59 protein-coding genes and 1 riboswitch (1 of these 60 only partly in view) are annotated in these 57,515 nt (G+C 50.7%); of the genes, 50 read left to right on the top strand and 9 right to left on the bottom strand.

Annotated features, from left to right (window positions below; translation table 11 throughout):
* The 5 genes from ACFFSY_RS22760 to ACFFSY_RS22740 all read left to right on the top strand — a co-directional run.
* Window positions 1-743: the final stretch of an ATP-binding cassette domain-containing protein gene (locus ACFFSY_RS22760; RefSeq protein ID WP_377498383.1), read on the top strand. The gene continues 1,513 nt to the left of window position 1, outside the view; 743 of the gene's 2,256 nt are visible here — the last part of the coding sequence; its start codon lies off the left edge, out of view; the stop codon is at window positions 741-743.
* Between the two features lie 312 nt (window positions 744-1,055).
* Window positions 1,056-2,102 (top strand): hypothetical protein, encoded by a 1,047-nt coding sequence (locus tag ACFFSY_RS22755; protein WP_377498381.1) that lies wholly within the window; start codon window positions 1,056-1,058, stop codon window positions 2,100-2,102.
* A 251-nt stretch (window positions 2,103-2,353) separates the two neighbouring features.
* Window positions 2,354-2,884: a sigma-70 family RNA polymerase sigma factor gene (locus ACFFSY_RS22750; protein ID WP_377498379.1), complete on the top strand. Its 531-nt coding sequence runs from the start codon at window positions 2,354-2,356 to the stop codon at window positions 2,882-2,884.
* Complete coding sequence (locus ACFFSY_RS22745; protein ID WP_377498377.1) at window positions 2,884-4,035, top strand: DUF4179 domain-containing protein; 1,152 nt, start codon at window positions 2,884-2,886, stop codon at window positions 4,033-4,035. The genes ACFFSY_RS22750 and ACFFSY_RS22745 overlap by 1 nt, the downstream gene beginning before the upstream one ends.
* A gap of 108 nt (window positions 4,036-4,143) precedes the next feature.
* Window positions 4,144-5,088, top strand: coding sequence for a nicotianamine synthase family protein (locus tag ACFFSY_RS22740; RefSeq protein ID WP_377498375.1), 945 nt, complete (start codon window positions 4,144-4,146; stop codon window positions 5,086-5,088).
* Window positions 5,089-5,202: 114 nt separating this feature from the next.
* Here the strand turns inward: ACFFSY_RS22740 and ACFFSY_RS22735 are convergent, their stop codons facing one another.
* A complete protein-coding gene (locus tag ACFFSY_RS22735) occupies window positions 5,203-6,300 on the bottom strand; it encodes a chymotrypsin family serine protease (RefSeq protein WP_377498373.1) in 1,098 nt (365 codons plus the stop codon).
* Between the two features lie 168 nt (window positions 6,301-6,468).
* Between ACFFSY_RS22735 and ACFFSY_RS22730 the strand changes: the two genes are divergently transcribed.
* The 14 genes from ACFFSY_RS22730 (at window position 6,469) to ACFFSY_RS22665 (ending at window position 21,021) form a co-directional block, all read left to right on the top strand.
* Entirely contained in the window at window positions 6,469-7,083 is a 615-nt protein-coding gene (locus tag ACFFSY_RS22730; RefSeq protein ID WP_377498371.1) for a dienelactone hydrolase family protein, read from the top strand.
* 72 nt (window positions 7,084-7,155) lie between these two features.
* Window positions 7,156-7,602 (top strand): acetyltransferase, encoded by a 447-nt coding sequence (locus tag ACFFSY_RS22725; RefSeq protein ID WP_512699697.1) that lies wholly within the window; start codon window positions 7,156-7,158, stop codon window positions 7,600-7,602.
* Window positions 7,603-8,151: 549 nt separating this feature from the next.
* On the top strand, window positions 8,152-9,477 hold the full coding sequence (locus ACFFSY_RS22720) for an ABC transporter substrate-binding protein (protein ID WP_377498367.1): 1,326 nt from the start codon (window positions 8,152-8,154) through the stop codon (window positions 9,475-9,477).
* 91 nt (window positions 9,478-9,568) lie between these two features.
* Window positions 9,569-10,495, top strand: coding sequence for a carbohydrate ABC transporter permease (locus tag ACFFSY_RS22715; protein ID WP_377498365.1), 927 nt, complete (start codon window positions 9,569-9,571; stop codon window positions 10,493-10,495).
* Between the two features lie 9 nt (window positions 10,496-10,504).
* Window positions 10,505-11,317: a carbohydrate ABC transporter permease gene (locus tag ACFFSY_RS22710; RefSeq protein ID WP_377498363.1), complete on the top strand. Its 813-nt coding sequence runs from the start codon at window positions 10,505-10,507 to the stop codon at window positions 11,315-11,317.
* An 80-nt stretch (window positions 11,318-11,397) separates the two neighbouring features.
* Window positions 11,398-13,221: a cache domain-containing sensor histidine kinase gene (locus tag ACFFSY_RS22705; RefSeq protein WP_377498361.1), complete on the top strand. Its 1,824-nt coding sequence runs from the start codon at window positions 11,398-11,400 to the stop codon at window positions 13,219-13,221.
* 14 nt (window positions 13,222-13,235) lie between these two features.
* Complete coding sequence (locus tag ACFFSY_RS22700) at window positions 13,236-14,807, top strand: response regulator (protein WP_377498359.1); 1,572 nt, start codon at window positions 13,236-13,238, stop codon at window positions 14,805-14,807.
* A 32-nt stretch (window positions 14,808-14,839) separates the two neighbouring features.
* Window positions 14,840-16,117, top strand: coding sequence for an ABC transporter substrate-binding protein (locus tag ACFFSY_RS22695; protein WP_377498357.1), 1,278 nt, complete (start codon window positions 14,840-14,842; stop codon window positions 16,115-16,117).
* A gap of 90 nt (window positions 16,118-16,207) precedes the next feature.
* The gene (locus ACFFSY_RS22690; RefSeq protein ID WP_377498410.1) at window positions 16,208-16,966 is read left to right on the top strand and encodes a cyclase family protein; all 759 of its coding nucleotides are present in this window, start codon (window positions 16,208-16,210) and stop codon (window positions 16,964-16,966) included.
* A 312-nt stretch (window positions 16,967-17,278) separates the two neighbouring features.
* Complete coding sequence (locus tag ACFFSY_RS22685) at window positions 17,279-17,758, top strand: DUF6530 family protein (RefSeq protein WP_377498355.1); 480 nt, start codon at window positions 17,279-17,281, stop codon at window positions 17,756-17,758.
* Between the two features lie 31 nt (window positions 17,759-17,789).
* Complete coding sequence (locus ACFFSY_RS22680) at window positions 17,790-18,770, top strand: AAA family ATPase (RefSeq protein ID WP_377498353.1); 981 nt, start codon at window positions 17,790-17,792, stop codon at window positions 18,768-18,770.
* Between the two features lie 74 nt (window positions 18,771-18,844).
* Window positions 18,845-19,864: a vWA domain-containing protein gene (locus ACFFSY_RS22675; protein ID WP_377498351.1), complete on the top strand. Its 1,020-nt coding sequence runs from the start codon at window positions 18,845-18,847 to the stop codon at window positions 19,862-19,864.
* A 153-nt stretch (window positions 19,865-20,017) separates the two neighbouring features.
* Window positions 20,018-20,425, top strand: coding sequence for a MerR family transcriptional regulator (locus ACFFSY_RS22670; RefSeq protein ID WP_377498350.1), 408 nt, complete (start codon window positions 20,018-20,020; stop codon window positions 20,423-20,425).
* Window positions 20,422-21,021 (top strand): NADPH-dependent F420 reductase, encoded by a 600-nt coding sequence (locus ACFFSY_RS22665; protein ID WP_377498348.1) that lies wholly within the window; start codon window positions 20,422-20,424, stop codon window positions 21,019-21,021. Before ACFFSY_RS22670 ends, ACFFSY_RS22665 begins: the two co-directional genes overlap by 4 nt.
* Before the next feature lie 138 nt (window positions 21,022-21,159).
* On the opposite strand, the gene ACFFSY_RS22660 is transcribed toward ACFFSY_RS22665, so the two are convergent.
* Window positions 21,160-22,512, bottom strand: a complete 1,353-nt coding sequence (locus ACFFSY_RS22660; protein ID WP_377498346.1) for an MATE family efflux transporter — start codon at window positions 22,510-22,512, stop codon at window positions 21,160-21,162.
* Between the two features lie 136 nt (window positions 22,513-22,648).
* On the opposite strand from ACFFSY_RS22660, the gene ACFFSY_RS22655 reads away from it, so the two are divergent.
* Window positions 22,649-23,329, top strand: a complete 681-nt coding sequence (locus ACFFSY_RS22655) for a TetR/AcrR family transcriptional regulator (protein ID WP_377498344.1) — start codon at window positions 22,649-22,651, stop codon at window positions 23,327-23,329.
* Window positions 23,330-23,513: 184 nt separating this feature from the next.
* On the opposite strand, the gene ACFFSY_RS22650 is transcribed toward ACFFSY_RS22655, so the two are convergent.
* Window positions 23,514-24,338 (bottom strand): DUF2935 domain-containing protein, encoded by an 825-nt coding sequence (locus ACFFSY_RS22650; RefSeq protein WP_377498342.1) that lies wholly within the window; start codon window positions 24,336-24,338, stop codon window positions 23,514-23,516.
* A 146-nt stretch (window positions 24,339-24,484) separates the two neighbouring features.
* Window positions 24,485-24,691, top strand: a riboswitch (cobalamin riboswitch).
* Window positions 24,692-24,852: 161 nt separating this feature from the next.
* Between ACFFSY_RS22650 and ACFFSY_RS22645 the strand changes: the two genes are divergently transcribed.
* The 11 genes from ACFFSY_RS22645 (at window position 24,853) to ACFFSY_RS22595 (ending at window position 35,679) form a co-directional block, all read left to right on the top strand.
* Window positions 24,853-25,218: a (2Fe-2S) ferredoxin domain-containing protein gene (locus tag ACFFSY_RS22645; protein WP_377498340.1), complete on the top strand. Its 366-nt coding sequence runs from the start codon at window positions 24,853-24,855 to the stop codon at window positions 25,216-25,218.
* Between the two features lie 106 nt (window positions 25,219-25,324).
* On the top strand, window positions 25,325-26,707 hold the full coding sequence (locus ACFFSY_RS22640; RefSeq protein WP_377498338.1) for a PepSY-associated TM helix domain-containing protein: 1,383 nt from the start codon (window positions 25,325-25,327) through the stop codon (window positions 26,705-26,707).
* 12 nt (window positions 26,708-26,719) lie between these two features.
* Window positions 26,720-27,205 (top strand): FixH family protein, encoded by a 486-nt coding sequence (locus ACFFSY_RS22635; RefSeq protein ID WP_377498336.1) that lies wholly within the window; start codon window positions 26,720-26,722, stop codon window positions 27,203-27,205.
* Between the two features lie 146 nt (window positions 27,206-27,351).
* Entirely contained in the window at window positions 27,352-27,690 is a 339-nt protein-coding gene (locus ACFFSY_RS22630; RefSeq protein ID WP_377498334.1) for a hypothetical protein, read from the top strand.
* A 212-nt stretch (window positions 27,691-27,902) separates the two neighbouring features.
* Entirely contained in the window at window positions 27,903-29,495 is a 1,593-nt protein-coding gene (locus ACFFSY_RS22625) for a plastocyanin/azurin family copper-binding protein (protein WP_377498332.1), read from the top strand.
* A 14-nt stretch (window positions 29,496-29,509) separates the two neighbouring features.
* Window positions 29,510-30,430, top strand: a complete 921-nt coding sequence (locus ACFFSY_RS22620) for a cupredoxin domain-containing protein (protein WP_377498330.1) — start codon at window positions 29,510-29,512, stop codon at window positions 30,428-30,430.
* Between the two features lie 57 nt (window positions 30,431-30,487).
* Window positions 30,488-31,063: an RNA polymerase sigma factor gene (locus tag ACFFSY_RS22615; RefSeq protein WP_377498328.1), complete on the top strand. Its 576-nt coding sequence runs from the start codon at window positions 30,488-30,490 to the stop codon at window positions 31,061-31,063.
* Entirely contained in the window at window positions 31,060-31,884 is an 825-nt protein-coding gene (locus ACFFSY_RS22610; RefSeq protein ID WP_377498326.1) for an anti-sigma factor domain-containing protein, read from the top strand. Before ACFFSY_RS22615 ends, ACFFSY_RS22610 begins: the two co-directional genes overlap by 4 nt.
* A gap of 282 nt (window positions 31,885-32,166) precedes the next feature.
* Complete coding sequence (locus ACFFSY_RS22605; RefSeq protein ID WP_377498324.1) at window positions 32,167-33,501, top strand: spore germination protein; 1,335 nt, start codon at window positions 32,167-32,169, stop codon at window positions 33,499-33,501.
* Complete coding sequence (locus ACFFSY_RS22600) at window positions 33,498-34,601, top strand: GerAB/ArcD/ProY family transporter (protein ID WP_377498322.1); 1,104 nt, start codon at window positions 33,498-33,500, stop codon at window positions 34,599-34,601. Before ACFFSY_RS22605 ends, ACFFSY_RS22600 begins: the two co-directional genes overlap by 4 nt.
* A complete protein-coding gene (locus ACFFSY_RS22595; RefSeq protein ID WP_377498320.1) occupies window positions 34,585-35,679 on the top strand; it encodes a Ger(x)C family spore germination protein in 1,095 nt (364 codons plus the stop codon). The genes ACFFSY_RS22600 and ACFFSY_RS22595 overlap by 17 nt, the downstream gene beginning before the upstream one ends.
* A 3-nt stretch (window positions 35,680-35,682) precedes the next feature.
* On the opposite strand, the gene ACFFSY_RS22590 is transcribed toward ACFFSY_RS22595, so the two are convergent.
* Entirely contained in the window at window positions 35,683-36,651 is a 969-nt protein-coding gene (locus tag ACFFSY_RS22590) for a BtrH N-terminal domain-containing protein (protein WP_377498318.1), read from the bottom strand.
* A 19-nt stretch (window positions 36,652-36,670) separates the two neighbouring features.
* Window positions 36,671-37,216, bottom strand: coding sequence for a PadR family transcriptional regulator (locus ACFFSY_RS22585; RefSeq protein ID WP_377498316.1), 546 nt, complete (start codon window positions 37,214-37,216; stop codon window positions 36,671-36,673).
* 242 nt (window positions 37,217-37,458) lie between these two features.
* Between ACFFSY_RS22585 and ACFFSY_RS22580 the strand changes: the two genes are divergently transcribed.
* Both ACFFSY_RS22580 and ACFFSY_RS22575 read left to right on the top strand, forming a co-directional pair.
* On the top strand, window positions 37,459-37,974 hold the full coding sequence (locus ACFFSY_RS22580; protein ID WP_377498314.1) for a cupin domain-containing protein: 516 nt from the start codon (window positions 37,459-37,461) through the stop codon (window positions 37,972-37,974).
* A 277-nt stretch (window positions 37,975-38,251) separates the two neighbouring features.
* Complete coding sequence (locus ACFFSY_RS22575; RefSeq protein WP_377498312.1) at window positions 38,252-39,598, top strand: LLM class flavin-dependent oxidoreductase; 1,347 nt, start codon at window positions 38,252-38,254, stop codon at window positions 39,596-39,598.
* 292 nt (window positions 39,599-39,890) lie between these two features.
* Here ACFFSY_RS22575 and ACFFSY_RS22570 read toward each other — a convergent pair whose 3' ends face one another.
* A complete protein-coding gene (locus ACFFSY_RS22570) occupies window positions 39,891-40,940 on the bottom strand; it encodes a DUF3231 family protein (RefSeq protein ID WP_377498310.1) in 1,050 nt (349 codons plus the stop codon).
* Window positions 40,941-41,149: 209 nt separating this feature from the next.
* Between ACFFSY_RS22570 and ACFFSY_RS22565 the strand changes: the two genes are divergently transcribed.
* From ACFFSY_RS22565 to ACFFSY_RS22525, 9 genes are all read left to right on the top strand, one after another.
* A complete protein-coding gene (locus ACFFSY_RS22565) occupies window positions 41,150-41,482 on the top strand; it encodes a winged helix-turn-helix transcriptional regulator (protein ID WP_377498309.1) in 333 nt (110 codons plus the stop codon).
* A 198-nt stretch (window positions 41,483-41,680) separates the two neighbouring features.
* Window positions 41,681-42,424: an NAD(P)-dependent oxidoreductase gene (locus ACFFSY_RS22560; protein ID WP_377498307.1), complete on the top strand. Its 744-nt coding sequence runs from the start codon at window positions 41,681-41,683 to the stop codon at window positions 42,422-42,424.
* A gap of 4 nt (window positions 42,425-42,428) precedes the next feature.
* Window positions 42,429-42,881, top strand: a complete 453-nt coding sequence (locus ACFFSY_RS22555; RefSeq protein WP_377498305.1) for a DUF2269 family protein — start codon at window positions 42,429-42,431, stop codon at window positions 42,879-42,881.
* 185 nt (window positions 42,882-43,066) lie between these two features.
* Window positions 43,067-43,798 (top strand): YheC/YheD family protein, encoded by a 732-nt coding sequence (locus ACFFSY_RS22550; protein ID WP_377498303.1) that lies wholly within the window; start codon window positions 43,067-43,069, stop codon window positions 43,796-43,798.
* Window positions 43,799-43,961: 163 nt separating this feature from the next.
* A complete protein-coding gene (locus tag ACFFSY_RS22545; RefSeq protein WP_377498301.1) occupies window positions 43,962-44,831 on the top strand; it encodes a COG4705 family protein in 870 nt (289 codons plus the stop codon).
* Between the two features lie 589 nt (window positions 44,832-45,420).
* Complete coding sequence (locus ACFFSY_RS22540) at window positions 45,421-46,095, top strand: response regulator transcription factor (RefSeq protein WP_377498299.1); 675 nt, start codon at window positions 45,421-45,423, stop codon at window positions 46,093-46,095.
* On the top strand, window positions 46,085-47,401 hold the full coding sequence (locus tag ACFFSY_RS22535) for a sensor histidine kinase (protein WP_377498297.1): 1,317 nt from the start codon (window positions 46,085-46,087) through the stop codon (window positions 47,399-47,401). The genes ACFFSY_RS22540 and ACFFSY_RS22535 overlap by 11 nt, the downstream gene beginning before the upstream one ends.
* A 144-nt stretch (window positions 47,402-47,545) precedes the next feature.
* Window positions 47,546-47,971, top strand: coding sequence for a hypothetical protein (locus tag ACFFSY_RS22530; protein WP_377498295.1), 426 nt, complete (start codon window positions 47,546-47,548; stop codon window positions 47,969-47,971).
* A 1-nt stretch (window position 47,972) separates the two neighbouring features.
* Entirely contained in the window at window positions 47,973-48,632 is a 660-nt protein-coding gene (locus ACFFSY_RS22525; protein ID WP_377498293.1) for a PspA/IM30 family protein, read from the top strand.
* A gap of 73 nt (window positions 48,633-48,705) precedes the next feature.
* Here the strand turns inward: ACFFSY_RS22525 and ACFFSY_RS22520 are convergent, their stop codons facing one another.
* The gene (locus tag ACFFSY_RS22520; protein ID WP_377498291.1) at window positions 48,706-49,017 is read right to left on the bottom strand and encodes a hypothetical protein; all 312 of its coding nucleotides are present in this window, start codon (window positions 49,015-49,017) and stop codon (window positions 48,706-48,708) included.
* Window positions 49,018-49,333: 316 nt separating this feature from the next.
* Between ACFFSY_RS22520 and ACFFSY_RS22515 the strand changes: the two genes are divergently transcribed.
* Together ACFFSY_RS22515 and ACFFSY_RS22510 are read left to right on the top strand one after the other, a co-directional pair.
* Window positions 49,334-49,606: a hypothetical protein gene (locus tag ACFFSY_RS22515; protein WP_377498289.1), complete on the top strand. Its 273-nt coding sequence runs from the start codon at window positions 49,334-49,336 to the stop codon at window positions 49,604-49,606.
* 196 nt (window positions 49,607-49,802) lie between these two features.
* Window positions 49,803-51,002, top strand: a complete 1,200-nt coding sequence (locus ACFFSY_RS22510; RefSeq protein WP_377498287.1) for a COG4705 family protein — start codon at window positions 49,803-49,805, stop codon at window positions 51,000-51,002.
* 156 nt (window positions 51,003-51,158) lie between these two features.
* Here the strand turns inward: ACFFSY_RS22510 and ACFFSY_RS22505 are convergent, their stop codons facing one another.
* The gene (locus ACFFSY_RS22505; protein WP_377498285.1) at window positions 51,159-51,470 is read right to left on the bottom strand and encodes a hypothetical protein; all 312 of its coding nucleotides are present in this window, start codon (window positions 51,468-51,470) and stop codon (window positions 51,159-51,161) included.
* Between the two features lie 249 nt (window positions 51,471-51,719).
* On the opposite strand from ACFFSY_RS22505, the gene ACFFSY_RS22500 reads away from it, so the two are divergent.
* From ACFFSY_RS22500 to ACFFSY_RS22480, 5 genes are all read left to right on the top strand, one after another.
* On the top strand, window positions 51,720-52,166 hold the full coding sequence (locus ACFFSY_RS22500) for a hypothetical protein (protein WP_377498283.1): 447 nt from the start codon (window positions 51,720-51,722) through the stop codon (window positions 52,164-52,166).
* A 1-nt stretch (window position 52,167) separates the two neighbouring features.
* Window positions 52,168-52,389, top strand: a complete 222-nt coding sequence (locus ACFFSY_RS22495; protein WP_377498281.1) for a PspA/IM30 family protein — start codon at window positions 52,168-52,170, stop codon at window positions 52,387-52,389.
* A gap of 36 nt (window positions 52,390-52,425) precedes the next feature.
* Window positions 52,426-52,869, top strand: coding sequence for a PspA/IM30 family protein (locus tag ACFFSY_RS22490; protein ID WP_377498279.1), 444 nt, complete (start codon window positions 52,426-52,428; stop codon window positions 52,867-52,869).
* Window positions 52,870-53,097: 228 nt separating this feature from the next.
* Window positions 53,098-54,576: a sensor histidine kinase gene (locus ACFFSY_RS22485; protein WP_377498277.1), complete on the top strand. Its 1,479-nt coding sequence runs from the start codon at window positions 53,098-53,100 to the stop codon at window positions 54,574-54,576.
* Window positions 54,573-55,262 (top strand): response regulator transcription factor, encoded by a 690-nt coding sequence (locus tag ACFFSY_RS22480; protein WP_377498275.1) that lies wholly within the window; start codon window positions 54,573-54,575, stop codon window positions 55,260-55,262. The genes ACFFSY_RS22485 and ACFFSY_RS22480 overlap by 4 nt, the downstream gene beginning before the upstream one ends.
* Before the next feature lie 383 nt (window positions 55,263-55,645).
* On the opposite strand, the gene ACFFSY_RS22475 is transcribed toward ACFFSY_RS22480, so the two are convergent.
* A complete protein-coding gene (locus tag ACFFSY_RS22475; RefSeq protein WP_377498273.1) occupies window positions 55,646-56,320 on the bottom strand; it encodes a phosphatase PAP2 family protein in 675 nt (224 codons plus the stop codon).
* 162 nt (window positions 56,321-56,482) lie between these two features.
* Between ACFFSY_RS22475 and ACFFSY_RS22470 the strand changes: the two genes are divergently transcribed.
* The gene (locus ACFFSY_RS22470; protein WP_377498271.1) at window positions 56,483-57,355 is read left to right on the top strand and encodes an alkaline phosphatase family protein; all 873 of its coding nucleotides are present in this window, start codon (window positions 56,483-56,485) and stop codon (window positions 57,353-57,355) included.
* Window positions 57,356-57,515 lie beyond the last annotated feature (160 nt).

Here is a 57,515-nt window from a genome sequence, read left to right as displayed (position 1 = left end):
GCCATCCGGAAGCGATCGTCATCGACCAATCGGCTGTCGGCGTATCGACGCGCTCGACCCCCGCGACCTACACGGGCATCATGGATGACGTGCGCAAGGCGTTTGCTTCCGCGAACAAGGTCAATCAAGGCTTGTTCAGCTTCAATTCGAAGGGGGCCTGCGAGAATTGTCAAGGCCTGGGCGTCGTCTATACGGATATTGCCTTCCTTGACAGCGTGAAGCTGCCCTGCGAAGTCTGCGGGGGCAAGCGGTTCAAGGAAGAGGTGCTCCAGTACAAGCTGAACGGCAAATCGATCGCGGACGTGCTGGGGATGACCGTGGAGCAAGCGTTAGACTTCTTCCAACTCAAAGAGGTCGTACGCAAGCTCCAAGCCATGAGCGACGTCGGACTGAACTATATTACGCTCGGCCAGCCGCTCAGCACGCTATCGGGCGGGGAATGCCAGCGCATCAAGCTGGCCAGCGAGCTGCATAAGCAGGGCAGTATCTACGTGATGGACGAGCCGACGACCGGCCTTCACATGTCCGATATCGGTCACCTGCTGGTCATCATGAACCGCCTCGTGGATGCCGGCAATACGGTTATCGTGATCGAGCACAACCTCGAGGTGATCAGTCAAGCGGACTGGATCATCGACATGGGACCGGACGGAGGCAGCAAAGGCGGACAGGTCGTGTTCGAAGGCACGCCTTTGCAAATTATTCACGCGGAGCATTCGATCACGGGGAAATACTTGGCATAGCTACAGACTGCGATAAGAAGAGCCCATGCAGAACATGCAGGGCTCTTCTGTTGTTCCCATGTTACATTCATCGTGCCGCGCCTTGATGAAGGAGAGTTGTCTCTTTTGCAGAATATTGGTAATAGTGCCTGCAAAAGGTGCATTCCCGGCGATTACGAGCCGTGCATTAGCTCCCGATAAGGAGGTGTTGCCAGTGTGGTACGATGCCTGACGCGTCGCTTGCGCGCTAAGGGTGCCGTATACCCATTCTCTCATGAAGGATTGAATGATCCATTGGCCTACTGGGCCGTACCAAAATAACGAGGTGGTGGCATGATGAAAAAAGAGCTTCCCTTCCAGGATCCTCCCGCGTGGGGGCTGCTGCGCTGGGCTTATACGCTCGGCATTACGTCCGCGTATGAGCAAACGTATCCGTGGTTGATGAGCAATTTCATCGAGGTGTACGCAAACGACTTTTTCCTTGATGAGCGAACCGAATATTTCCTGGATTTTTACCGAGGCGGGGGCAATGAGTTTAATTCCAACAACCCTTTCTTGATCGCGTGCAATATGAATTACGAGTTGGCCGCTGCGCTGACGGGCGATCGGATCGTCGATTATATCGTTGATTGCATGGACAAAGGGTATTATCCGACACTGTTCATCGATGAATATTACATTCCAAGCAGCCATGCCTATCAAGCGTACAGCTGTCCGCATCATCTGCTGATCTATGGGTATGACCGGGAGAGTCGCACATTCAACACGGCCGGATTCGGCCAAACGATGGCTTTCGAAAGGCATATCACGCCGTTCGAGGACTTGGAGCTCGCCTACCGCGCGATGCGCGACAAGGTGATGAGCAAGCGGCAGCGGGACGACCATATGTATCTGTTTCAATTTAATTCGGGCTGCGCCTATACATTCCATCTGGAAGTCGTCCGGCAGCAGCTGGAGAACTATTATTTCTCCCGGACGAGTCATAACCTGGTGAATAAGAACGTAGCGCGCTATTCATTCGGATTGAATACTTATGATTCGTTATGGGCCTATTTCGAAGCCGAACGAACGAATCATCCGAATCTGATCAACCGCAACGGCGTCAGACAACTCCATATCTACATGGAGCACAAGCAGATCATGATGGATCGGCTGCGATATCTCCATGCGGAAGGATATGTAACGCACCCGGAAGAGCTAATAGCCGATTATGCGGAACTGCACGAACAAAGCTTCCGCATGCGGAACAACCTCCTGAAGGCGTTCATCCGCAGGAAGGCGGACGATGCGATCTACGGCCGAATCCAAGAACAGTTAGCGGGATTGAAGGAGCGGGAGAAGGGAGCGCTTGGCCGCTTGCTGGAGGAGCTGCATGCCTGAATGATGTCCGAATGATGCATCATACATCTAACATCGAGGACTAATCGACCGAGAGACATGCGGTATGCGTACGATTCGAGAAAGATCCCGCCAGTAGCGTCCATTCCAATCCGCAGCGAATGCGGATTTTTTTTATTTCCCGCGCAAGCGTGGGAATTTTCGGAAACGATGTAACCTTTCAGGGCTGTCCACCATCTAATTGTCATAAGTCGTGCACGCGATCAATGCGAGCAAGGGAGGCTAAAAGAAAATTGAATACCGAACTGGAGACGGACGCGGCACTCGCCAGTCAGGGGAGCCGGGAAGCGTTCGTCCGATTGATGCGGGCGATGGAGGTCCCCATGTACCAGATGGCGAGGGCGATCGTCAAGAAAGATGAGGATTGCGCCGACGCGATTCAGGAAGCAATGTTGAAAGCCTTTCAAGCTATGCCGGCCTTGAAGGAGCCTTCCTACTTCCGGACTTGGCTGTTTCGGATTTTGATCAACGAATGCAACGCGATCTTGCGCAAAAGAAACCGGGTCGTACCGATGCATGACCTTCCGCAGGCCGAGTCGCTATCTCAGCCCGACGGGAGCCAATTGGACTTGCGGGAAGCGGTCGATCGGCTGGAACCGATTGCGCGGACAATCGTCGTCCTTCACTATTACAACGATCTGCCTCTGGGACAGATCGGGGACATATTGGAGATGTCGGAGGGCGCAGTTAAGACAAGGCTGCACCGGGCAAGACAGACGCTGGCGCAGTGGCTAAGCGATACGATGGAAAGAGAGGGGTCGTGATGACGAAGCAGTTGGATGCTAAGCTGGATCGTCTCAAGCGCGAGATGGACGGCAGCCTGCCGCCGCTCGTACGGGAGCGAATGGATCAATTCTATGCCTCGCTGACGGACGAGTGCGTTACGACGGGTGAGAGCGGCGCTCAGAGCGCGGAAGGCCGCGGCAAGGATACCCGAAAGAAACGATTGTTGCTTCGGCGGACAGCGCTTGCGGCAGGTTCTTTCGCAGTCGGTGCTTTGTTAGTGCTAAGTACGGGATTCCTCTCGCCCGCGATGGCGGTTGCGATGAAGCGAATCCCTGTGGTGGATAGCGTCTTCAAGCTGGCGGGCGATCTTGGATTGCGTACGGCCGACGAACGAGGGATGACGACCAACGTCGATCAAAGCGTGACGCACGACGGCATAACGCTGAAGTTAACTCAGTTGGCGTATGACGGCGCCCGCCTTTCTTTCGCGGTAGAGAAGAAAAACGCGGAAGGCCGCGTAAAGCCGTTTAAGGACATGTGGCACTATGTCGAAGACGAAGCGCCAAGTCCCGGAGCCATCCACTTCGATTTTCTGATCAACGGCCAGCCTGTCAATACGGGGATGTCTATCGGTCCAGGCGATCCCTCGACCGATTCGATCATTGTAAGCACCTTGGAAAGAGGCGACCTGCAAATTCCCGATACGTTCGACTTGACGGTCAAGGCGTACCTTGCCGAGCCGAAACTCAGGTACGAATTCAACGTGCCCGTGGTCAAGGAAAATTCGGATAGCGTGGTGATCACCACGGACGAGATCAAGACGCACGATAACATCCGGATGCGGGTGGACCGCGTGGAGCTGACGCCGATGACGACCTCGCTGGTCATTCAAGTGTTCGGCCAGGAGGGCAGCGATATCAAGTCAATGATGGAAGCGATTCCGGACCGCTACAAAATTACCGGCTTTCTTAACGTCGATTACGAGTTTACCGATGATCAGGGCTTCGCGCCGAAGATGATGTCCGGCGGAGGGAGCGGGGAAGGCAACCGTCTGAACCTGACTTTCTCGTACGAGCCGTTCCAACGGCGACCAGAGTGGGTCATGATCAAACCCTTCATCATGGAGAATGGCCAGAAGGCATACATTCCGGAGCTGGCCATGAAGCTGATCGTTCCGCAGGGATCTTGAATCAACGAGCTTGCCGCCCCTTGGTATAGTGCAAATCCGGGCCTCGTCTATAACAGCGTTCGGTGAATATATTATTAAGGATATAGCCGGCGTTGCCCGAGAGGAGGCATGAATCTGGATTCTGGACCTTCAGCTGTTCATATCGCTTCTGGTGGCACAAGGAGTCCGCTTGCTGCCAATTTCATCTCCATCATTCGCGAAGTCTATAAGGGATTGGCAGAGGAATCCGATCTGAGCCCGACGAACCTTGCCGTGACAAACTTAATCGATCGGCTCAAGACTCGATTATTGCATTCTTATTCGCCAGATGAAGTTCAGGCGGTACTAAGCGACCCATTCGTCCGAGAGGTGCAGCCTGACTTACTAGCCAAACTGTCCGTATACGAAAGTGAATCCGAGCGCTATTATTCCAGGCAGTTCTGTCAATCCGAACAATCGGGTCTGGATGCCATTACGCGTCTGCCCGGTTGGAATATCTACCAGTCGCTCGTTACTCGAGAGCTGCAGCTGCTTCGCCGGTTCAGCTGGCAAGGGAGGCTCGAATCGCCCATTGTATTCGTAGGAAGCGGACCGATGCCGCTCAGCGCCATTCTTCTTCATCTTTATAGCGATATCGACGTTATTGGTCTGGAAGTTGATGATGAGGCGTATGCGATATCTCGCGATTTGCTGGACTGCCTGGGACTAAGCGACCGCGTGAACGTGCGTTTGGAGAACGGCGAGACGTTTAATTATAATGCTGCCCGCACCGTGTTTATCGCAAGTCTTGTCACGAACAAAGTCGCGGTTCTGGAGCAAATCCGACGAACATGCGATGATCCGTTAATCGCCATTCGAACCGCGGAAGGCATGCGGCAGCTGATGTATGAATCCGTTGACGAAGCACAGTTAACTAACCGGGGCTGGGCGCTGCTCGGACGAACGACTCCACAGGAACAGTTGGTCATCAACTCCACGTTATTTATTGCGCGCCAAGAATCGGTCATGCATCGGGAAGACGTCTCTGACGGAGAGTCTACGTCCGATAACGGGAATGAGAGCGATATCGAGTAGCGCTGCAGCTCCGAATGTAGACACGGTTGCCCGAGATGGGGCAGCCGTTTTTTTCTGCGACTGACCAATGGACTAACCAAACATCCCAATAGCCACTGTCGAAGAAAAGGGGACTTATTTAGTCGCTTTCACGAAAATCGCACGCGATCGTTTGCGTTGTGCCTGCGTTAATGGCCGAACATAAGCATAATTGCCGCGCGGAGCTGCACCTTTAATCGCTCCTGCTCTGAAAGTGCCGCCTGCTGCCGGGATCGCGATACGCAAGCCATACGTCGACATGACAACACCTAACGGGTTGGCAATCGAACGCAAACCGCCCTCAGTCGTTCCGGCAAAATTGAGCGCCGCGGCGAAATTATCGCTTGAACGCAGCCAAACCGAGCCGGAGTCGCCCGGCAGCGAGACGGCGGCGCCGTTATTCCCGACAATGACAGATTGATTACGGAATAACAGTGTGCCGAGTGCGCCATAATTCACGCGAACATCCACATTGTTGGCCTCAACGGTTCCTCTGACAAAACCTGTTGTACGGCCTGTCTTCAACACTGGCAAACCGACAGGGTAGCTTAGCAAGTGCCCCGGCACATTGATGAGTTGAAAAGCGCTAAACAAATAGCGCGGATTCAGTACGCCATTCGACGTCGGAATCGCGATGGCCGAATCCTGAAAGTTCGCTTGATTCGGACGCAATCTGACGAACTGGAATGCTCGGCCGATCGTGTCTCTTCCCGATATGCCGCCGTCTGCCGGTCCCGGCTGCAGCGTCTCCGAGAATGCCGTGCTATTGTCTCTGATAAGCACATGGTTATTGCTGAGGATAAAGAGCTGGTTGTTTTTAATCACGACGATGCCCGCTGTTCCTGTTGCCGTAAGTTTTCCGATACTAACACCGCCTGGCACAGGACGAATGCGGCTTCTGTACAATTGTGTCGGACTAATTGCTTTAGGCTTTGCAGGAGAGGCGTTCTTCTTGAAATTGCCCGACGCGATGAAACGCACGGGTACCGATGTGCCCGACTTGGCGATCGTTTGACTTAAATGGTTCAGACTCGACGACGTGATTTTCTTGTGCGTATACACGATTATTCCCGCTCCCAGCGCCGGTTTGCTAGGATCCGCATAGCCGACGCCCACCGCCATCACTTCAGCTCTTTTCAGCAAAACGGGAGACATTCTGTTTTTGTGTTTGACCGCCTCATAAAAAGTCGCCATTCTCATTCTCCTTTTCCGGTACGAATGATGCAGTGTATGCCAACCTGTACGAATCGGAATGAGAATCTAACCTAAATTAGCGTATCAATAGAAGTTATAGCCGATGACTTCAATTTCTGGTAGATTGATGATGTTGATCAAATCCAGCTTAGTCGAAGGAAGCGAACTATGATTCAATTCATCCATAACGCCGATACAGCGGTTATCGTCATTCACGAAATCTACGGAATCAATGCGCATATGCAGCAGCTTTGCGGGATGCTGGCGGCTCGTCAAGTTGATGTCTATTGTCCGAACCTTCTCGATCGCGATATGCCTTATTCGTACGAACAGGAAGAAGAGGCTTATGCGAACTTCATGACGAACGTTGGCTTCGCCCAAGCGAAAGGCCGAATCGAGCAGCTGGTGGATGAGGTGCGAGGGAGCTACAAACATCTGTTCGTGGTGGGGAGCAGTGTAGGCGCTACGGTGGCATGGCTGTGCAGCGAGCATGATGGAATTAGCGGAATCGTGGGATATTACGGTTCGCGTATCCGGAGCTTCGCCACTATTACGCCGCGCATCCCAACGCTGCTGTTTTTTGCAGAGGAAGAGAAGTCGTTCCACGTTCCCAGTGTCGCAGCAGAATTGAATCGGAAGTCCAACGTGAGTGCGCTTGTATTGCCAGGAAGACATGGATTCGGCGATCCGTATTCCCCTAACTACATGGTGCAGTCGGCAGCGGAATCCCATCACCGAATGCTGGATTTTATGAAGCAGATGACTTGCGAGATCAGGCGATAGCAAAAAAACAAGTTGAGCGCCGCCAAGAGGCGAGCTGGACTTCGAATAACGTCCGAAAGGCGGGAATCGCGGGTGCGATGGGAGCTTACGCAAGGTAAACAAGAGGAGCACGAGAGGCTCGTCGATATTTGGGAGAACGCGGTACGGGCTACCCACCATTTTCTGGCGGATGCGGATATTGAATTCTACCGAAGTTTGGTACGGGATCAAGCGCTGAATGCGGTCGAATTGTGGGTGGCACGTCAAGAGCAAGGCACTGCCGTTGGTTTCATAGGCTTAGACGGTACACGCATCGAGATGTTGTTCGTTGACCCCGCATACCACGGCCATGGCATCGGCAGCGAGCTAATCCGTCATGCAGAAAGATTGAGTGATTCTTCCCTAGAGGTCGATGTGAACGAGCAGAATGAGGCGGCATGCGCGTTTTACCGCAAGCTCGGCTTCGTTCAGAGCGGACGATCGGACACGGATGGGTCGGGCAAACCATACCCGCTGCTTCATATGAAGATGCAGCGTTGAGGACCTAGTAAAGGCTCACTCGCTTATTCGTGAGCGAATGGCGCAGAGCAGGATTCAGAAGATAACTCCAGCTTAAATTGGCAGGCCGCGTAATCCGCGGCTTTTTCATATTGTAGGAACGTCGTGCGACCATATGCGCGCTGACGAGATCGACGGTGATCCAGCCGGTCCCGCCACTGCTCGGCTGCCGGAAGGTATTCTGCGAGCCGCCGTAATTAGATCGCAAGCCCGAGAAGTCGCATAGCTGCGGCTTTTTTTGTGCGCTCGGCAGGGCATCGCGCAAGGGCGTTAGTCCCGAGTACGCCGCGTGATGGCGGAAGTACTGGGCTGCACCGCCGAAAGACCGTTCGATTTCACACCTGTCGTAAGATCGTCCACCTTCGATGGGCGAGAACGTTCGCAAACCTTACGTTTGTTCCCCCAAGTCGTGCGTTTTATCGGTGTGGCACGGAAGGAAAACACGATAAAGTGGAACTCAAGAAAGCACTTACATCTTAGGTAGTGGCTTTCGGTTCGTGACATCAGCTCGGCGAGAGGGGTAGTAGAAACATGAAAGCAAAAAAGAAAGCAGCCACGCTGTTGACTGCAGGCATGGCACTGGCATTAGCGCTGTCGGGATGCTCGTCAAACAACGGCGGGGCCAAGAGTACGGGCGCGGACAACGCGGCTCCAAGCACGGACAACGCGGCTGAGGGGAGCAAGAGCGCAAGCGCCGTCGAAATCACGTTCTGGAATATGTTCGGCGGCGGCGAAGGGGAATTCGTCGATCAAATCATTAAAGGATTCAACGATTCGCAGAAAGACGTCGTCGTGAAGCAGCTGCGTCTCGAATCCAATGAATATTACGCCAAGCTCAGCACGGCGCTCTCGTCGTCTAAGGGGCCGGATGTGGCCGTAGCCCACGTGGACCGAATCTCTCCATTCGTAAAAGCGAAACAAATCGTGCCGATTGACGAACTGGCCAGCAAGGCCGGATTCGATCTGGGCCAAATCAGCGCCTCGAACATGCAAAGCGTCACCTATGACGGGAAGCCTTATGCCGTGCCGCTCGACACCCATTTTCACATGCTGTATTACAACAAGGACATTCTGAAGAAAGCCAATCTGCTGAATGCGGATGAGACGCCGAAATTCGAAGACATGACCCCGGAGGGCTATCTCAAGACGCTGGCCCAAATTCAAGCGGCGGCACCGGACGTACAGGCCATGGCCGTCAATACGCCATATTTCCAAGAGCCGTTCTTGAACATGTATTACGAAGCCGGCGGCGATCTCTTGTCCGCAGATATGACCAAGGCGGCGATTAACAACGACAAAGCACTGAGCGTTCTGAAATTCTACGACGACATCTATCAAAATAAATACAGCGACATTAACGATAAGACGCCATGGGACACCTTCCATAGCGGCAATGCAGCGTTATGGTTCGGCGGCGTATGGGAAGCGGGCCTGCTGCTGGGCGATCCTTCGCTGCATATTGGCGCCATGCCGCTTCCGCCGATCTTCGGCAGCCAATCGCACTGGGGAAGTTCGCACTCCCTTGTCGTTCCCGCCTATGTATCGCCAGAGAAGCAGGCAGCGGCTGCGGCATTTATGAAGTACTTCTCCGAAGTCGGCGGTCAAACGTGGGGCAAGGCGGGACATGTCCCGGCGAACAGCCACGTGACCAATAGCGAGGAATACAAGCAGCTTCCTTACCGCTCCTTCTTCATCGAAGCGCAGACCACGGTGAAGTTCGCGCCGCAAACGGACAAATACACCACCATCTCCACGACGATCGCGGAGGTGCTTCAGAACATCATCTTCCATAACGAATCGGCTGAAGACGGCTTGAAAGAGATGGAGAAGCAGATCAACGAAATTCTAGCGAACTAATTCGTACAGGAAGGGCGCAGCGATTGGAGAGACGTAAGTTCCTTGCTGCGCCGCTTTCCGTTACTGAAGCAACAGGCAAGGAGAGAGACCAATGGATAGAGTGGGAGCGGAAGGCGAGCGTGCTCTCGTCCTTCGGAAGAGAAATAAGCGGGGAACCGGCGCGTGGGCGGAATTGAACGCCATTTTGTACGTCGTGCCGTTTCTGATCCCGTTTGCCGTATTTTATTTGTGGCCCGTACTGCGCGGCGGCTGGATTAGCCTTCACGTGTGGAGCATCCAGGGGATGCAGCGATTTGTAGCGTTGGACAATTACCGGCGGATTTTTACGAATGCCGATTTCTACGGTTATTTATGGAACTCGTTTTATTTTGTGCTCATCTGCGCGCCGACCGTCATCGTACTAGGGCTGCTGCTAGCCTTGATCATTAATCAGCCCATCTGGCTTCGCACGTTGATCCGGTCTGTCTATTTCTTGCCATACGTCTTATCCGTATCGGTCATCAGCTTCATCTGGCTGCGGCTATTCGATCCTAAGAATGGCCCGGTTAACGGTCTGCTCAAGCTGCTTGGCCTCCCGGGAGACATCAACTGGCTTACCGATCATCGATTCGTCTGGTGGGCAATAACGATCGCGACGGATTGGTGGACGGTCGGATTCGTCATGGTGCTGTTCCTGGCCGGACTTCAAGAGATCCCGCAGGATCACTATGAAGCCGCCACGATCGACGGGGCGGGAAGTTGGGGCAAATTCTGGCATATTACGCTGCCGGGGCTGTCCCGCATAACGAAGGTCGTCATTTTCTATCAGGTGATCGGCTGCTTGAAGCTGTTCGGGCAGGTTCAGATCATGACCGGCGGAGGACCGGGAGATTCGACCAATACGATGATTCGATACATCTACGTGACAGGCTTCAAGAAAGATATGTTCGGCCTGGCTTCGGCGCAGTCGATCGTGTTCTGCATCATCATGCTGCTGGTCGCCATCATACAATTCAAATTGACGGATCGAAAGGATTGAGGGGAGAACATGAACAAGTGGGCGCTTAACCTTATCGCATCCGTGCTGGCTCTGCTTTTTATATTCCCGTTGATCTGGATGCTGCTCGTCTCCTTGAAGCCGGATGGAACGAACGTGTATCAGCTGACTGATTGGGTGAATTGGGCAGACTTGACGCTGGATAATTACAGGAAAGTCATCACGGAATCGAACATTCTCAGGTGGACCTGGAACAGCACGGTTATTGGAGCGGTCACGACCTTGCTGTCCATATTGCTTAGCTCTCTGGCGGCTTTCGCCTTCTCGAAGCTGCCCTTCAAGAGCAGGGGACTCTTCTTCGTGCTGATCGTCTCCGGCCTGCTTATCCCGACAGAGGCGATTCTAATCCCGCTGTACGAAACGACGCTCCATCTGGGGCTCATTGATTCCAATTGGGCCATCATTCTGCCAGGCTTAACGAACCCGATCGGCATCCTGCTGCTCAAGCAATTCATGGACGGCGTTCCGAAAGACTACATCGAGGCCGCGCAGATCGACGGCAGCCGAAACTTTCGGTTGTGGTGGAATATTTGCTTGCCGCTGACCAAATCCGCGATGGTGTCGGTCGGCATCTTCTACTTCATTCTTTCGTGGAACAATTTCCTGTGGCCGTATCTGTCGATCACCTCGGAAGAAAATATGATTTTATCGGCAGGACTGCCGACCTTCTTATCGAATAATACAATGTCGTTGAATATGATCATGACGGCGAGCGGCATTGCGGCGATTCCGACGATTGTCGTGTTCGCGGTGCTTCAGCGTCATATCGTGCAGGGCGTGGCGATGTCCGGCGTTAAAGGCTGAAGACAACACAACGATTGAAGACAACGAAGATACTGACAAAAAAGAGCTGCATGGACTGACAAGAGCAGCGGGGAGTATAGATGAGACCATTCGGTTGGGCGAAGTTGCGGCCCTCGATGCATATATGGAAGAGCAGCATACGCTACAGATGGATGCTGCTCTTATTTTTATTTTCGCTAACCCCCTTGATCGTAATGGGGACGCTATCGTATTCGATCTCCAAATCCACGATTAACGAGAAAGTAACCGAATACTCGGAGCAGCTGCTGAAACAAACGGCGGATAATATCGATACCCGTCTTGGCATATATAAAGATCTGATGATGCAGGTGGTCAACAATAACGAGATTGTCGGGATGCTGCGGAAGATGGACCGTACGGGGCCAGCCAAGCCATACGACATCGACAGTTTATCGCTGACCACGAAGCTGTCGACGATCGTTGCGATTAATCAGGACATTCAATCGATTTCCTTCCTATCCGAGAACCACTATATCAAGGGAATCTACCGGTGGAAGGACCGTACGCCTTCCGAAGTGAGCGGTTTCTTGTCCACCTTGGAGGACGGGAGCAATTTCCGCTGGTTTCCTACCCGGTTCAATACCTATGTCGATAGTTTGAACTCGCAGAACGTCTATGTGTTCTCGCTGGCCAAGCAGATATACAAAACGTCGGACGATAGCCCCGTCGGCATCGTCGCCGTGCTGGATATCCGCGGCGAGGTGCTGAAGGAACTGGGATCGAGCGCAACGAACAACAATAGGGATATCCAAAGCTTCGTGATCGACGGTCATGGGCAAATCGTATCCTACAGCGACGACCGGATGATCGGGCACAATGTAAGCGAGGTGCTAGGTGCCAAGGGCTACGATCAAATCTTACGCTCCGGCCAGATGGAGCGCCGATTCCCGCTGGATTATAAGGGGAAGAACCTGATCGTGGATTACAAGGCGCTGCAAACCAACGATTGGATCGTCGTGAACGTCATATCGGAATCGGTCTTGTATAAGGATTCCAACCGGCTGCTGCAGCTTATCTGCATTATCGCCCTGATCTGCATCGTATTCTCGATTGCGACCGCGATTGTTCTCGCCAATTCAATCAGTCATCCGATTCTGAAGATGATTCGCCTCATGAGGCAGGTCATGTCCGGGGATCTGGCCGTGCGGTTCAAGGTCAAGAAGCGGAGCGATGAATTCGATATTCTGGGCAGTAACTTCAATTACATGGTCGCTCGGATCGATGAACTGCTGAAGACGGTCTACGAGGAGCAGAATCATAAAAGAACCGCGGAGCTGAAAGCGCTTCAAGCGCAGATCAACCCTCATTTCCTGTATAATACGCTGGATATTATCAAATGGACGGCGCTTATTCAGAAAGCCAATCATGCGGCGGAGATGGTCAGCTTGTTGTCCCGTCTGCTTCGGATCAGCCTGGGCAAGGGCGAAGAGACGGTCACGGTCGAAGAGGAAATCGAACATGTGCAGTGCTACCTGGGTATCCAGAAGTTCCGCTTCAACTTCAAGATGGAGACGACCATTCACGTGGAGGAAGCGGTCAAGCAGCTGCGGACGCCGAAGCTCATCCTCCAGCCGATCGTGGAGAACGCGATTCTCCATGCCTTCACCGATCCGGGGCAGGAGGACAGAATTCAAATTACTTGCGCCAGAGGTACTGATGGCGGAATTCGTTTTGAAGTGAGCGACAACGGGAAGGGAATGGATCCCGCTTATGCCCAAAGTCTGCTCAAGCATCAGGAATCGGGCGGGAAGGCTGGCGGGATCGGGCTGGCCAACGTAGATGAGCGGATCAAGCTGATCAGCGGCAAAGCCTATGGCATCGATATTCATAGCGAGCCGGACATCGGCACCACGATTGCGATCCGGCTTCCTTATCTGGAATAGGAGAGAGAGAACCGATGTATCGAGTCATCATCGTCGAAGACGAATTCATCGTACGCTTCGGCATTCGTTCCATGATCGATTGGGAGAAGGTCGGTCTGCAAGTTGCTGGAGAAGCTGCCAATGGGAGAGAGGCGCTAGAGCTGATTCGGCAGAACCCGCCCGATATATTAATCACGGATATCAAAATGCCGGTCATGGATGGCATTGCGCTCATCGAAGAAGTGCGCAGCAGCGGCTATACGATGAAGATCATCATTCTAAGCAATCTGGATGAGTTCCATTATGCCCAACGAGCCATCCGTCACGGCGTATCCGAATATTTGATCAAGTCGGATATGATGCCGCGGGATTTTGAACAGGCGTTGATGAATGTGAAGAACGACTTGGACTTGAAGGGGGATGGGGGTGCAGCAAACGGCCAAGCGTCGAAGCTTCAGCCGGCTCGTAAGGAAAAGCTGCTGTTGCGCTTGATCGAAGGCGTCCTTCTGGACGAGGAGGAGCTTGCGGCGCTGCAAGAGCTTCGGGCTCCCGCCTGTCTCCTGCATCTGCTGATCAAGACGACCGAGCATGGATTTGTCGAAAGGCAGCAATTGATCCAGCACGCGCTGCAAGGCATCGGGGCGGACAACGCGGCGAACATCGTGCTCTTCGCGGATCAAGCAGGGGGGATGAATGTACTGCTGCCCCTACCTGCGGGAGTGGCTTCCGGAACGAGCGAAGGTTGGGCAAGGCGGCAGGCGGAGCGGATTGTCGCGTACTTGGCTGATCAGGACGGGTTGGTGTGCACGATAGGCGTAAGCGGCACGATCAGCCATTGGGAGCAGATGAGTCAAGCGTATAAGCAGGCGACCGCAGCGGCAAGACAAAGCATGTTCCAGGGCATCGGCAAAGTGATCGCCTATAGCGGGCTTGCAGAAGCCAAAGAGATGTCCCTCGAACCAATAAAGGTGAATTCGGCCCAAATCCACGCCTTCCTGTATGCTTTCCAAACCAAGGAGCTCCGAGACTATGTAGCCGGCTTATTCGATCAGCTCGCCAGTCGGCAGGATCCGGATCTGGCGCAGATCATTTCGTTCGAGCTGCTGATGATCTTGACGGGCGTCTGGCCGGAAGTGTCGAATGATCAACAGCACGTGCTACAGCTGAAGAAGCAATATTTCGATCAGCTGTCCAGGCTGGAGACGGTGGAACAGAGCAGCGAATTCTTCATCCAGGCGTTCGGTGATTTGCAGCAGCATATGATTCACATCTATAACAGCGACCGGAACAGCATTATTAAAGCGACGCAATATATTCAGCAGCACTATCACCAGGATATTTCCTTGCAATCGATGAGCAATTTCGTCCATTTGAGCAAAAATTATTTTGCTAATTTATTCAAAAAAGAAGTCGGCGAAAGCTTCCTGGAATACGTCACCAACGTGCGGATCGAGAAAGCGAAGGCGCTGCTTGCCGGAGATATGAAGGCGGCGGATGTCGGAATGATGGTTGGCATCCAGGATCCCAAATATTTCTCCAAAGTATTCAAGAAGATCGCGGGCGTCTCTCCGTCCGAATACAGAAGCTTGGTGAAGGAAGACAAGTAACCTGCAAAACTAGACCGGCAGAAGGTGATGACGTGAGGAAATACAAGCTCCAGGCAGCGCTCTCCGGCCTAATGGTCAGCAGCTGCGCGATTGCCGGATGCGAGGTTGCAACGAAGCAAGACGCGCTTGAAGCTAGCCCCAAGCCGCCGGTGGAAATCTCGTTCTGGAACCCCTTTGGCGGCGGGGAAGGGGATTATGTGGAACAAATCATCAAGGGATTCAACGATTCTCAAGATGACGTCACGGTCAGGCAGCTGCGTCTGGAATCGAACGAGTATTATGTACGGCTTAGCACCGCGCTGTCCTTTGGGAAAGGGCCTGACGTGGCGGTCGCTCATGTAGACCGGATGTCGCCTTTCGTGAAGGCGAAGCAGATCCAGCCGCTCGACGAGCTGGCGCGTGAGGCGGGATTTCAATTTGACAACCTCACAGAGGCGAGCAGGCAGAGCGTCAACTTTGACGGCAAGCCCTATGGGGTCCCGTTGGATACGCATTTCCATGTGCTGTATTACAACAAAGATCTTCTCGCTAAAGCCGACTTACTCGGAGATGACGGAACGCCGCTCCTTCATGACTTAACGCCGCAGCGGTTCATCGACTTGCTGCAGCAGATTAAAACTCGGGTACCCGGTATACAACCGCTCGCGATCAATACGCCTTATTTCCAGGAGCCTTTCCTCGATATGTATTACGAAGCGGGAGGCGAGCTCTTGACGCCGGATTTGATGCATGCGGCGATTAATAACGATAACGCGCGCAGGGTCCTTACTTTCTTTCAACAGCTATATACGGATGGACTAAGCGACCTAAATGATCAGACACCGTGGGATTCCTTCCATAATGGGCAGGCCGCGCTATGGTTCGGCGGCAACTGGGAAGCGGGCCACCATCTCGAGAATCCGTCGCTGCGCATCGGAATCGCGCCGCTGCCGGCGATATTTGGCAGCGAAGCGCACTGGGGAAGCGCTCACGCGCTTGTCATCCCGTCCTATGTCCCGAAGGAGAAGCTTCTCGCGGCGATGTCGTTCATCCGTTACTTCTCCGAGGTGGGCAGCCAGAAATGGGGGGAAGCGGGCCACGTGCCTGTCAATCGAACGGTGCGCGGCAGCGATGCATACCGGATGCTCCCTTACCGCGACCAATTTCTGAAGGCCGAGCAGCAGGTGAAATTCGCGCCTCAGACGGACAAATACGCAGCCCTGTACACGGCGCTGTCCGAAGAGCTGCAGAATATCATCTTCAACCATCTGAATCCCGCCGAGGGATTGAATGAACTTGAGCGAAAATTGAATGAACTGTTGGCGAATTAATCGACACTTAGCGTTAGCCGTGTCTATGAGCGATGCATTCGCTGCTATAATTAGGCGGAATAGGACTGGCAGAATCAGGAGGAATAAATGATGAAACTAATCGATTTAAGCGTACCGATCAGTCCGAGCATCCGCGAGCCGCTCCCGGCATCCATTGCGTATGCGAGCCATGAGGATGGAGCCAAACAAGCTGCGGCCGCTCTCGGCCTGAACAGCAGCGATTTTCCCGAGAGCAAAGCGTGGGCGACGGAGACCATTACGCTCAATACGCATGCAGGCACGCATATCGACGCGCCTTGGCATTATTGGCCGACCTCGGAAGGCAAGCCGGCCCGAACGATCGACGAACTGCCGCTCGAATGGTTTTATGCCGACGGCGTGGTGCTCGACTTCAGCTCGAAGCCGCCGGGTTACGAAATTACAACAGAAGATCTCATGGCCGAGCTGGACCGGATCGGTTATACGCTGAAGCCGCTGGATATCGTCCTCATCCGAAGCGATGCGGACAAACGGCTCTATCACGAGCACTACGCTTATCTTCATGCCGGCGTCTCCGCCGAGGCGACGGTCTGGCTGCTCGATCAGGGCATCAAGGTCGTCGGCACGGACGGCTGGGGCTGGGATATCCCGCTCAATCTGCAAGCTGCCTCATATAAAGCAGAACCGCGCGATGGCGTGCTGTGGGCGGCACATTACGTCGGCAAAGACCGGGAATACTGTCAGATCGAGAAGCTGGCTAATCTGGATCGAATACCGAAGCCGTTCGGCTTCAAGGTGAGCTGCTTCCCCGTCAAAGTGGAGAAGGGAAGCGCCGGCTGGGCGCGCCCGGTTGCGATTGTGGAGGATTAATCCAATCATCAAGAACAAATAGACCAGAGAAAGTCGCGCAGCTGCGGCTTTTTTTGTGTTTTTATCAGTGTGTTCTTATCCCGTTCCATGAGGATATTCGGATCCAAAGGGGCATCAGGACATTGAAACGGCAAGCCTGACGCAGAATGGGCGTGTTCAGGAGAGGACAGAGGCACAATCGCGTCAATACATCCAATGTACTAGACGAAAATATATTATGTTTGATTTATTATCGGAAAATATCTATAATAACCGTATGCTAAGGTCATTTTTTATAAACGTTAACTTTATTAATCCTTGGAGGTAAACGCAATGAACATACCCGATACACTTAACCATAAACCCGTCGTCGTCGCCGAGCATTACGACCAGGTAGACGGCCGCAATGCTGGCCGATTGGATGCCAAATGCCTCTCGTTAGGGCTAACAGCGGAGAGTGGTCCTCGCCAAGCGGAGCTATCCGCGAAAGTATGGCGTTATACCGGGGACGCACTCTCTACGCAATCCGAAGAGCTGCCTTTGCATCGCGTGCTTGATCTAGCGATCTTGATCTGCCGCTCCATGGAGCATTTTAACGAAGCCTATATTTATGAACATCTGTTCGACCCCGAACAGCCTGTCCTAGATCGAATCGGACTTCAGGGGAGTGCAATGAACGTGGCCGTCTGCACGGCGAATGCGAATATCCTGGAGGACATTCAGTCGTTCAACCAGGCGCTTAGCCAGAATGGGGAGATGATCGGCGAGCGATTGCGCACGCTGTCCCGCGTCCTGAAAGAACTGGGCTATTAATTAGACATCTTGAACGAAAGTAGTGAATGCAATGCATCATAATCAACCTTATCTCTTATCTCCAGAACGGGAATTAACGGAGCTGGAGCGCGCGCTCATCTGGAAGAAGCCCGCTTCGCATCAAGTCAGCCAAGCCGAGAAGCGAATCTGCGAAGAGGTGAAGCGGAACTGGAACCGGGGCGAGATGAAGATCTCGACCATTCTGCTGGAAGGCGACGCCGGATCGGGCAAGACCCAATTGGCGAAGGCGTTATCCGCAGCGTTCGGCTTGCCTTATACCAAGGTCACTTGTTTCGCCGATATGGACAAATCGGATATTATCGGGGCGATCCTACCGGTCATGACAAGGGCAGAAGGGGACCCATCGGAGGATGCGGAGGCTGCGCCGGTCGAGTACCGGTTCTACCCATCCGAGATCGTGAGAGCTTACCAGAACGGGTACCTGCTGGAGATTCAAGAGCCGAACGTCATCCGTGATGCTTCGGTCCTCATGGCGCTGAATTCTGCCTTGGAGCAGGATGGAAGCATCAATCTGCCGACCGAAATCATCCGACGGCATCCCGATTTCATGGTCGTCATCACGACGAACCGGAGTTACGCGGGCACCAAGCCGTTGAACGAAGCGCTGCGGGACCGTGTTCAGCATACGGAACGGATGGATATGCCCACGAAGGACGTGATGATCGAGCGAGCGATGGCCATGGTCGGATACGAGGATCAAGCGGTTCTAGGGCTATTAGCCGATGCGATCATGACATTGGATCAAGCGGCCAAGGCCAATGCGATCAAAGGCGTGGCCGGGATGCGTTCGTATTTCTACTGGACCGATGCCGTTGCAGCCGGGATTCCCGTGACCGAAGCCATGTACCATAAAGTCATCTACAAAATCACGACCGACCCGGATGAGATCAAGCTGCTGGAAGACGCGCTGCGCTCTCGCGGACTGCTGGCACAGCTGGAACAAATGGAGGATTCGGTAAAAAAAAACGACTTCTCGGGAAGCTTGAATTAACGGCTGCCGGTGAATTCGAACATCAGGATGTCGCCTTCGACGCGGATGCAGCAGTCTCCGGAGTTGCCCTGCTCATGTCTGCTGAGAGCGACGATAGCGCCGCCTTGCAGCCAATCCAGTTCGAGAAGTCCGACGAGGGGACGCGAAGCACCCTTGGCGATAATCTGTCATACGCAATCGCTACAGATCCGCTGGTGCAAGACGAGGAACAGAAGCAGCAAGAAAAGGCATTCCGCAAGCTGTTGAATCAAGAAGCACGGGCCATCATCGCCCCTTCCGCGCATAAGAACGTCAAGCTGATCGTACATCGACCGGAAATTACGCCAGAGGATCGCCTCGCATTTGAACGTCAAGCGAAGGATCTGCTGCCTGTCGTGCAGGAGATTGCCCGTCGAACGATGCCCCTCCTCGAGCATGAGATTTCGGTGGATTACGCCAGCCGTCACTATTATGGCAGCAAGTTCCGGGCGGATAGTCTGGCGTATGTGGACTTCCGGCATTTTGCCAAGAAACGTCCGCCTACCGAAGCGCCTTCCTTGGTCGTAGGTGTACGGGTCGACGAGTCCAAATCGATGAATGCCGCAGGAAGGCTGGAAGCTGCGAGGCTTGCCGCCATCGCGATTTATGAATTCTGCATGCTGTGCGACATTCCCGTCATCATCGCGGGGGATACAGCGGACCTCTCGCGGCTGGAACAGATGTCCATCTATTCGTACGCGGATTTCGCGAAGCCTGATCCGAATGACCGGTATCGGTTAATGGGCATACGCGCTAGAGGCAACAATCGGGATGGCATGGCGCTGCGGATCATGGCCGATCGGCTGGCCGCCGCTCCCGGTCAGACCAAGCTGCTCATCAGCATTAGCGATGGTCAGCCCAAAGCGATGGAGGCTTATACCGGCGAGGCCGCTCTTCTGGACATCCAGCAGACGATCGGGGAATATGAACGCAAAGGCGTGCGCTTCTTAGCGGCGGCCATTGGCGACGATAAAGAAATCATTAACCGGATTTATGGCGATGGCCGATATTTGGATATGGCGGATCTATCGCGATTCCCGGCGGAGATGGTCCGTTGTATCGCCCGTTATTTGTGAACAGATGCTTAGGAGCCGCTTAACCGCGGCTTTTTTGTTTTTGGCGATGTTCCGTCTAATGCCGATCGTTGACCGCAAATCAGGTATTGACCTGGAGGCGTCTCCAGCCCTTAGAATAAGGGTAATCCAGGAGCAGGAAGTGGAGGCGATTGCATGTATTCGATCGGGCGAGCAGCCGAATTGACGGGATTCAGCATCGATACGCTCAGATATTACGAGAAGATCGGCTTGAGCAGACCGCCCGAGAGAGGGCCGGGAGGCTTAAGGGCGTATAGCGAGGAAGACGTGCGGTTGCTTGCATCGCTGCACTGCTTGAAGAAGACAGGGTTGTCGCTAGAAGAGATGAAGGCGTTCCTGCAAGAAGGGCGATGCTTCGCGAATGTTCCTTTGCCGCTAAGCGCCGAAGATCGGGAAGTCATTACGAGCCGAGCGCAGATTCTCACGGAGCATCTGGTTAGAATGGAAGCGCAGCATGCAGCCCTCGCGAACATAATTGGACAGACAAGAGAGAAGCTGGATTTCTACAACGGCATCATGGAGAGGGAGTCGGTGACAAAATGAAAATCGCCTCGATTGGTTCTGGGAACATGGGCGGAACATTAGGCAGACGTTGGGCAGCCCTCGGTCATCATGTGATGTTCGGTACGCGGGATCCGCATAGCGAGAAGATAAAGCGCTTGCTGCAGGATACAGGCGCACACGCGCAGGCGGGCACGATCAAGGAAGCGGCTGCGTTCGGCGAGGTAATCCTGCTCGCTGTGCTGCCCGATGATGTCGAGCGTGTGCTGGCTGAGGCGGGCGATCTGGAAGGCAAGATCCTCATTAACTGCACCAACCGTTACGATGGCGCGTCAGCGGACGCGGAAGTGCGGCGTCTTGCCCGGAATGCGCGCGTCGTCCGCGCTTTCCACACGCTGCCGTGGGAAGTGCTTGCGAATCCGCATTATGAAGGTGGACGCGCCACGGCTTTCATAAGCGGGGATGACCCCGCGGCAGTGGCAGTCGTCGCCCAATTGGCGGCGGAGATCGGACTCGATCCGGTTGACGTCGGCGGCCAGGACGCGATGGCGAAGGTAGAGATGGCGATCGGGACGATATGGGGCGCGCTAGCACCCAAGTTCGGGCGAGAATATAGCCTTAGCGTGTTAAGACGTTAGTTCCGTGAGTGAGAAGAAGCCCTCTCGAAGTTTTATTCCATGCATCAGTTATTATTCCCCAGGGAAAGATGCGGTAATCTATATATGCAGAAAGCAGGATCGGGAATACCCAATCCTGCTTTCTGGGATGTGAAATCACTAGTGGACTAAACTTTCCATATCCGGCTGCAGTTTATTCCGCAGAAAATACAGCATGGCAGCGCCAACCAGGAATGCGACGGCATCCGCAATGACGAGCGACCAGACTACCCCGTGGAAACCATTCAAGCGATTGGCGATATAAAGGACAGGAATCAGCGTAATGCCTTGAATAACGGACATAATAAACGCGGCAGTGCCTTGCGCGGTTGCTTGGAAAATCCCCGTAAACAAGGTGGTCATGCCCGTAATGAACAAGGATAAGAATGTCACATGCAGAATGTAGCTGCCCATTTCAATCAACTGCGCGTCATTCGTAAATAAGCCAATTAGATGGTCGGAGATCAGATAGACGATGACGCCAAACATGACGGCTAACGCTACAATCGTCTTGATCGTGAATCCAATGGTTTGCTTCATGCGCAATTTATTCGCGGTGAAAGAGAAGGCAATTAACGGCACGACTCCCTCGCATAACCCCATCAGAATAAACTCAGGAAACTGCAATAGACGGGATGAAATTCCGAAAGCCGCTACAGATTGATCCCCATATTGGACAAGATAATGGTTTAAGATGAGCGACATGGCGCCTAAGAAGATGCTCATAACAAACACGGGTACCCCGATTTTGAATACATTGCCCATTATATCCTTATTCGCCTTAAACCATTTGATGGAGACCGTCAAGAATTGGCTCTTATATCTCATATGGAAGGCGAAGTATACACTCGCTGCCAAGTTGGCAATGACCGTAGCAGACGCAACGCCGATCACGCCCCAATGGAAGACAAAGATGGCGAGCGCATCGAGAATAATGTTCACGACCACGCTCAGTATCATGCCGATCATCGACGTGATAGCTGCGCCTTCCGAGCGTACGATATTCTCCAGCGTGAAGAATAGGACGACGAATGGCGAACCGATAAGCATAATCGTGACATAGTCTTTCGTGAATCCGAAGGAATCAGGCGTTGCCCCCAAGCTATCGACGATTGAATCGATCAAGGGGAGACCCACGGCCATCACGATAAGACCGAGCGCTAAACTGCTGTAAAAGGCGAATGAAGATACATGTTTAACATTCTCATACTTCTTCTCTCCGAGCAGGCGGGAGATGAATGTACCGCTGCCCATACCAATCAAGTTACCAAGCGCCATGATGACCGCGAATAAAGGTAAGGTAAGCGCAAGTGCAGTTAACATGGCGGTATTGTGGAGCGTGCCAAGGAAATAGGCATTCAAGATTGCATAGATGACGCTCATTGACGTGCCTAGCATCATCGGAACAGCGAAATATGCTACTGCTTTTGCGATTGGGGCTTTTTTAAAATAATGTAGGTTTTCTGCGTCCATGTGGGTCACTACTTTCTGGATGAATTTGTCGTCCCTCTAACAGTGTTAGGTTGTGCCTTACAGTGTTAGATGATATCATGAACCTAGAAGCATGTAAAGCACAAACTTACACTGTTAGATAAAAGGGCGGATACGGATGAAAAAACAGCAGCCTCAGATTTCGGAGGATAAAATTCTTGAAGCTTCGTGGGAACTTCTCGGGGAAGAGGGGATTGAGAAATTCAGCATGCGGCGGCTGGCCGACCGGCTGGGGATTCAGGCGCCGTCTCTGTATTGGTACTTCAAGAGCAAGCATAATCTTTATCAGCGCCTCGCCAACCAGGTGTCGAAAATCATTGTGGAGGAGTTCCACTCCGAAGGAGACTGGAAGGAGCAGTTGACCGGACTTGCGGTAACGGTGCGAAGCGTGCTCGGCCGGTATCCCTGCTCCACGCAGCTCATGATGATGACGCTGCCCCACGAGCCGGACATCATTCGGTTCACGAACCGCTTGCTGCTCTGCATGGAATCGACGCCGCTTGAGCAGGAGCAGAAGTTTCAAGCGACGCTTACGCTGTTGAACTACGTGTTCTACTTTGTTCTGGACGCTTATGAGCATCAGCGCAATGTGACCGCGATCGTGAAGGAGCAGGGAGAGCTTCCGAGCGGAGAGATGACCCGCCTTCTGGACGCCATGAGCGAGGCGGATGCAGGAATGTTTCGGCGCATGTACAAGAGCGGGACTTTCGAGTTGATGGGGTCTGATCGGGCATTTGAGTTCGGATTGAAGCTGATTCTATTGGGGATCGAGCAGGTGATTGAGGAGCAGGGGAAGTAGAAGTCGGACGAATGGGCGGCAAGACGATCGTGGATTGCGGCACCATGGCCAGTACGGGAATAACAGAGACAGGCTGAGAGCAGTTGTCTCAGCCTGTTTCTGATTATCCTGATCTCTTGAGGCTCACAAGCATGGACAGACTGACAAGCGGTAACGTAGAAGAAGTGTTGCCTTCCTGCGTCGGTCAATGCCAAGCGTTATGGTGGTCCATTTCATGTGAAGGATTACCTTTCAAATGACTCTCGAACATATCAATAATCGTCAAGAAATGCTCGGCTTCCCGGTATACATGATCGGCTAGCAAAGGATGTATGATGCTCTTGATCCGACAAGCTTCAATAAGATCTCGAGCGGTCTTCTTGAAATCACGCAAGCTCTCCACCGAGACGCGATTCTGATCAAGAAATTGACTCAGTAAAGGCTGCGTCTGCGATTGAGGGCGCATGGAGCTTAAGTCCTGCGCTTGCCACAGCAGCGTGTCAAAATCATGGCTGAATTCACGTGCCTGCTCGACTAATTTTCGTTCGGACGGGTCAAGCAAATGGCCAATGAATTTGGCGTGATCAGCCATAATTTTTAGGAAGAATACATTCTCATCGATAATGGCGTCCGCGAGCGGCTCTAGCTGTCCATTATTAAGCTCTGATAGACGATTTCTGAAGTAATTGGCTTCTCTGCTAACGTGATCGACGAGAAGCGGGAAATTATTGGCGCCAGGAAGCTTACAAGATAGGATTAGCCCGAGTACCTTACGCTTGAAAACCCATATATGCGATACCGCATTGTGTACTTCCATGTTGAAGGCTCTGATCTGGTTGGGGTCCGTCTGAATCGTGAACGCATGCGATTGCGCTTCGATATGCTCAAAAATAGAATAAAACTTGTTTGCTTCTTGAATGAGTTGAGTATCTTCGCAACGAAACCCCAGTTTCAGGAAGAGGGAATGTTCCTTCATGATACGTGACCAGAACCTGATTTCTTCAAGCGAACGCGCTACAAAGGCATTCAACTTCACTCACTCCTCTATTCTCGACTCTTGAATGGTATGTTTAGGTCGATTTGTCCAATGACACGATATTGGAAATAACATTGCGTATCGGCTGTTGTGTTCGCTAGAACGGTCGACTATGATAGGGGAGTAATGGATTTACTCTAATTGCATATTCGGGAACAGGTGTCTGATCGGCCAACATGCTTGCCGGTCAGACTTAATAGGGAAGTTCGGTGCAATGCCGACGCGGTCCCGCCACTGTAACGGAGGAGCAGGCAGCTCGATCCAGCCACTGATCAACTCTGATCGGGAAGGCTGCTGCCATGCGATGATTCCGGAGCCAGGAGACCTGCCTGTTCTGACAGCACTATTGTACCTACGAGAGATAGGGAGTGTTAGATGAATCGTCATCCTATCAAATGATGAAAGCGTCTTTCCCTATGCTTATTTCACGGGGAAGGACGCCTTTTTTTGTTGGCAGAAGAGATATAGGTAGTGCTAATCCACGAGAGTCGAAGGAGCAGGAAACAACATGGGAACTTGGGATTTGTCGAGAACGAAGCATCATGTGTTGATATGCAATGGGGGAAGCTGCTCGCGTCAACAGGCGGACGAAGTTACGCATGCAATCCGAGCAGAGATCGCGCATCACGCAGCGGAAGATCGGATTCATACCACGCGCACAAAATGTAATGGCCGCTGCGAGGACGCTTGTGTCGTCATCGTGTATCCCGAAGGAACTTGGTACAAGAATATGACGCCCGAGAGCGGGAAACAGCTTGTAAGCGAGCATCTGCTGCAGGGTGAACCGCTCCAGGATCAATTGACTTACGCCTATCATACTGATCGTTTTATACCTACGGGCCAAGGATCGAAAGGGATATTGCGGAATCCATAATGTATTTTTTTTGCTCCACATAGCCCAGTCGAGTCATCCGGCATCCAATCCCCATGCGCTATAGTTATCGAAGATTCGATATCTGCGCGAGAGGTGATGTTGATTCATGAGTGCCGGGGAAACAAAAAGAGTATCGAAAGGGTTAAGCAAAACGATTTACCAGTCCGTATGGCGATGGCATTTTTATGCTGGCGTTATTTTTGCTCCATTCTTAATTATTCTGGCATTCAGCGGCGCGGTCTACTTGTTCAAACCGCAAATCGAAGGTTATCTGTACAAGGACATGCTGGTCGTTCGCGAAGTAGGCAGTCAGCGTCTAACGTCGGCACAGATCATCGAGAAGGTGCAAGCCGACAATCCTAATTTGAAGGTATCCTCCATTACGTTAACGGATGCGAAGAACGCAAGCTATCCGATGTCCGTCAATCTGAACGGGACGCCGACCACGATGTATGTGGATCCATACAGCGGGGAAGCGCTCGGTACGCTAGACACGGACAAGACATTCGCATCGTTCTTCAAGAAGCTTCACAGCGAGCTCGTCGTTGGGGGTACCATCGCCAATCGTCTTGTGGAGCTGGCCGCATGCTGGGCCGTCATCTTGTTAACAACCGGTCTGTACTTGTGGTGGCCGCGCAACAAATCTTCCATCTGGGGAACGATTCTTCCACGACTAAGCAAGCCCGGCAGCCGGCTATTCTGGCGTGATCTTCATGCGGTGCCCGCCTTCTGGATCTCGTTGCTGCTAATCGTTATTATCGCAGGCGGGCTGCCTTGGTCTGGCATTATGGGACCACAGATCGACCGGCTCGCCAATTCGACGAATACCAATACGCCTCCTTATGCTTACAGCTTCGGCGCGAAGCCGTCATCCGTCACGGTCGCCAAAGATGCGGCTGAGGATTTGCCTTGGGCAGCCGAGAATCTGCCGCTTCCCCAGTCTGCAATTGGTGGATATATCACGTTAACCTCGGATGAGATCGCCGGGATCGCGGATGCGAAGAACGTAGCGAAGCCCTACACGATCACGCTGCCCAAAGGCGAAACCGGAGTATTTACCGTATCGACCTCGCATGTCAAACCAGGGAACAATGCCACGCTGCATCTCGATCAATATAGCGGCGCCGTGTTAACCGACGTTCGTTTCGCGGATTATGGCATCATGGCCCAAGCCATTACATACGGCATCGCCTTCCATGAAGGCCGACTGTTCGGACTCGCGAACCAACTGCTTGGCTTGTTAGCTTGCGTGGGCCTTATCTTGACCGCGGCCAGCTCGTATGTGATGTGGAGGAAACGCAAACCGGACGGTAAGCTGGGAGCGCCGAATCGGCACGATAACAAGAAGGTGACGATCGGCGTTACGCTAATCATGCTCGTATGCGGGATCGTCATGCCGCTGGTAGGGATATCGATCCTCGTCGTCCTGGTGCTAGACGCGTTGATCATTCATAGGGTGAAACCATTGCGCCACTGGTTTTCTGTATAGGGGGGATTATTAGTGTCGACATATACGTTACGGCGGTTCGCTTCGCTGGGCAGCATGCTGCTTCTGTCCGTTCTTCTATTCGGCTGCACAGCGAATATTCCCGAATTGGACGAATCCGGATTGCCTTCGCACCTCACGGTAAAATTGCAGCTGCCGAAGCAGCTTGAGGTCGGTGCGGATAGCGACTTCTCCGTCGAAGTGTTCAAAGGCGGGGAGCCGGTGGGAGGTGCTGCTCAAGCCGACTTCGTGTTCTGGCCGGAAGGGCAACGGGATGCGGCCGTTACCGTCAAGGCCGCTGAAACTTCGCCAGGTGTCTATTCGGTATCGCACCGTATTCAAGAAGAGGGGATCTATTACGTTCAATCCCTCATAGACACCAATGGCGATAAAGTGTTACCCACCAAACGCATTGCCGTTGGTGCTAAAGCGGTGGAGCAGCTAATCGCAATGGAAAACGCTGCTAAGCCCGACGAAGCGGCTCATGGCGGCCATCATTAACCTCAGCATCTAAAGGCGCAGTAACGGATCTCTAAAGGAGCTAGTTCAAACTAAGATTGGACTTGACCAGCTGTTTCACGACGAATCGGTGATGGTTATGGTATGGGAAACAGGGGAATTTCCCCGGAACGAAGAGGTGAGTGACGATGAATGCAATTCTGATTATCGTTGGTGCCACTGTGTTCGTGATTGCAGCTGCCATTCTGATCCGCGCTAGCCGTTGGAAAACCGTTCTGACCGCATCTGGAAATCAAGCGGAGGAATTACAGGATAAACATGCGTATTTACACGGACGGGGCATTCGATCCCGCGTCCGCGAGCTGGACGGTCAGCCGGCGTCCGGCATTGCCGCTGGCGCCATGAACACATCAGGTCAACCTTCTGCCTTGAAACTGCAGGTCCATAAGGATGATGTCCAGCGAGCTAAGGAAGCGCTTGTGGATTACACGCACGAACGTCATACTTCACATTCGCCAATCGTATAGACCGACAATAATCTTTATCCCGGCAGATAACGAGAACTGTCGGGCGCTTAGGACAATCATGCTTAAAAAGTCGCGTAACCGCGGCTTTTTTTGTTGTTCAGAATCAACCCATATCAAAGAGCGCCAAAAAAAAATCGCGCGCCATCAAACCGCCTAGACCTCCCTTGCGTTTCCTTCTAATGGAAGGATACTTTTGAGGGAGGTTGTTCGTCATGACAAAGAAACGTTCGATCATGCTATCGCTTGTCATCTGCCTGAGTATGCTTGGTTACTTGCCGTCGCAGAGCTTCGGGGCGGAGGAGGGTTCATCATCCGCCGTTCAGACCGATGCGGAGACGGCTGCGAAGCTGGGGCTCTTGATCGGAGATGGGAACGGCGTCGATGCATCGTATTTGGGCAAAAGCGCAACGCGGATGCAGGCCGCCATTATCTCGCTCCGGCTGCAGGGAAGCTTGAAGGAAGCGACGGACTTCAAGGGTACCGCGAATTTCACGGACGCCAATCAAGTGAATGCATCGAATCAATCGGTGCTCGCTTATTTGAAAGCGCATCCTGAGCTCGGTTGGAACGGCTCCGGCGCAGGTTCGTTCAAACCGGCCGACCCGATCAGCGCGCAGCAGTTCTACAAGGTGCTGTTGGAAGCGCTCGGTTATAAGTCGGGGAAGGATTTCCGCTATGCCGACACCGAAGCGTTCGCGAGGTCCAAAGGACTTTACCAAATTACCGGGACGGCAACGCTAACGAACGCGCATATCGCGACGGCGCTTGTTGAAGCATTAGCCGGCCAGACGGCTGACGGAACGACGCTGTTCTCGAAACTGCAGGCCGCTGGCGTGCTTGATGCTGCTGCCGCTCAGCCGCCAGGAGAGCGGATCGGTCTGCAGACGAACGAGAAGCTCGGTACGCTATTCACCGATAAGAGCGGTATGACGCTGTATTTCTTCACGAAGGACGCTGCCGATGTGAATGCCTGCCAAGGCGAGTGTCTGAAGAATTGGCCGATCTTCTATGATGAGCATCTGCAAATTCCATCGTCTCTGAACAAGAACGATTTCACCGTGCTGACGCGCAACGACGGACAGAAACAATGGATGTATAAAGGCTGGCCGCTTTATTATTTCGCGAAGGATACAACGGCTGGGGATGTATTGGGCGAAGCCGTCGGCGGCGTATGGTTCATCGCCAAGTCCGATTACCGCGTCATGCTGGCCACTTCGGCGACGGCGGGCAACTACTTGACGGATGATTACGGCCGCACGCTGTATTATTTTGACAAGGATCCGAAGAATGCGAGCGTATGCGAAGGGAACTGCCTCGTGAATTGGCCGGCTTACGACGCCGTGGACGGTTCGGTCCCATCGACGCTGACCGCCGCCGACTTCGGCATGATCACACGCCCGGATGGCAGCATGCAGGCAGCGTTCAAAGGTTATCCGCTCTATTATTTCTTGAAAGATACCGCGCATGGCGATCTGCTTGGTCAAGGCGTGAACAAGGTGTGGTACGTGATCGATCCTGTTCAATTCACCGGAACGACGGCCGCCGCCGCGGTGAAGACGTATACGATCGATATTAAAGATTTCTCCTTCGGCACGAAGCCGCTCACCGTGGAAGCCGGATCGAAAATCACCTTCGTCAACCATGATTCGATGGAGCATAACGCAGTCGCCGTTGACGGCAGCTTCGCGACGCCGCTGCTCAAGCAAGACGAATCGTATACCATCACGATCGGGGCAGCAGGGACATACGACTACTATTGCGAGCCGCATAAGAAATTCATGACCGGGAAAATCATCGTCACATGAGGAAGGCACAAGCGATGAAGGAGCGCGGAAAACGGTTATTGGGCATCGGGATCATCCTGCTGCTGATCGTCTTTGCGATCTCGGCTTGCGGGTCGAACGAACAGCATGCGCCGCAGCAGGCAGCATCCGCAAATAACAGCCAGCATATAGACGGATCGCATACGGAAGGCGCGATGCTGGACGACAACACAAACACCGCTTCGACGGACGGAGACGCTGGGGAACAGGATGCACCGGTTTCGCCGAACGATGCAGGTTCCGGTTCGGGGACGACAGCCGATACCGGCTCGGGCACAGCGGGAAGCGCAACCGATTCAACCGATTCAACCGCCTCACCGTCGAAAACCGACGTCCAGGCCAACACTAGTAAAGGTTCAGATCCTAAGTCGGATGCCAAGACAGACGACACATCGGATAATAAAACGGACGATACACCTGCGCTTGCTGACAGCACAGGCAAGGGGACGGCCAGCTCCTCATCGGGCGCGAAGGCTAGCGGTACCCATTCCGAAGACAAGGGCGCTTCGAACCAGGACCACACAACAGGTGCTGGACACGAGCACGCGAACAATGCCAAATCGGACAACGCGGCGGTCCCCACAACTCCGCCGAAGGCGAAACCGGGATCCGCGCCGCCGAAGCCGTCTGATAGCAGGAAGGATTCCGCCAAGGACGCAGCGAAAAACCATATCGTGGAGATCGTCGAATTTGCCTTCTCCCCAGCCGTGCTTGACGTGAAGAAGGGCGATACCGTCACGTTCATCAACAGGGACGCCGTCAAGCATAGCGCTACAGCCGACGACGAATCGTTCGACACGAAGCTGCTCGGCCAAGATGAAGAGTTGACCGTCACCTTCGACAAGGAAGGGGAATTCAGCTATTATTGCCTGCCTCACCCGGCCATGACAGGGACGATTACAGTCAAGAGCGGGTAGGCGAACAGCTTACATCCGGCACTCGAGTTCCAACACTTTAAGCGAAGGGGTAGAACGATGCGGGAACGATCCGATTATGAGCTGATGCAGCTGATCAAGGACAGAGAGCATCAGGCGCTCTCCATCCTTTATGACCGATACGCCCCGCTTGTCTACTCCTTCGCGTTCAAGGCGCTGAAGGATGAGCAGGCGTCGAGGGATATTGTTCAATCCGTCTTCATGCGGCTTTGGTCCACCGGGTCGGAATATGATCCGGCCAAAGGGCGCTACACGAGCTGGCTGCTGACCATTACGCGGAACATGACGACCGACTGGATTCGGAAGCATCGGCTAGAGACGAGCGCCCGCCAGCCCGTGCCCTGGGAGCAGCTCCAGCAGCTGCCCGACAGACAAAGCCCGTCGCCCGAGGACAGCTACGAGCGCGGGTTGCTGCAGGCTCAAGTGCGCGATGCGTATCAATACTTGACGAGCCAGCAGATTATGCTCGTTGAACATTTCTATTGGCAAGGCTACAGTCTAAGCGAGCTGGCTGCCATGTATGATCAGCCGCTCGGCACGGTGAAGAACCGGCTTCATCAAGCCTTAAAAATATTACGCAGGCATCTGACGGCAGAAGGCGAGGTATCAAGATGAGCAATAACGTAAGCCGCGATAGATGCAGTCTCGTTCTAGACTACATCTCCGGCGCATGCACAGCCGAGGAGGCGAGCGCCTTCGAAGCGCATCTGGTATCCTGCGCGGAATGCCGGGCAGAATTGGCGGAGCTGCGAGAGATCTGGGAGGTGCTTCCCGCAAATATGGAGATCATCGATCCGCCGGCCGATCTGAAGATTCAGGTGATGGATGCGGTAATGGCCGCCGACTCGGCTTCTGCTTCGCAACCTCGGCAGGAGATTGCTCGCACGGAGAATCTGCCACGGCCAGATGCAACCGCAGCCGCAGCCAGTAATAGGCGGAACTCGCGATCCCGTTTGCGAAGCATCAGCGCCTGGGTGGCCGCACTTCTCGTCTTCTTGCTGGCAGGCGCATTCTGGGGCTATAAGCTGAATGAGCAGCGCCAAGCTTCGATTCCGACGCTAGAGGAGGCGTTGTCGGTCTCAGCTGCGCAAATCAAGCAGCTCATACCGCTGAAGCCGGTCGCGCTTAAGGAAGGGGAACAAACGTACGGGGTCGCTTGCCTCGTCGATAATGGGAGCAGCAGACAGTTTATCGTCTACGTATTCGGGGCGAAAGCGACACGTGGCAAGGAAGCGTACCAAGTATGGCTCGTCGAGAACGGCCAGCGCCGCAGCGCCGGTACATTCCGGGTCGAGGAGAAGATGCGGGGGATTGGCGTGCTCTCGATGCCAATTGCGTCCGATCAGCTGACCTTCGATACGATCGGCATCACGCTCGAACCGGACGACCGCGGCGACCAGCCTCGCGGGACGAAGATGTTCGGCTCGGAATCCTAGTCCACCCTCGAAGCTCACCGACGGTTAGCTTCAGAGGCGGTTGCAGGTTGGGGAAGCAGGGAGAAGTTATACGTAAGTTCGTTAAATCAAACAGCGGCAGTCTAGGACTTCATTCCAGTCCAAGGCTGCCGCTGTTCCTCTGTTCAAAGCTAATCGTCGACGATAGCTGTCCGCGAGTTGCAAGGAGGGATACATCGCTTGCCTTTGGAGATACTAACCAAAAAAATACAGAAAATATATTCAACAGCCCATACTGTAATCAAATGAAAGCAGGTGAAACGGATGGATCTTTCCGCCTTGGAGTCACTGCAGCGATCAGCAGACTTTAAATACGAGCAATTGGACAATGGCACCTTGCATATCGAGCTGCTCTACCATGCCTCCATGGTGGATTTATCGGTGCTCAATAAAGAAGTGGTCCATCCTTTCCGAACCTGCGAGTCTGCGGAGGCCTTTCGGAATATTCTCTCCTCGGTGCTCTCTTCTTCGGAAGTGGAAGATGAGCAAGGATTGCTCAAGGAACTGTTGTTAGGAAAAGCCGTCATTCGCTTTGCCGGCACGTTCTATACCTTTAACGCTTCGAAGAGTATTAATAATTCGCCCAATGAGGCTGCTACCGAAACGACACTCCAAGGGTCGCAGCATGCTTTTAGCGAGGACGCGGATACGAATTTGCTGATGCTCCGCAAACGATATCCCTACAAAGAACTCACTGCAGAGCATCTAAGTTTGGGGCGCATATCCCAGACATCCTGTTACTTCGTGTACGATACCAATCGTGCGGACGAAACCCATATCCGTCATTTCAGAGCCAAACTAAGCAGCGTCGATGCGGACATGATTCAGGCTGCAGGGCAAATCGATGCGCTGATTAGCGGGACACGCTTTCGCTGGTTTCCCACGCTGCTTACCTCCGAGCGTCCGGATCGGGCTGCCCATAATCTTGCGCTGGGCAAGGTCGTGCTCATTATCGATGGAACGCCTTTTGCGCTCATTGGGCCTGCCGTATTCTTTGATTTTGTTTCCGCGATGGACGATTTGTACTTGCCGGCGCTGGTGACGAAATTTTTAGTGATGCTGCGCTACATCGGGATATTCCTGACTATCATGCTGCCTGCGCTCTATGTAGCAATCGTCTCATACAATCCGGAGATATTCCGTCTTCAATTCACGATCTCCATCGCGGGCAGCCGCGCAGCCGTTCCCTTTCCCTCTTATATTGAGGTTTTTATTATGATGTTTCTCATCGAGGCGCTGATTGAGGCGAGCCTCCGGCTACCGCGTTATATCGGTTCAACGGCGACAACGGTAGGCGGACTAATTCTTGGACAAGCAGCACAGCAAGCGGGGCTTGTAAGCAGCATTATGGTTATCGTGACATCGGTAGTCGCGATTTCGAACTTTCTCATTCCGATCAATACGATGAGCTTCGCGCTTCGGTTGGCCAAATATCCGCTCATCTTACTGGCCGCTTTCTTCGGGATTGCGGGACTAATTACGGGCGTGTTCGGGATCGGAATATACTGTACCAATCTTCGGAGTTTTGGACAGCCCTATTTGAAGCTGTTTCTCAATGAACAGGACGTGTCAGGATATAAAGAGGGGGGCTCGGGTTGAGAAGCCGTTATTTTTTCTATCTCTTTCTCATTGGCATGCTAATCAATACGATTTTTTTCGTGCCGCGCATTCTCTTGGAGGAACGTTACAACGGAGCAGTGACGGCCGTCTTCTGCGGAATCGTTCTAGGCACGATTCTTTCGTTTCTCTTTATATGGGCTATGAATCGGCATCCTGGGAAGGGCATTCCTGAATTATTCGCCGCGGTCCTTCCTCCATATATCCGCATCCCGATCCTGTTGTATCTCTTTTTGATGTGGGCGATTTCGGGTTCCATCATCCTGATTGCTTTTTCTTTTATTGTCGTTCGTTTCTTAAGCCCGGAGACCAGCCATATGCTTATCCTCGTTTGCTTCTGCTGTATGTGCTGCTGGGCCGCGACACGAAGGCCGCTTGCGATCATCGGCATCTTGGAAGTCATTATGCTGATCAATATACCACTCGTTATTTTCATCATGGGCAAATCGGTTTCCAGTCCGTTCATCGAGTGGGATTCCGTGCGCATATTTACCGACTATATATTTCACAAACCGTCATGGACGGCTTTGTCGGCGGCGACTTATCCTTTTACGGGGTATATCAACTTATCCATTTACAACCGAATGTTTAAGAAAAGCAAAATCAAACAGCTATGGCTCATTCCTTTAATTGGCGCAAGCGTCCTGTTGATTTCTTTTTTTATTCCGATCGCGCTGCTCGGCGAGCGGGCTGTAGGCGATTATCTGTATACATGGATCAGCGCGGTCGATACGCTTCGGATGCAGTATGGCTTTATTGAGCGGGTCGTTTACTTGTTTCTGTTTATTTATATTTCATTCTCGCTCTTGTTCATTACATTAACGTGGAATATCGCATTATTGCTGATGAGGAGCAGCGTTCCTTCCATAACCGAAACGAGTGAACGCAGTAAAGTTATCGCCAACTGGGTGGTTGCGATCGCAATCTCGGTGATCACCTGTATTTGCGGGTTGTTGACCAATGACAAGCAGCTCATCGAATTTACGAAGTTTTGGTTATCCTTGCGTTTTACCTCGGAGATGTTGCTGGTGGGGCTCGTGGTATGGATCTCGTGGAGGGTGAAGCATGAAGTGGAGAAGTAGGTTTGTACTGATCCTGACTTGTACGCTGCTGCTGTTGTTATCCGGATGCGGTTTCAAGGATATGGACAAGCGTTTTTTTGTCATTGCCATCGGCATTGATAAAGGCAAAACTAAGATGTATCGGGTGACCCTGAAGCTTGTCATTCCGACGCCCAAAATCGAACCTGGACAAGCGAAATCCCAAATGGTAACCGAAGAGGCGGATACCATTGCGGAAGCGGTGCGTCTCATGAAATCGAAGGTGGATAAGGAATTCGATTTTGGACACGCCAAGATCGTCATCTTCGGGAAATCATTCGCGGCAGAAGAAATGCCGCACGCCGTCGATTGGCTGGTGCGAAGAAGAGATGTGCAGCAAATCACCTATTTGGCCATAGGCGAGCCGAGTGCAAAGAAAGTACTCGGGGTACAACCTCCTTCCGAACGGATCCCCAACAATGCGCTCATCCTAAGCTTCTCCCGGGAAGGCACCGAGTCTCCTTATATCGTTCCGATCTATCTCTATGACTATTACCGGAGATATAAAGCACGTGGCATGGATGCTTTCTTGCCGGTCATCGAAGCGGCCGGCGATACGTTCAAGATGGATCGGATGGTATTACTCGATCAAAGTAAGATTGCCCTGGAGCTTGCGCCTGAAGAGACGGATCTCTTAAATCAGATGATGAGCCATTTTTCCAGATTCGCCGTACGCGGGAACATCGATGATCAGCCCTTCGTGATCAATGTGGAGAACTACAGGATGAACTATGAGATTCGAACGCCTTCGAATGCCGAGCCCCAAATCGTCATGCATGTCACTATCAAAGGCGAAGTGGAAGAGTCGCACTTTAATATATTCGACAAGGAATGGCATACCTTGGAACAAGCGATGGAGAACGGGATGAAAGAAGAGTACGAGAAGCTTCTGGTCAAGTTGCAGAAGGCCAATACGGACCCGATCGGCTTCGGCCTCCGCTACCGGGCTACTCGGCACGATCCAAAGGGGGAGTGGGAAGCATGGCAGAAACTGTACCCGGAAATCCAATTTAACGTTAAGGTTAAGATTAAGATTCGCGGCACGGGTCTCGTAAGGTGAAAGCTATAACAACAATTCCATGGCCGTGCGTTCTTGCTCCGCAATCTCGAGCAGCAGCTTTGATGCGTGCTGCAGCTCCTCGAGGCTGCCTGTTCTGCCCGCACGGTCGATTGAAGCAGAGACATCAACCCATAATGGAGCGATTTCCGTAAACAAACGGCAGGCTCGTTCGATTTTCGGGTCACCCAGCTGCTCGAGGCATTCATTCAAGAAATCCCGGTACAAATTCCGAAACAACGCTCCGCCGGTTCCCGCCCGTTCCATCAGCAAGGCGATCAGGCATAGATCATGTTCGAAATTGTGGATGCGGGAGGGCCATTTCAGGATTTCGCTGCTCATCTTGACGATGCCTTTATTCCCGATATTGCGGATTGGCGGGTTCAAATAGTCTCGTGCATTGTTGGTCAAGGCAGCTCGCAAGGCTGGAACAAGCGGGGGTAAGGCGTCGATCCGTTCGAGCGTGAAAGAACGGTTCCGCGAACTCATAGGGCCCTTAGCATTTCTGGCCGAACTCAGGCTTGTTAAGCGCGTCTCGACCAGACCGCCCTGCTGGTTAGTGTCGGCCATGTAGGCATATTCGTCATTATAGCCGTATACGACCGCATAGTGACCGGCAAAGTGAACCTTGTTGGTGAAATAGTCCAAGTAATAGGAATCCAATTTCAATCCGACCGGTATGCCGCGGTCGAGGCAGTGCCGCACGTTATGCCAGGCTTTGTCGACCGACGACGTTTCTTGAATGTTGAAGGTCAGCCCCAGTCTGCTTGCAAGGTTGGCTGTCAATTGATCGGGTTTGACCCTTCCGCCGATGAAAGGAAAATCCAATCCTTTCGAGTCCCAATAAATGAATCCAAGTCCTTGCCCCAATCCGAACAGCATCGGTTCCGAAAGACGGACGCCTTCAACTTGCAGTAAATTGCCTATGGCGGTTGTCTCACAATGTTCACCTTGGTAAGGGATGAAACCGTCCATTATACTTCCCATATTCCTCTCACTCCCCCAATAATTCGTTAATAAGATTGGAAACAAACGTACGTTCACTTTCGATTAGGAAGAGCGGATGCAGGAACAGCGCCCTTACATGCAGCGGTAATTGAACGCCTTGCGATTCATACTTCATCCGTACTTCCGTTGAAGCCGTGCTAAGAAAATCCAACCTTGCCTGTAAAGCAGCGACGGCCTCGTCTTTCTCGATTAGAGGCAACGCGGCCAGGCCAAGATCGAAGCGGATGTCACGCTCCCTTGTTGAAGACAGACTGTCAACAATCTCATGCTTCAGTCTGATCTGACCGGTATCGGTTAGGGCGAACGGGGTTGAAGCAGGTCCCTTACCGGATTTTCTGTCGGATTCACTGGAGACGATCCATCCTTTGTTGCTTAATTTCTTCAGTCCTGCATAAATGGAAGTCGTGCCGATATTCGCCCATCCCCGATAACCACGTTGTTCGACCAGCTTCATCAAATCGTACCCCGAAGCATGCCGGCATTCCGCGACCAATTGAAGCAGTATAAATTCGACGTTCGAAATGGGATGCATCCAAAAGTCTCCTCCACGAAGTATTTCACATATGTAATATAACACTAGTGAAATATAAAAGGAAATACCCGAATGGAGAACGAAGTATATTTTTCTCAAGCATCCCGCTTGATCCAGCCATACAAGCAGCGGCAATCCTGAGAAGAATGGGCACACCAGTTAGGTGATTGCCTATTTTTCAATCCTTTATTGGGCTGCTGCATAGGATGGAGGTAAGCTGACAACTTGAAGGGAGAATGAAGATGTACCCAGGTTCGAATTCTTATGATTATCGGTACAGCTGGAATAACTACTGGCATCAGTATTACGATTGGAACAACGCAAATTGGTATTTGCACAACCGCAATCTTGAATTGAAGGATTACGGATTGAGACCATTAGTCATTAATTTAGAGCAAGCCGCTAAGCAAAATAACAATTATCGGACCACGTTATGGACAGGTAAACACTTTCAAATGACCGTCATGAGTATAAATGTCGGGGACGATATCGGGTTGGAGGTTCATCCTACAACCGATCAATATATACGTATTGAAGAAGGTCAGGGACTTGTCCAAATGGGAGACAGTAAGGACCGGCTCGATTTCCAGGCCATGGCCAGCAAGGACTATGCCATCATTGTACCGGCTGGCACGTGGCACAATGTCACGAACACGGGTCATACGCCCCTCAAAGTGTCCGTCATCTATGCACCTCCCGCGCACCCGTTCGGTACCATCCATCATACAAAAGCAGATGCCGCGAAGGCTGAAAAGTAACCTGGAACAATTTCAGTGACAAGATCATTGTTGCTCAAAAGTCGCGTAGCTGCGGCTTTTTTTGTTCCGCTTTTGACATCCAGAAAACATTGACATTTCCATTAAACATGATAATATATTCCCATTGGTATAGTGGGTATTTAACCATTGGCTGACCGATCAACCGGAAGCTCAGCGGACAATTGACGTTACGACGTCATTGTCGCTGAGCTTTCTTCGTTCAACGATGCCGGGTGGTCCGGATGTATGCGCAATTTAGAAACGAGGAGTGGTATCGATGGCAAACAAACAAATGAAGCTCGGCGCCTTCTTTAACCTGCCGGGACATCACGTGGCCAGCTGGAGGCATCCGCTGACTGCGGCCGACCGCACCTTGGACCTGGCTTACCTGCAGGAGCTCGCGCAGCTCGCCGAGCGTGGCAAATTCGATATGATCTTCTTCGCCGACGTGCTTGGGCTACGACCTTCGGGCAATCAGTCTGCTTCTGCCATCAAACTGGATCCGCTGATCATTCTATCGGCGATCGCATCCGTTACGCGCCACATCGGGCTGACGGCGACATTGACGACGACGTACAACGAGCCTTACCAAGTCGCGCGCAAGTTCGCGGCGATCGATCATTTGTCCGGCGGACGGGCAGCATGGAACGTGGTGACCTCCGCCAACGATAAGGAATCGCAGCTGTTCGGCAAGTCGAAGCACCTCGAGCACGCGCGCCGCTATGAGCGAGCCGAGGAATTCGTCGAAGTCGTCAAGAAGCTATGGCTATCGGTCGAACGTGAGGCGCTTGTCCTTGATAAGGAGAAGGGCAAGATTCTGGACGTCGAGAAGCTGCACCCGTTGGACCACGCGGGAGAGTGGTTCAAGGTACAGGGTCTCTTGGATGCGCCTTCGACGCCGCAGGGACATCCCGTCATCGTGCAAGCAGGTTCTTCGGAGCCGGGGAAGGAGCTGGCGGCGAAGACGGCGGAAGTCATCTTCACCGCTTGGCAGACGTTGGAGGAAGCCCAGACCTTCTATCGGGACGTGAAGGGGCGCCTCGCGAAGTACGGCCGCAAGCCGGATGATCTGAAGATTATGCCTGGCGTCTTCATCACCGTGGCAAGAACGGAAGCGGAAGCGATCGCCAAGCGAAAGGAGCTAAACAGCTACATTCTGCCCGAGGTCGGCCTGGAGTACTTATCGAACTTCGTCGGCACGGATCTAAGAGGCTATGATGTCGATGCGCCGTTACCGGCGTTCGCGGAGACGGAAGACAAGACGAACCCGCAAATTCGGTCGAACCTGATCCGGGCGCTGGCGGAGCGCGAGGGGCTAAAGACGATTCGCGAAGTTTATGAGCAAATCGCAGGGGCGCGCGGACACCGCGAGATCGTCGGCACGCCGGCGCAGATCGCCGATCAGCTGGAGGAGTGGTTCCTGAATGATGCTGCGGACGGCTTCAACATCATGCCGCCGACGTTCCCGGAGGGACTTCGAGACGTTGTCGAGCTCGTCATTCCCGAATTGCAGCGTCGGGGCCTCTTCCGGACGGAATACGAGAGCGATACGCTGCGCGGGAATCTGGGTTTGTCCGTGCCCGTCCATCCGGACCGCAAGCAAGTGCAGTCGGCTCATTTGTAATCGCGCCAACACCATTTCTTGTAGGCAGGAGAACTACGCGAACGAGTTCAACCCGTACGCCGAATAATCGGATTGTGAGGAAGGCGGCCGTATCCTGATGAACGAAGGAGACCGGTCGCCTTCATTTAAGTTTAAAGGTCGCGCAGCTGCGGCTTTTTTATTTACACGAAATAAGTTCTTGTCCAAGGTAGGACAAGAACTTATTTCATTTGCAGTATGCCTAATACTTCTGGCCGAGCATGCCCTGTAGCGGGTCCGATTGCCGCTAGCATGCAGCGGCTGGCCCGGCTGTTTACGACTTGGCCAAAGCTTCCCGGTCCGCGGCTTGGGGCGGCTGTTCCAGCCAACCGTGTTCAATCATAACGTTGGCGCCATCCTCTACGTAGTTGCCGACCTCAAGCATGAACCGCCCATACTTGGCGGCCACGTCATGCCTGGCGCTCATCGATAAGGCATTGCCATAAGCTCTGATTCTCACCGTAAACATATCCATCTTGTGGAACATCATCAATTTATCCGAGAACGGCGCTTGCGTCGTATTCAGAACGAGCGGATCGAGCGCCGGCGGCGCGGACAAGAAATCCTCTTGGAGAATCTTCGTGAATACGTTATAGTGCTTGGACGCGATTCCGATTCCTCGGAGAAAATAGTCCCGGACCTCCTTTAATTGCGCGGCTTGGCTGAATGCGAGCAGCACGGCTTTGCTGGTCGCGTTATTTTCGGTATTGTCATAAAGATGCGTAATCTCCAGTGCCTGAAGCGGCCGGATGTCGCCGAAGAAGCCGTTCAGATAGCCCTGCTTCTTAATGAAATCGATCTCGGTCGGATACGGGATAAAGGCTGGCTTCGTCAGAAGGCCTTTCTTGATTAACATAATATTGACCGTATTCATTAACTCGACGGTTAAGTGGGCGCATTCCGTAAAGAAGGCGCGGATATCGGATCGCGTTACGAGCGGGACGGCAATCGCATATACGCCAAGACCCGCTTTCCCAAGGTATTTCAAATAATGCAAGTAGAACTCGTCGGCGAACAGCGGAGGGGCGTCCATGTTGACGTCCTCATCCGTGAACCCTTTTGGAATCGGATAATTTTCTTTCGTATAGACGTCTCTAATGAATGCCGCGAACTGTTTGGAAAGACCCAGCGCATGCTTCACGACGTCCTTAATATCGGGGTCTTCCGCATGTTTCACCATGTGGCTCAGAACGCAGATGGACATCGTATTTCCGACATACGTCGCCCAAAGCTTACCTTGTTCAGCCGATGTTAGCTTCTGATCCGTGCCGCTCTGCTCATCATGAAACAACGGGATTTTTTCGATTAGTTTGGTGAACGACATCTGCAAGTTCCCTTCTTCCATCCATTTACTGACTATGTTTTGTAACACGCGGTTTGTTTATTCTTTGCAATGACAAGCTGCACAAGGTCCAAAGCTCAAGTAGACTACGACGTGCCAAAAAAACCTAACGATTGACTTGATCTTGGGGCTATCGTAATATGTTAATTTTAGGCAATGCACTTCCTTCCACGTAAGGGGATGATTGATTTATGATTCATCAGCTTGAATGCCCAGTTGAGACGCTCATTCATGTGCTAAGCGGCAAATGGAAGCCCTTGATCTTATGGCATTTGATGGAATCCAAGAAGAGATTCAACGATCTGGAAAAACTTATCCCTGATGCGTCACAAAAAATGCTTGCACAACATCTCCGGGATTTGGAAAGGGAAGGCATCATCGATCGAACGGTCTACCCGACTGTCCCGCCAAAAGTGGAATATTCGCTTAGTGAATACGGCAGCACCTTGATTCCTGTAGCAAAAGTCATGTGTGCGTGGGGAGAAAATCATAATAAGCGGAAATATGAAGAGTCTGCGTCATGAAGCGGACTCAATGAACGTCGAACACGAATACGATCGAATAAGAACAAAAGCTGCCACGGGATTGCGGGCAGCTTTTGTTTTGTCATGCTTACTTTTAAGTAAGCCCCCTACTTTAAAGTGGGTTCTTAACAGCAGCTTGATGCGATGCTAAGCTTGATCTAACCAAATATTGGGCCCATAAAAGAGGAGGAACGAAAAATGAAAATGGTTGTTTTTGGAGCTACGGGGAATACAGGGAAAAGAGTATTGGCACAAGGGATTCAAATGGGGCATGAAATGACCGCATTCGTGCGAAATTCGGAGAAGCTCTATGATCAACTCGGCAAGCATTCCGCCATGCGGGTGAAAGTGATCGTGGGCGATATGATGGATCCGGTGAGCGTCGGCGAGGCGCTCGCGCATCAAGACGCCGCTATTATTGCAGCTGGCCACGCGGGCCAGGGAGAAGAGTTCGTTCGTCTCGTCGATCATATTATAAGCCAATGTGAATCCCAATCTAGTTTCGCTGGGCGTGTATGGATCATGGGAGGCGCGGGTCTGTTGGATATCCCATACACAGATCTGATCGGCAACAATTTACCCGGCTTTCCACCGGAGTATCAAAATCACAACCGGAATTTCGAAAGGCTGCGGCAGTCTGAGCTCGATTGGTCCATTATGTGTCCGGGAACCATGACGGAGTCGAGCGAGCATCCCGACCCGGTTCAGCTGCATGTAACAACCGAAATCTTGCCAGTTCCGATTCCGGAGACGATCAAGACGTATTCCGAGGTACAGATAGCCGGTCACTTGTTCAGCCGACTTCAAGAATTGAATGTGGCTTATGACGATGTCGCAAGATGTATGTTGGACCATCTTGAGCTTGGGGGAGCGTTCAAAAGAAAAAGGGTCGGGCTAGCATATCCAAGCAATAGTCCGGTGCGTTTAGGAGAAGGGGGATAATGGGGTGTTTGGATTACTGCTCGTCTTTCATATCATGGCTGCGATCGCCATTATCGGTTCCGCTTTCGCGGCGCCTTTCATTCGAAGATCCGCTAGAACCATCGGCCAGCTGCAATTTGCTTTGGGTATCACGGCCAAGCTTGCCATCCTACTCAAAATTGATGGAACCGTCCTTATAGTAACCGGGGTATGGCTTATGCTCCTAACCAAGATGGGTTTATCCCAAATATGGCTGAATGTATCCATCTTGTTATCACTGCTCATAGTCGTCATGATCGACGGATGGATCGAGCCGCGTATAAAAAAAACCGTTAAGGTTATATCCGAAAGTCAAGACCGCGGTAATGAAATACCCGTCGAGTTCGGATTGCTGTTAAAAAGGATCACACCCATCGAAACGTCGGCACAGCTGCTAATGATTGCCACACTGGTGCTTATGGTCGTCAAACCGTTTTAAACAATTGCAACACCCTTACTCGGCGTTCTCGAGAAGGGTGTTTGTTGTGTATTCGTTCATTACGATAGTCAATTCCTGCCCACATGTATAGCAGTCTAGCAATTTGCTCCTTGTCATTGAATACCATAACTTAGCTCATCACTGCACCAGAGGTATTAGGGTCATGGAAAGAGGAGGAAGGGCTAATGTCTAAGTTTATCGGAAGCAAATGGAAGAAGACCATCGCCATTCAGAAGGATGTGCGTGTGGCTCGCAGCATTCCAGAGACCGTTCTTATGACCAAGGAGAGTTTGGGCAGACTACTGAACCGATATGGGATGGTCTATATCAAGCCAGTACATGGCTCCTTTGGCAGTGGCGTGATGCGGGTTGATAAGGTGAAGTCAACCTACAGATACCAGCTCGGCCGGAAAATAAAGAACTATTCCGCAATTGGCCCGATGTATGCAGCCATCCTGAAGGACACGAAACAGAAGCGGTATTTGGTCCAGCGCGGAATCCATCTTCTTCCCTTTAACGGGAGGCCGTTTGACCTGCGGGTCATGGTTCAGCTTTCGCCGAAGAAGCAGTGGGAAACAACCGGTATTATTGGACGGATCGCAGCGAAGGGGAAGATTGTAACCAATTACCACAATGGAGGGGAGGTCGTGACAGCTGAGCGTCTCCTCGCACCGCATACCCAACAGGTTCAGGAGAAGCTGCAATCACTTGCGAAGCTCGGCGTAATCACCGGCCAAGCGATGCGCCAATCATTCCCGCAAGTCTATAAGATCGGGCTTGATATTGCAATGGAGGCCGGCTTGAAACCATGGATTCTTGAAGTGAATACGAACCCGGACCCCTATATTTTCCTCAAGCATCCGGATCGCAGGATCTTCCGGAAAATCCGCAGCTATGAACGGGCAAATAAACAGTAAACGAACATACAAGCTTAAAAAGCCGCTCAACTGCGGCTTTTTTTGTTATGCGTACAGTCGAATATACGAAATAAGAAATCCTTAAGAATTGGTTCACAAGGTTTTTATATCTGTTCCTTATGATTCATGAAGATCAACCTGAAGCGAAAGGGGACTAATCGAAATGGCAGATTTGAAGAAGATCGCCCAATCATCCGTAGACAAAATACCGCAATTGACCTTGTTATTCTGGATCATGAAGATTACCGCGACAACACTTGGCGAAACCGGCTCAGATTTAATCACGGTACCGGGCTCCGAGGATAATTACTTAACACCATTTTTATTTTTTATCGGGATCTTCGTCGTGTTCTTGGCGGTTCAGCTATTTGTTAAAACGTACGTACCCCCGGTATATTGGATGGTTATCACATCAACCAGCCTTGCCGGGACAGCGTTCTCTGATTATATGGACCGTTCCTTGGGGCTGGGCTATATGAAAGGGGCGGCATTGTTAGTCGGTCTGTTGGCGCTGATCTTCTTATTTTGGTATTTTACAGAGCCATCCTTAGATGTGAAGCATATTGCAACGAAACGGGTCGAGGTTCTATATTGGGTCGCGATCCTGGTGTCCAACACGCTTGGGACGGCAGCGGGTGATTTCCTTTCTCATGATTCGGAAGGCGTTGGCAAGCTGGCTGGCGGCGGCAGCTTCCTGGAGCAGGGGCTCGGTCTTACGATTGCTCAAGGTGCGCTGCTAACGGGAGGACTCATTGTACTCGTCCTACTCGCGTATTGGTTTACGAAAATCAGCCGCGTCGTCCTGTTCTGGTTAGCCTTTGTACTGACCCGTCCTTTCGGAGCGACATTCGGAGATTACTTGATCAAACCTCATGAAAAGGGAGGATTAGGCTTGCAGAATGGGACGGAAATTGCTTCTGCGATTCTGCTCAGCATCCTGATTGTCTGTATCCTTATTCAATATGTCGTGAAACGCAAAAAGGCAGATACGGTTCAACCTAACGGTTTCGCACAAGATGGGCTCAGGCAATAACCTCAAGGCAGCTAATCATGCGCGATGAAACGGACGATTCTTCACAAGACCGGATGAAGAGGGTGATGTCGAGTGAAAAAGAAGCTGGGTGGTCAATACCCGCTTCTATGGCTTCTAGCCATTTTTTTAATCAGAATATTATATTCCCTGCAAATCATGCAAGACCGGCTGTTCATGTGTTATCGACGCAGTTGGACATAGCAACGCCGTTCGTGCCGTTCTTCTCCCTCTTCTTATCAGTCGGTATCCCTTCTTATTCCCGGCTTATTATCGGACTCTCGGCGCGTTATGATCCCTGTATATAGTATGCCAGTCCGGTGTTCGTCTTTAAAGTATTGGACAAATACCGCACCTTGCTGCAGACAGTCAGAGTTGAGCAGTCTTGGTCGCGCAGCCTTGTTCCTCGCGTGCTTCGATCAAAACGCAATAAAGTGTAACCAAACCCTTTCACATCAGTGGAAGGGTTTTTCATAAGAAGACGCAATCTTGCGTTCATCCACGGACTTTTGACTGAAAGTGATACATTTACTGTATTTTTAATTAGTTGTGGTATCCTAACCGTATTAAACAATCGGCGGTGAAATATAAGGTGAACATCCTTCTTGCTGAAGATGATAAGAAACTGGGCAAATTAATGAAATACGTACTGGAGAAGAGAGGCGGGTTCCACGTAGAATGGGTAGAAAATGGCCAAGATGCGTTTGATTATGCTCAAAGCACAGCCTATGATGTGTTGATTTTGGACTGGATGATGCCAATCAAGGATGGAATTGAAGTATGCAAGAGCTTGCGAGCCATGGATTATGCCCAGGCGATTCTTTTGTTAACCGCAAAAGATACGTTACAAGATAAAATACTCGGCTTGGATGCAGGTGCTGATGACTATCTAACGAAGCCATTTGAGATGGAGGAATTACTTGCACGTCTACGTTCGCTGACGAGGCGTAACTTTGCCCCCATCCATTCCGAAACCCTCGCATTTAGGGAGTTTACGTTCAATCGGACATCACGAAAATTGATGAGAGGGGAGGAAGAAGTTCTCCTCAGTCAACGAGAATATCAGCTGCTCGACTTACTTCTTCAGAACATCGGCAATGTGCTGACTAGGGAAGTCATCTTGGATCGTGTTTGGGGGGTTGGAAGTGAAGTATCCTATAAGAACGTGGATGTTACGGTTAAAATGCTCCGTGACAAATTGGAAGCATGGCAAGGAGGGCCGATTATCCAGAGCGTTAGGGGGGTGGGCTATCGTTTTGACGCGTGAGCGCGTGAAACAGGGAGATTTGTTCGTTAAGACACGACGAAAATTAACGGTCACATACACATGGCTGATCATCCTCTTCCTGGTCATATTCTCTCTAATTGTTTCCGTATTTTTTGTAGGAATGGCTTATCGGGAACAACGACAAACGCTGCATTCCACCATATACGCATCAGACAATGGGAGCGTTGAGATTCCCGATTTAACAGGCACTTCGGTGGAGGATCTTTATTTTTATTATATTGTTGACCATCAAGGAAACGTCCTATCAAGGAGCGAGGCTATTCCTCAAAATGCTGACTTGAATCTGGAAAAGATTGAGGCATGGCATCCGAATCGGGAATCTTATCGGCTGGTCTGGCTTGATGTACCCCATAGCCATCATGAATGGAAGAGAACGATGGAGAGGGACAGGTTGCTGTATATAGGGGCACGCCCATATGTAACGCAAGACGGGAAGGAAGCCACGATCTATGCGGCCAAAGATGTAACCTTTTATTTAGATGTATATCAAGATCTTCTTGTTATCCTTCTTTGCATTCTTGCATTATTTCTTATCGCTTCGATTTGGTTAAGTTACTCCATGTCCAAGAAAGCCATGATTCCGATCCAACAATCGTATCGGCAGCAGCAGCAGTTTCTAGCCGACGCTTCACATGAGCTTCGCACGCCGTTAAGTATCATGAATACCTCTTTGGATGTGATCGAAATCGAGAATGGAGAAGATTTCACTTCCTATACGAAGGAAGTGATGTCGGATATGAGGGAAGAAGTGGGACGGATGAGCCGGATGGTTCAACATTTACTTCTGCTCGCTCGATCTGATTCGGGAACCGTCCAATTTGATATGCTACCATTTGATTTGGTTTCGAAGATCGGTCAATGGTTAATCGCCATTGAAGCTGTCGCGCAGAATAGAAAAATAAACATCAGCGTTCAAATGCCCGAGGAACTCGAGGTTGTTGGAGATATGGAGCGGATTAAGCAGCTCGTGTACATCCTGTTGGATAATGCAATCAAGTTCACACCCGACAACGGGACGGTCGAAATTACAATTGTGCCTCACGTAAAGCAGTGGTGTCTTATGGTCAAGGATACGGGGATCGGGATTCCAGAGGAGGATCAAGGGAGAATATTTGACCGGTTCTATCGCGTCGAGAAGCATCGATCACGTGATGAAGGCAGCGCTGGACTCGGGTTATCGATTGCGAAGTGGATTGTTGAAGCCCATCAGGGATCTATTGAGGTTGAGAGTGTATTGAATGAGGGAAGTACCTTTATCGTTAAGATTCCATATGATTTGTTATAGACATTCACGAAGTGGCGGCGTCCTTTCTCTGACATCTGGAGGAAGGCGTTTTTTTTATTCATTTACTGTACTTTTACTTTTCGGGCGTATAGTGAAACCCATCAAGGAGCTAAACGAAACAGAAGTAGAAAGGACAGATGAAGAATGAGAAAGAGGAAGTCATGGTTCAAGAAAGCCATGGTCCTGACTGTGATCGCAGCTGTTATTGGAGGCGGCGTGTATGCAGCGTCTGAGATGGACAATGAGCACGAAAAACAAGGGTTTGATCCTACAAAACAGACGGCCCAGCAGTTTGTTTCCGAACACAATAAGGATGCTTCCAACGGAGAGAACGGTCATCACGAGAAAGGAGATCGTGGAGAAGAAGGCCATCATGAAGAAGGATGGGATGAAGCTGGAATAGCCGCAGGCGTAGGAGGTATTCTTCTCGGAGCTGGATTTTTGTACTGGATCATCAAAAGAAAAAAGCGTTCGAACGCAGCAGGGCATGTTGCCGTATCCATCCCATCCACGACTGAATTCCTAGATCAATGGGAGACCAATCAAATGAACTCGAAGGAGACAAAATAATATGGGAATCTTAAAACGTGTGAAACAATTCTTCCTGGCAGAAACGAATGGCCTCTTGGACAAATGTGAGCAGCCACTCCACATGGTTAATCAATATCTTCGCGAGTTCAATCAAGAATTAGCGAAGGGACAGAAGGCACTGGCAAATCAATTGTTTATAGAGAAGAGACAAGCTGCTCTTATTGAAGAGACAGAAGCTGCAATCGAAAAAAGAAATCGTCAGGCTAAACTGGCTGTTAAACAGGGGGATGACCATGTTGCGAAGCTGGCGCTGCAAGAGAAGCTTATGCAGGAGAAAAAGCTGACTGCCTACCAGGCACAATTCGAAACCATACAGGGACAGACGAAAACATTAACGGAGAAAATTGACCAGCTGCTTGTGCAGTCGGAAGAATATAACCATCGCCGGTTGCTACTCGCATCACGGGTCAATGTCGCAAGCTCCCTGAAGGACATGAATCAAACCGTGGTGTCATTCCAAACCGAAAATATTGCGAAAGGATTCGCACGCGCGGAAGAAAAGGTGCTCTTGATTGAAGCTGAATTAGAGGCCATGACGCATTTCTCTTCTACAACTAAGCGCACAGCACCGCAATATCTAGATCCCAACCTTACAAGTGAGATCGAGCAAGCACTGAGTGAACTGAAACAACAAGAATAGCCATAGCAATGAAAGGCACCTCAGATGAGGTGCCTTTCATGTTACTTCATGTCCGTAAGTTCAGGAGAATTCATCAGTTGGCGTTTTTCTTGAGCTGTTTTTGCAGTTGGTTAATTTGCTGCTTCATTTCCTCCATTTGCTTCTGCATTTCTTGTTGCTGACGTTGTTGTTCTTGCTTTTCCATATCCGACTGCATTTGGTCTTGCTTAGCTTGTTCAAATGCAAGAGTTTGACCAAAAGTCGTAATAACATCCCCGGTTGTTATAAGCAGCTGTCCAAAGAACTGTAAGACATCCGGAAGGTTACTTCCGTTTGCCGCAGACATTCCGCCTGTATCTTTTTGCTGCTTGTTATTGTTTCTAATTTTAATGACCTTGTTACCCATGAATATCCCCTCGACTCAACTAAACTCCAGTCAATCTTCATATTCATTTTATGCGGGAGAGGAACAGTGGGTAACGGCCCAGCATGTATTTTCAGCTACCAGTGCCACCTTTACGATGCTGCCGTAACGGGCAAGCTGTTAGATCGCCAACCACCAGCTTAGGCAGGCACGGTTATGGGATTTAATGGGCGGTGTAACCACCGGGCTCTGCACTCATACAATGAAGCATAACTAGGCAAAGCCAATATACATTGCCCCTACTTGTTGTTGGGTTAAGTCAAATCGAGGTGTTTGTCTAACTTAAGGAGGTGGGTTTGTGAATAGAATACATGATCAATTCAAAGAAGATTCAAGTATGGCAAATAATGAGAATTTGTCCGCGAAGCTCGCTCTTATTGCAGGCGCGATTTTGACGTTTGGCGACTTCCTTACTACGGTTGCTGCGGGACTTGCTTTGGAAGAAGCCGAAATTAATGAGAATGAGGAACAGCGGGTAAATATTCAACGAGAGAAAAAATTAGTAAATATGCAAAAGAAGATCGATGATTTAACGCATCAAATTAACGTGATATCCCAACAAAAGGGTTAGTTTTTATTTATAGGCAAGATCCAGCGTCTTTCTCGGTGTTTTAGAGAAGGGCGTTTTTTGATCGAGCACGTGCAAACACGGGCAATAGTCAGTTAATTACCACTTGAGTTAAGAGATCCTTAAGGATCAGTTCACAGGTTGTTTACTATTTTCCTTTATTGTAGTGGGAGCGCTACAATAAAGGGGAGTTTTAATTATGAACCAGAATAATTCGAAGCAATGGCTTAGCAAAGTTCCGGAAGTAACCATTTTCTTCTGGATCATTAAGGTGCTTTGTACGACGGTTGGTGAAACATTCGCTGATTATCTCAATTTCAATCTTGGTCTCGGCTTAACATTGACAACCACGCTAATGGGGCTTGCTTTCTGTGGAGTGTTGTTACTTCAATTCAGAGCAACCCAATATACTCCGGGAATATACTGGCTGACCGTAGTGCTGATCAGTGTGTTTGGCACCCTGGTAACCGATAATTTGACCGATAATATCGGTGTACCGTTAGAGGCAAGTACGATTGTTTTTGCCGTGCTTCTAGGCTTAACGTTCCTGGCTTGGCACTATAGCGAAAAAACGCTCTCGATTCATTCGATTTACACACGGAAAAGGGAGGCCTTCTATTGGCTGACCATTTTATTCACGTTTGCGCTTGGTACAGCAGTTGGGGATCTGTATTCGGAGCAGCTGGGTCTGGGGTATTTGAACACAGGATTATCGGTCATTCTTATTGTCGTCTTGGTTTACGCGGGGTGGAAATTTGTCAGGCTGGATAGTGTACTAGCCTTTTGGGTTGTGTATATTCTCACTCGTCCGCTTGGGGCCTCGTTAGGGGATTACCTGTCTCAACCGAAAAGCAGTGGTGCGCTTGGTCTTGGGACAACAATTACAAGTGTGATTTTTCTTGCAGCTATATTTTCGATCATCGTACTTCTGACCGTAACCAGACTCGATGTATCCGTTAAGAACGAACTAGCAGCAGTCGATCAGGTTCGTGGGAACAAGAAACAAGTTATTCGTCAGACCTATGCAGTTATGGGGATATTCCTTGTAATTGGAGTTGGGGGATATATCGGCTTAGATCATCATATTTCTGCGCAAATGGATACGCAACAAACAACATTTGCAGAACAATTGGGGGACTTCATTCAGATTGAACAAGATATGCTGCATGAGGTGAACGCTGATAATTTTGCCACATTGAAGACAAAAGCCGATGAACTCGAGCACCAATGGGATATCAATGAGCCTAAGCTTCGAAAAATGAATGGCGCCGCTTGGACCCGAATTGACGGCTCGATAGATGTTGTACTGGCAGCCGCACGATCAGGGAGCATTAACGTTAGCAAATCCAAAGCCGCTATTAACGATTCCCTTTCGATTATGAATAACGAAAAACTTTAATCGCACATCGGAATCGCTCAACGAGCCAATAGGACGTTGAACCGTTGCGATCGCCTGATACTTCTTCGCACGAATGACCATCCGGAAGAGACATCTGGGTGGTCTATTTTCATTGACGGATGACTTCGTTTGAATTGCGCAGTTCTTGCCAATTGATCAGTTGCTGTTTTTCTTGAGCTGTCTTTGCAATTGGTTAATTTGTTGCTTCATTTCCTCAATTTGCTTCTGCATTTCTTGTTGCTGAAGTTGTTGTTCTTGTTTTTCCTTATCAGACTGCATTTGGTCTTGTTTGGCTTGTTCAAATGCAAGAGCTTGACCAAAAGTCGTAATAACATCCCCGGTTGTTACAAGCAGCTGTCCAAAGAATTGTATAATATCCGGAAGGTTATTCCCGCTTGCCGCAGACATACCGCCTGGATCTTTTTGCTGCTTATCATTGTTTCGAATCTTAATAACCTTGTTACCCATGAATATCCCCTCGACTCACCTAAAACTCAAGTCAATCTTCATATTCATTTTATGCGAGGGAAGCACATTAGGTAACGGCCCAACATGTATTTTCAGCTACAAGTACCACACGATCAGGTTGTTTTAGTTTTCTACACCGATATTCGGAATCTTCGCTTCATTTTTAATTTATTTACTGTACTTTTACTTTTCAACAGTAAAGTGGAACACGTGAAAGAGATAATCGAATCCATGAAAGGACGATGAAGGATGAGAATCAGAAAGTCATGGTTCAAAATAACACTTATCCTCGCAGTGATCGTTGCAGTAGTCGGATGTGGCGTGTACGCAGTATCGGTTATGGATGATGAACATGGTGAGCAGCAGCAGGCATACGATCACACATATAAAGTGACTGAGCAGAATGCTTCACATAGCGGGGAACATGGCTCAAATGGGGAGGACCGCCATTATTTCGAAAGTGAAGACCAAGCCGAAGCCGGTCACCATGGTCATCATGAAGATGGTTGGGATGCAGCAATGGCCGCAAGTATAGGCGGAACGATTCTGGGGGCGGGAGTCATTTACTGGATCATGAGAAGAAAAAATCGTTCAAACTGGACGTTAGCAGGACATGCCGCCGTTATGATGCCAACCACATCCGAATTTTTGGACAAATGGGAAACTGATCAAACCAACGCAAAAGTGACAAACTAAAATGGGAATCTTTAAACGTGTGAAACAGTTATTTTTGGCAGAAACAAATGGTCTCCTGGACAAATGCGAACAGCCACTCCACATGGTTAATCAATTACTTCGCGAGTTTAATCAAGAGCTAGCGAAGGGAAAGGAGCTACTAGCGAATCAATTGTTCATTGAAAAGAGACAAGCTGCTCTTATTGCTGAGACGGAAGCTTCAATCGAAAAAAGAAACCGTTAGGCTAAACTGGCTGTTAAACAAGGTGATGACCATGTAGTGAAGCTCGCGCTGCAAGAGAAGCTTATGCAAGAGAAAAAGCTGGCTGCCTACCAGGTACAGTTCGAAACCATACAAGAGCAGACGAAGACATTAACGGAGAAAATTGACCAACTGCTTGTGCAATCCGAAGAATATAACCACCGCCGGCTGCTGCTCACATCACGGGTCAATGTCGCAATCTCCCTGAAAGACATGAATCAAACCGTTATAACAGTCCAAACGGCGAATATTGCGAAGGGATTCGCACGTGCGGAAGAACAAGCATTCCTGATCGAAGCAGAACTAGAAGCCAGCACATACTTCGCTTCAACATCCAAGCGCTCAGCACCGCAATTTATTGATCCGAATCTTTCTAGTGAGATCGACAATGCGCTTGATGAACTAAAAGCAGCAGGATCAGAAGGATCAGCAATAGATGCACATTTGGAGGGCATCCCTTAAGGGGTGCCTTTCCATTTGAAGGACCGAGCTTAAGATTGTTAAGAAGATTTTAATCCGTCGTTGATATTACTTTCATATCTTTCATTTAGAGTAAGAATAACGAAGCATCATGTGCTTCTATTAATAGGGGTTTAAGTGAAATTGCAAAATGATTAGAACGAATTGGGATTGCAAAAGATAAAATGCGGATCACGTCAAGAAAAGTTAGAAAGGAGGAAAATGCGTAACATGTCCATTCGGTTGAAATTATTGCTTTCTTATGCAGCTATGCTGATCGTTCCACTCCTGTCGATCATACTGATTTCACTGATGATGGTTATTTATTTCCGCGGTGACCTTCAGAGTATGAAGGGGATCTACGAATCAACGGAGGATATGTTCGACAATGAAGGTATTGAGCATATTAGCAAGGAATTGAACCGGACGATTGAACAGCGGCCAAGAGTTATTCAAGACCCTGCCTATCTTCATGAAATTGACACCGATCTCCAACCGTTGGCATCTTCGCTCGTTATTCGATTGAAGGATCGGCTAATTTACCAATCAGACGTCCTAAATGCAGCACCGGCACTCATCCGTAACTTACCTGCCTACAACGATCACGACATCTGGGATCGATTCCCCTCTACAAAGTTTGGGAATTCCTTTTATAGTTTTGTACAATTGGATTTTCTGTCTGCGGACAAAGAGCCTGGTTCTGTCTTCGTTATTACGAAGATCAATCCAATCACCTATTATACAAGGAAGTTCTTTCCGATATTATTTGTTTCGCTCATTCTGACCATGATTGTAACCCATGTACTGTTAACCTACTTCATGTCCAAGCACATTATCCGGCCGCTTGTAGCGCTGAGACGAGCAGTCGGCGAAATGAAAGAAGGCAACTTAGAATACGGTATTGAGGTTAGCAGTAAAGATGAAATAGGGCAGCTGGGTATTGCATTCGAAGAAATGCGGTTAAAGTTGCGTGAATCTATTCAAGTGCAGCAGCAATATGAGGAGAACCGCAAGGAGCTCATATCGAATATTTCACATGATCTCAAAACGCCTATCACAGCGATAAAAGGCTATGTGGATGGTATTATGGATGGCATCGCTGACACGCCTGAGAGAAATATAAAATACATGAAGACCATTGCGAAGAAAGCGGAAGAGATGGATTACTTGATCAATGAATTGTTTCTATACGCCAAGCTCGATCTGAATCGGCTGCCTTTTATGTTCGAATCCGTTAACTTCAAGCAATTTATACTTGACTGGTCAGAGGACCTGAAGTTTGAACTGGAGAAAGTGGGAATCTCGTTTCATTCGAATGTACAGATCGATTCGCATGTACAAGTATCGATGGATCGCGATCATTTCAACCGGGTTCTGAACAACATTATTCAAAATAGCATGAAATATATGGACAAGACGGCCAAAAAAATTGAACTAACAGCATACTGTGCCAATGAATCCGCCGTTCTTGAAATAACGGACAATGGGCAAGGTATAGAAAAAAGTGAGTTATCCTCGATTTTTGAGCGTTTCTATCGAACAGATGAGTCGCGGAATTCGAAGACCGGTGGAAGCGGACTTGGCCTTGCTATCGCCAAACAAATCATGGAAGGCCACGAGGGGTCAATTGAGGCTCTGAGCGATCTCTCAATAGGTACCACAATCAAGCTCACTATTCCCATAAATAAGAAAGGGCCAGATGAACCATGAAGACGATACTGCTTATTGAAGACGAACTGAGTATAGCGGAGCTGCAGCGTGATTACTTAGAGATTGCAGGCTACAGGGTAGAAATGGCACATGATGGCGAATTGGGGCTTCAAACCGCGCTTACCGGGAACTATGATCTCATTATCCTCGATTTGATGCTGCCCAAAATGAACGGGTTCGAGGTCTGCAAGAAGATCCGCGAGAAGATGAACATCCCGATCCTCCTGGTAACCGCGAAAACGGAGGATATCGATATTATCCGCGGCTTAGGAATTGGAGCGGATGATTATATAACGAAACCATTCAAACCAGGGGAGCTTGTGGCCCGAGTGAAAGCGCACTTGTCGAGGTATGAACGTTTACTGGGGGCGAAGGAAACGCCTAATGAGATCGAAATTCGGGGTATGCGTATCGATCAAGATACGCGTAAAGTTTTTGTACATGAGGAAGAAATTATCTTGACGACCAAAGAGTTTGATTTACTTTATTTTCTGGCCAGTCATCCCAACCATGTTTTCAGTAAGGATCACTTATTTAATAAGATTTGGGGGATCGACGCAATAGGGGACACACAGACTGTCACTGTCCATATCCGAAAGATACGGGAGAAGATCGAGCAGAACCCGGCTGAACCCACTTATGTCGAGACAATATGGGGGGCGGGTTACCGGTTCAAAGGGTACTAACAGGCCTTGCTATAAAGTTTGAATTAGAGGGTGGGGAAAACGGGTGTGACTTTCCGAATATGTTCACTTTGGGTTATAAGAATGATCCTATTGGTGTTGGTACTATCCTTCACTTATAGTTATGGGCATGAAATGGTTGTCAATCGCAATTGGACGGGTCTACTCATTGTTAGCATTATAGCAGCAGTTGAGTTTCTTCTCTATCTCCAAATTGATAATCTTATATCCGTACATTTGATAGATCAAAAGAAGAAGGTTTATTTAAGACGAAAGCTGGAGGAGTGATTTAATTGACTTAGAAGCTCCGTCATTTGCCATTGTCATGCATAGCTCTTCATATGCTGACCTCTTCAGGGCGGGGAGCGTCTGATAAGCAAGTACGTCTAGCCATGCGCCAATCTCTTGGACCGCTGTTCGGACTCCCAGCGTTCTTCCAAGAAGTGCTGGTAGACCGCGATCGTAATCAATAACCAGGCGCCACTTGCTAAATACCCGCCTATCACATCACTGGGGTAATGAACGCCCAAGTAGATCCGGCTTGCGCCAATCAAGAGGACGAGGGCGGTGCCCGTGATAATCATAAGCGCACGCGATACGGGGCCTTGCACATGTTTCCATAGAAAGAAGGTAGTCAGCCCGTATAAGGTGAACGCCGACATGGAGTGTCCGCTAGGGAAACTAAATCCGTTTGCCTCAATGAGGCGGTGCACGATGGGTCGGGCACGATGAAACAGGAGCTTTAAGACCGAGTTGAAAAGCGCGGAGCCGACGATGATGCTGACAAACACGATCAATTCCTTCCGGTGCCCCAAGTAGGTTAACAATGCGACGATACCTAATGTAATAATGGCAACAGGCCAGCCTGAGCCAATCATTGTAAAAAAGATCATCACCTTCGTTAAAGAAGCAGATTCAACGCTCCCCATTCCCTTCGTAATCTGGGTATCAAAGGAGGTAATCCGGTGCTCGCCAATTAGAATGGCGATGACGATGAAGCCGCACATGCATAAGCCGGATGCGATCACGGATCGAAGCAGGACATTCTTATAGAAATTCATGTTGTCGTCATTCTCCTTCAATTCCTAAATTAAAGATTGGCATATGGCAATAATTAACGTCTTAAATTACGCTTAACATGGCCCCGGACGTATTGTGCCGGTACTCCAGGGAACTTATACTGAAGCAGCATATGCTACATGAACAAGAAGTGAGGGTATAAGATGCGATACAAGTTTGCGCTCCCATTTTCAATCGTCCTGTTTGGGCTTATCTCCATGTCTTCCGTCACAGGTGCATCGATTCAAGCAGCAGGCTCTGGAAGCCAGCGATCGATCACGCAACAACCTGACCATATTGTAATCGTTGTGGAAGAAAATCATTCCTATAAGGAAATTAAGGGGAACGCTTCCGCTCCTTATATGAATCAACTGTTCGATTCCGGTGCGAGCTTGACGAATCATTATGCGACCCGTCATCCAAGCCAGCCGAATTATTTGGATCTGTTCTCCGGCTCTGAACAAGGCGTCAAGGGCGACGGCGTCCCCAAGACCAAATTCAGCACCGATAATTTAGGGGCTGAATTAATACGGCATGGGTACACCTTTGCGGGCTATTCGGAAGGGCTGCCTAGAACCGGCTATAATGGCCCATATGATCTGAAGACAGGCTATGCTCGCAAACATAATCCGTGGGTCAACTTCACGAACGTGCCTTCTTCACTGAATAAGCCATTCACGGATTTTCCGAGCGATTACAGCAAGCTGCCTACAGTCTCCTTCGTCATTCCGAACCTTGCGCACGATATTCATGACGGTACGATTAAAGAAGCTGATCAGTGGCTTCAAACCAATCTGGGCCGCTATGTCAAGTGGGCCAAGTCCCATAACAGCATGCTCATCCTGACCTGGGATGAAGATGATCTAAGCGCCAAGAACAAAATTCCAACGGTATTGGTCGGTCCAATGATGAAGAATACGACCGTTACGCAGCGGACCACGCATTATTCCGTCCTTCGCACGATTGAAGAGCTCTATGGGCTTGAATATGCGGGACAGAGCAAATATGCGAAGAGTTTGCCTGTGTTCAAGGCATAGACTTGAAGGGAAATCTTTGACTTTCGAAAACTGTAGGATCAGTCTTACAACGATAAGAGGAGCTTTGCGCATCTAGGCGTAAAGCTCCTCTTTTTTCCTTTTTTCGAGAATGAACAATTTCAAGCTATCGGCTGTCTTTTCTATCGTACACACAACAACC

This window comes from Paenibacillus aurantiacus, from assembly GCF_042431225.1.
Lineage (GTDB): Bacteria > Bacillota > Bacilli > Paenibacillales > Paenibacillaceae > Paenibacillus_Z > Paenibacillus_Z aurantiacus.
This window is presented reverse-complemented; position numbering and strand designations above follow the sequence as displayed.

Coding starts and splice junctions, on each gene's coding strand:
- ACFFSY_RS22690 (WP_377498410.1), top strand. CDS start 16,208: ATGAAACTAATCGATTTAAGCGTACCGATCAGTCCGAGCATCCGCGAG.
- ACFFSY_RS22615 (WP_377498328.1), top strand. CDS start 30,488: ATGCGGGAACGATCCGATTATGAGCTGATGCAGCTGATCAAGGACAGA.
- ACFFSY_RS22560 (WP_377498307.1), top strand. CDS start 41,681: ATGAAAATGGTTGTTTTTGGAGCTACGGGGAATACAGGGAAAAGAGTA.
- ACFFSY_RS22710 (WP_377498363.1), top strand. CDS start 10,505: ATGAACAAGTGGGCGCTTAACCTTATCGCATCCGTGCTGGCTCTGCTT.
- ACFFSY_RS22480 (WP_377498275.1), top strand. CDS start 54,573: ATGAAGACGATACTGCTTATTGAAGACGAACTGAGTATAGCGGAGCTG.
- ACFFSY_RS22700 (WP_377498359.1), top strand. CDS start 13,236: ATGTATCGAGTCATCATCGTCGAAGACGAATTCATCGTACGCTTCGGC.
- ACFFSY_RS22575 (WP_377498312.1), top strand. CDS start 38,252: ATGGCAAACAAACAAATGAAGCTCGGCGCCTTCTTTAACCTGCCGGGA.
- ACFFSY_RS22570 (WP_377498310.1), bottom strand. CDS start 40,940: ATGTCGTTCACCAAACTAATCGAAAAAATCCCGTTGTTTCATGATGAG.
- ACFFSY_RS22685 (WP_377498355.1), top strand. CDS start 17,279: ATGAACATACCCGATACACTTAACCATAAACCCGTCGTCGTCGCCGAG.
- ACFFSY_RS22500 (WP_377498283.1), top strand. CDS start 51,720: ATGAGAATCAGAAAGTCATGGTTCAAAATAACACTTATCCTCGCAGTG.
- ACFFSY_RS22680 (WP_377498353.1), top strand. CDS start 17,790: ATGCATCATAATCAACCTTATCTCTTATCTCCAGAACGGGAATTAACG.
- ACFFSY_RS22495 (WP_377498281.1), top strand. CDS start 52,168: ATGGGAATCTTTAAACGTGTGAAACAGTTATTTTTGGCAGAAACAAAT.
- ACFFSY_RS22740 (WP_377498375.1), top strand. CDS start 4,144: ATGAATCTGGATTCTGGACCTTCAGCTGTTCATATCGCTTCTGGTGGC.
- ACFFSY_RS22605 (WP_377498324.1), top strand. CDS start 32,167: ATGGATCTTTCCGCCTTGGAGTCACTGCAGCGATCAGCAGACTTTAAA.
- ACFFSY_RS22470 (WP_377498271.1), top strand. CDS start 56,483: ATGCGATACAAGTTTGCGCTCCCATTTTCAATCGTCCTGTTTGGGCTT.
- ACFFSY_RS22675 (WP_377498351.1), top strand. CDS start 18,845: ATGTCTGCTGAGAGCGACGATAGCGCCGCCTTGCAGCCAATCCAGTTC.
- ACFFSY_RS22745 (WP_377498377.1), top strand. CDS start 2,884: ATGACGAAGCAGTTGGATGCTAAGCTGGATCGTCTCAAGCGCGAGATG.
- ACFFSY_RS22590 (WP_377498318.1), bottom strand. CDS start 36,651: ATGGACGGTTTCATCCCTTACCAAGGTGAACATTGTGAGACAACCGCC.
- ACFFSY_RS22755 (WP_377498381.1), top strand. CDS start 1,056: ATGATGAAAAAAGAGCTTCCCTTCCAGGATCCTCCCGCGTGGGGGCTG.
- ACFFSY_RS22580 (WP_377498314.1), top strand. CDS start 37,459: ATGTACCCAGGTTCGAATTCTTATGATTATCGGTACAGCTGGAATAAC.
- ACFFSY_RS22595 (WP_377498320.1), top strand. CDS start 34,585: ATGAAGTGGAGAAGTAGGTTTGTACTGATCCTGACTTGTACGCTGCTG.
- ACFFSY_RS22645 (WP_377498340.1), top strand. CDS start 24,853: ATGGGAACTTGGGATTTGTCGAGAACGAAGCATCATGTGTTGATATGC.
- ACFFSY_RS22545 (WP_377498301.1), top strand. CDS start 43,962: ATGGCAGATTTGAAGAAGATCGCCCAATCATCCGTAGACAAAATACCG.
- ACFFSY_RS22620 (WP_377498330.1), top strand. CDS start 29,510: ATGAAGGAGCGCGGAAAACGGTTATTGGGCATCGGGATCATCCTGCTG.
- ACFFSY_RS22565 (WP_377498309.1), top strand. CDS start 41,150: ATGATTCATCAGCTTGAATGCCCAGTTGAGACGCTCATTCATGTGCTA.
- ACFFSY_RS22735 (WP_377498373.1), bottom strand. CDS start 6,300: ATGGCGACTTTTTATGAGGCGGTCAAACACAAAAACAGAATGTCTCCC.
- ACFFSY_RS22625 (WP_377498332.1), top strand. CDS start 27,903: ATGACAAAGAAACGTTCGATCATGCTATCGCTTGTCATCTGCCTGAGT.
- ACFFSY_RS22610 (WP_377498326.1), top strand. CDS start 31,060: ATGAGCAATAACGTAAGCCGCGATAGATGCAGTCTCGTTCTAGACTAC.
- ACFFSY_RS22585 (WP_377498316.1), bottom strand. CDS start 37,216: ATGCATCCCATTTCGAACGTCGAATTTATACTGCTTCAATTGGTCGCG.
- ACFFSY_RS22655 (WP_377498344.1), top strand. CDS start 22,649: ATGAAAAAACAGCAGCCTCAGATTTCGGAGGATAAAATTCTTGAAGCT.
- ACFFSY_RS22665 (WP_377498348.1), top strand. CDS start 20,422: ATGAAAATCGCCTCGATTGGTTCTGGGAACATGGGCGGAACATTAGGC.
- ACFFSY_RS22630 (WP_377498334.1), top strand. CDS start 27,352: ATGAATGCAATTCTGATTATCGTTGGTGCCACTGTGTTCGTGATTGCA.
- ACFFSY_RS22475 (WP_377498273.1), bottom strand. CDS start 56,320: ATGAATTTCTATAAGAATGTCCTGCTTCGATCCGTGATCGCATCCGGC.
- ACFFSY_RS22660 (WP_377498346.1), bottom strand. CDS start 22,512: ATGGACGCAGAAAACCTACATTATTTTAAAAAAGCCCCAATCGCAAAA.
- ACFFSY_RS22505 (WP_377498285.1), bottom strand. CDS start 51,470: ATGGGTAACAAGGTTATTAAGATTCGAAACAATGATAAGCAGCAAAAA.
- ACFFSY_RS22550 (WP_377498303.1), top strand. CDS start 43,067: ATGTCTAAGTTTATCGGAAGCAAATGGAAGAAGACCATCGCCATTCAG.
- ACFFSY_RS22525 (WP_377498293.1), top strand. CDS start 47,973: ATGGGAATCTTAAAACGTGTGAAACAATTCTTCCTGGCAGAAACGAAT.
- ACFFSY_RS22640 (WP_377498338.1), top strand. CDS start 25,325: ATGAGTGCCGGGGAAACAAAAAGAGTATCGAAAGGGTTAAGCAAAACG.
- ACFFSY_RS22485 (WP_377498277.1), top strand. CDS start 53,098: ATGTCCATTCGGTTGAAATTATTGCTTTCTTATGCAGCTATGCTGATC.
- ACFFSY_RS22670 (WP_377498350.1), top strand. CDS start 20,018: ATGTATTCGATCGGGCGAGCAGCCGAATTGACGGGATTCAGCATCGAT.
- ACFFSY_RS22520 (WP_377498291.1), bottom strand. CDS start 49,017: ATGGGTAACAAGGTCATTAAAATTAGAAACAATAACAAGCAGCAAAAA.
- ACFFSY_RS22715 (WP_377498365.1), top strand. CDS start 9,569: ATGGATAGAGTGGGAGCGGAAGGCGAGCGTGCTCTCGTCCTTCGGAAG.
- ACFFSY_RS22720 (WP_377498367.1), top strand. CDS start 8,152: ATGAAAGCAAAAAAGAAAGCAGCCACGCTGTTGACTGCAGGCATGGCA.
- ACFFSY_RS22705 (WP_377498361.1), top strand. CDS start 11,398: ATGAGACCATTCGGTTGGGCGAAGTTGCGGCCCTCGATGCATATATGG.
- ACFFSY_RS22730 (WP_377498371.1), top strand. CDS start 6,469: ATGATTCAATTCATCCATAACGCCGATACAGCGGTTATCGTCATTCAC.
- ACFFSY_RS22510 (WP_377498287.1), top strand. CDS start 49,803: ATGAACCAGAATAATTCGAAGCAATGGCTTAGCAAAGTTCCGGAAGTA.
- ACFFSY_RS22530 (WP_377498295.1), top strand. CDS start 47,546: ATGAGAAAGAGGAAGTCATGGTTCAAGAAAGCCATGGTCCTGACTGTG.